The 57,671-nt window shown below is 43.6% G+C and carries 51 protein-coding genes and 1 pseudogene (1 of these 52 running past the window's edge); 29 read left to right on the top strand and 23 right to left on the bottom strand.

Annotated features, from left to right (window positions below; genetic code table 11):
• Window positions 1–387: 387 nt before the first annotated feature.
• From nspC to ACK5MF_RS02145, 4 genes are all read right to left on the bottom strand, one after another.
• A complete protein-coding gene (gene nspC, locus ACK5MF_RS02130) occupies window positions 388–1,521 on the bottom strand; it encodes a carboxynorspermidine decarboxylase (RefSeq protein ID WP_416918910.1) in 1,134 nt (377 codons plus the stop codon).
• Window positions 1,522–1,674: 153 nt separating this feature from the next.
• A complete protein-coding gene (locus tag ACK5MF_RS02135) occupies window positions 1,675–2,919 on the bottom strand; it encodes a carboxynorspermidine synthase (RefSeq protein ID WP_416918912.1) in 1,245 nt (414 codons plus the stop codon).
• 14 nt (window positions 2,920–2,933) lie between these two features.
• Entirely contained in the window at window positions 2,934–5,819 is a 2,886-nt protein-coding gene (locus tag ACK5MF_RS02140) for a pyridoxal phosphate-dependent class III aminotransferase (protein ID WP_416918914.1), read from the bottom strand.
• Between the two features lie 548 nt (window positions 5,820–6,367).
• A complete protein-coding gene (locus ACK5MF_RS02145) occupies window positions 6,368–8,560 on the bottom strand; it encodes a type I secretion C-terminal target domain-containing protein (RefSeq protein ID WP_416918916.1) in 2,193 nt (730 codons plus the stop codon).
• A gap of 379 nt (window positions 8,561–8,939) precedes the next feature.
• On the opposite strand from ACK5MF_RS02145, the gene ACK5MF_RS02150 reads away from it, so the two are divergent.
• Together ACK5MF_RS02150 and ACK5MF_RS02155 are read left to right on the top strand one after the other, a co-directional pair.
• The gene (locus ACK5MF_RS02150; RefSeq protein ID WP_416919045.1) at window positions 8,940–10,220 is read left to right on the top strand and encodes a TolC family outer membrane protein; all 1,281 of its coding nucleotides are present in this window, start codon (window positions 8,940–8,942) and stop codon (window positions 10,218–10,220) included.
• Window positions 10,220–10,840, top strand: coding sequence for an OmpA family protein (locus ACK5MF_RS02155; protein WP_416919047.1), 621 nt, complete (start codon window positions 10,220–10,222; stop codon window positions 10,838–10,840). Before ACK5MF_RS02150 ends, ACK5MF_RS02155 begins: the two co-directional genes overlap by 1 nt.
• Window positions 10,841–10,954: 114 nt before the next feature.
• Here the strand turns inward: ACK5MF_RS02155 and nhaA are convergent, their stop codons facing one another.
• The 5 genes from nhaA to ACK5MF_RS02180 form a co-directional block, all read right to left on the bottom strand.
• On the bottom strand, window positions 10,955–12,106 hold the full coding sequence (nhaA, locus tag ACK5MF_RS02160) for a Na+/H+ antiporter NhaA (RefSeq protein WP_416918918.1): 1,152 nt from the start codon (window positions 12,104–12,106) through the stop codon (window positions 10,955–10,957).
• 314 nt (window positions 12,107–12,420) lie between these two features.
• Window positions 12,421–13,545, bottom strand: a complete 1,125-nt coding sequence (locus tag ACK5MF_RS02165; RefSeq protein ID WP_416918920.1) for a lipocalin-like domain-containing protein — start codon at window positions 13,543–13,545, stop codon at window positions 12,421–12,423.
• On the bottom strand, window positions 13,545–15,998 hold the full coding sequence (locus ACK5MF_RS02170; RefSeq protein ID WP_416918922.1) for an ABC transporter permease: 2,454 nt from the start codon (window positions 15,996–15,998) through the stop codon (window positions 13,545–13,547). Before ACK5MF_RS02170 ends, ACK5MF_RS02165 begins: the two co-directional genes overlap by 1 nt.
• Window positions 15,979–16,650 carry an ABC transporter ATP-binding protein gene (locus ACK5MF_RS02175; protein WP_416918924.1) on the bottom strand — a complete coding sequence of 224 codons (672 nt, stop codon included), beginning with the start codon at window positions 16,648–16,650 and terminating at the stop codon, window positions 15,979–15,981. The genes ACK5MF_RS02170 and ACK5MF_RS02175 overlap by 20 nt, the downstream gene beginning before the upstream one ends.
• Window positions 16,651–16,771: 121 nt before the next feature.
• Window positions 16,772–18,148, bottom strand: a complete 1,377-nt coding sequence (locus ACK5MF_RS02180; protein WP_416918926.1) for an MATE family efflux transporter — start codon at window positions 18,146–18,148, stop codon at window positions 16,772–16,774.
• 100 nt (window positions 18,149–18,248) lie between these two features.
• Here ACK5MF_RS02180 and ACK5MF_RS02185 point away from each other — a divergent pair.
• Window positions 18,249–19,687 (top strand): annotated as a pseudogene (locus ACK5MF_RS02185) (DUF2867 domain-containing protein).
• 235 nt (window positions 19,688–19,922) lie between these two features.
• On the opposite strand, the gene ACK5MF_RS02190 reads toward ACK5MF_RS02185, so the two are convergent.
• From ACK5MF_RS02190 to rsuA, 3 genes are all read right to left on the bottom strand, one after another.
• Window positions 19,923–20,582 (bottom strand): DUF2913 family protein, encoded by a 660-nt coding sequence (locus ACK5MF_RS02190; protein ID WP_416918928.1) that lies wholly within the window; start codon window positions 20,580–20,582, stop codon window positions 19,923–19,925.
• The gene (locus tag ACK5MF_RS02195) at window positions 20,582–21,790 is read right to left on the bottom strand and encodes a Bcr/CflA family multidrug efflux MFS transporter (protein ID WP_416918930.1); all 1,209 of its coding nucleotides are present in this window, start codon (window positions 21,788–21,790) and stop codon (window positions 20,582–20,584) included. The genes ACK5MF_RS02190 and ACK5MF_RS02195 overlap by 1 nt, the downstream gene beginning before the upstream one ends.
• Before the next feature lie 167 nt (window positions 21,791–21,957).
• The gene (gene rsuA / locus ACK5MF_RS02200) at window positions 21,958–22,653 is read right to left on the bottom strand and encodes a 16S rRNA pseudouridine(516) synthase RsuA (protein WP_416918931.1); all 696 of its coding nucleotides are present in this window, start codon (window positions 22,651–22,653) and stop codon (window positions 21,958–21,960) included.
• A 103-nt stretch (window positions 22,654–22,756) separates the two neighbouring features.
• Between rsuA and ACK5MF_RS02205 the strand changes: the two genes are divergently transcribed.
• The 12 genes from ACK5MF_RS02205 (at window position 22,757) to ACK5MF_RS02260 (ending at window position 35,137) form a co-directional block, all read left to right on the top strand.
• Complete coding sequence (locus tag ACK5MF_RS02205) at window positions 22,757–24,523, top strand: DEAD/DEAH box helicase (RefSeq protein WP_416918933.1); 1,767 nt, start codon at window positions 22,757–22,759, stop codon at window positions 24,521–24,523.
• Between the two features lie 89 nt (window positions 24,524–24,612).
• A complete protein-coding gene (locus ACK5MF_RS02210; RefSeq protein ID WP_416918935.1) occupies window positions 24,613–25,029 on the top strand; it encodes a PepSY domain-containing protein in 417 nt (138 codons plus the stop codon).
• Window positions 25,026–25,685, top strand: coding sequence for a response regulator transcription factor (locus ACK5MF_RS02215; RefSeq protein WP_416918937.1), 660 nt, complete (start codon window positions 25,026–25,028; stop codon window positions 25,683–25,685). The genes ACK5MF_RS02210 and ACK5MF_RS02215 overlap by 4 nt, the downstream gene beginning before the upstream one ends.
• Window positions 25,675–27,051, top strand: a complete 1,377-nt coding sequence (locus ACK5MF_RS02220) for an ATP-binding protein (protein WP_416918939.1) — start codon at window positions 25,675–25,677, stop codon at window positions 27,049–27,051. Before ACK5MF_RS02215 ends, ACK5MF_RS02220 begins: the two co-directional genes overlap by 11 nt.
• 195 nt (window positions 27,052–27,246) lie before the next feature.
• On the top strand, window positions 27,247–27,525 hold the full coding sequence (gene rplY, locus ACK5MF_RS02225) for a 50S ribosomal protein L25 (protein ID WP_416918941.1): 279 nt from the start codon (window positions 27,247–27,249) through the stop codon (window positions 27,523–27,525).
• A gap of 421 nt (window positions 27,526–27,946) precedes the next feature.
• Window positions 27,947–29,575 carry a methyl-accepting chemotaxis protein gene (locus tag ACK5MF_RS02230; protein ID WP_416918943.1) on the top strand — a complete coding sequence of 543 codons (1,629 nt, stop codon included), beginning with the start codon at window positions 27,947–27,949 and terminating at the stop codon, window positions 29,573–29,575.
• Window positions 29,576–29,768: 193 nt separating this feature from the next.
• Window positions 29,769–30,479, top strand: coding sequence for a hypothetical protein (locus ACK5MF_RS02235; protein WP_416918945.1), 711 nt, complete (start codon window positions 29,769–29,771; stop codon window positions 30,477–30,479).
• Between the two features lie 166 nt (window positions 30,480–30,645).
• A complete protein-coding gene (locus tag ACK5MF_RS02240) occupies window positions 30,646–31,626 on the top strand; it encodes a DHH family phosphoesterase (RefSeq protein WP_416918947.1) in 981 nt (326 codons plus the stop codon).
• Between the two features lie 116 nt (window positions 31,627–31,742).
• Window positions 31,743–32,687 carry an HlyD family secretion protein gene (locus ACK5MF_RS02245; RefSeq protein WP_416918949.1) on the top strand — a complete coding sequence of 315 codons (945 nt, stop codon included), beginning with the start codon at window positions 31,743–31,745 and terminating at the stop codon, window positions 32,685–32,687.
• Window positions 32,688–32,713: 26 nt separating this feature from the next.
• Window positions 32,714–33,640, top strand: coding sequence for an ABC transporter ATP-binding protein (locus tag ACK5MF_RS02250; protein WP_416919049.1), 927 nt, complete (start codon window positions 32,714–32,716; stop codon window positions 33,638–33,640).
• The gene (locus tag ACK5MF_RS02255; RefSeq protein WP_416918951.1) at window positions 33,637–34,734 is read left to right on the top strand and encodes an ABC transporter permease; all 1,098 of its coding nucleotides are present in this window, start codon (window positions 33,637–33,639) and stop codon (window positions 34,732–34,734) included. The genes ACK5MF_RS02250 and ACK5MF_RS02255 overlap by 4 nt, the downstream gene beginning before the upstream one ends.
• A 175-nt stretch (window positions 34,735–34,909) precedes the next feature.
• On the top strand, window positions 34,910–35,137 hold the full coding sequence (locus ACK5MF_RS02260; protein ID WP_416918953.1) for a hypothetical protein: 228 nt from the start codon (window positions 34,910–34,912) through the stop codon (window positions 35,135–35,137).
• 58 nt (window positions 35,138–35,195) lie between these two features.
• Here ACK5MF_RS02260 and ACK5MF_RS02265 read toward each other — a convergent pair whose 3' ends face one another.
• Complete coding sequence (locus ACK5MF_RS02265; RefSeq protein WP_416918955.1) at window positions 35,196–35,444, bottom strand: DUF1289 domain-containing protein; 249 nt, start codon at window positions 35,442–35,444, stop codon at window positions 35,196–35,198.
• A 333-nt stretch (window positions 35,445–35,777) separates the two neighbouring features.
• On the opposite strand from ACK5MF_RS02265, the gene rbsD reads away from it, so the two are divergent.
• The 3 genes from rbsD (at window position 35,778) to ACK5MF_RS02280 (ending at window position 37,914) form a co-directional block, all read left to right on the top strand.
• Window positions 35,778–36,197, top strand: coding sequence for a D-ribose pyranase (gene rbsD, locus ACK5MF_RS02270; RefSeq protein WP_416918957.1), 420 nt, complete (start codon window positions 35,778–35,780; stop codon window positions 36,195–36,197).
• A 123-nt stretch (window positions 36,198–36,320) separates the two neighbouring features.
• Window positions 36,321–37,244: a ribokinase gene (rbsK, locus tag ACK5MF_RS02275; RefSeq protein ID WP_416918959.1), complete on the top strand. Its 924-nt coding sequence runs from the start codon at window positions 36,321–36,323 to the stop codon at window positions 37,242–37,244.
• A gap of 226 nt (window positions 37,245–37,470) precedes the next feature.
• The gene (locus ACK5MF_RS02280) at window positions 37,471–37,914 is read left to right on the top strand and encodes an META domain-containing protein (RefSeq protein ID WP_416918960.1); all 444 of its coding nucleotides are present in this window, start codon (window positions 37,471–37,473) and stop codon (window positions 37,912–37,914) included.
• A 66-nt stretch (window positions 37,915–37,980) separates the two neighbouring features.
• Here ACK5MF_RS02280 and ACK5MF_RS02285 read toward each other — a convergent pair whose 3' ends face one another.
• The 3 genes from ACK5MF_RS02285 to ACK5MF_RS02295 all read right to left on the bottom strand — a co-directional run bounded on the left by ACK5MF_RS02285 (window position 37,981) and on the right by ACK5MF_RS02295 (window position 41,097).
• Window positions 37,981–38,913, bottom strand: a complete 933-nt coding sequence (locus ACK5MF_RS02285) for a class I SAM-dependent methyltransferase (protein WP_416918962.1) — start codon at window positions 38,911–38,913, stop codon at window positions 37,981–37,983.
• Between the two features lie 4 nt (window positions 38,914–38,917).
• Window positions 38,918–39,613 (bottom strand): TIGR01621 family pseudouridine synthase, encoded by a 696-nt coding sequence (locus ACK5MF_RS02290; RefSeq protein WP_416918964.1) that lies wholly within the window; start codon window positions 39,611–39,613, stop codon window positions 38,918–38,920.
• 149 nt (window positions 39,614–39,762) lie between these two features.
• Window positions 39,763–41,097 (bottom strand): sodium-dependent transporter, encoded by a 1,335-nt coding sequence (locus tag ACK5MF_RS02295; RefSeq protein WP_416918966.1) that lies wholly within the window; start codon window positions 41,095–41,097, stop codon window positions 39,763–39,765.
• 365 nt (window positions 41,098–41,462) lie between these two features.
• On the opposite strand from ACK5MF_RS02295, the gene cls reads away from it, so the two are divergent.
• Together cls and ACK5MF_RS02305 are read left to right on the top strand one after the other, a co-directional pair.
• Entirely contained in the window at window positions 41,463–42,917 is a 1,455-nt protein-coding gene (gene cls, locus ACK5MF_RS02300; RefSeq protein ID WP_416918968.1) for a cardiolipin synthase, read from the top strand.
• A gap of 81 nt (window positions 42,918–42,998) precedes the next feature.
• Window positions 42,999–44,204, top strand: coding sequence for a cystathionine beta-lyase (locus ACK5MF_RS02305; RefSeq protein ID WP_416918970.1), 1,206 nt, complete (start codon window positions 42,999–43,001; stop codon window positions 44,202–44,204).
• 95 nt (window positions 44,205–44,299) lie between these two features.
• Here the strand turns inward: ACK5MF_RS02305 and ACK5MF_RS02310 are convergent, their stop codons facing one another.
• From ACK5MF_RS02310 to pspA, 4 genes are read right to left on the bottom strand one after another with little or no spacing between them, the layout of a single operon-like run.
• Window positions 44,300–44,863: a DNA-3-methyladenine glycosylase I gene (locus ACK5MF_RS02310; RefSeq protein ID WP_416918972.1), complete on the bottom strand. Its 564-nt coding sequence runs from the start codon at window positions 44,861–44,863 to the stop codon at window positions 44,300–44,302.
• Window positions 44,864–44,897: 34 nt separating this feature from the next.
• Window positions 44,898–45,287 carry an envelope stress response membrane protein PspC gene (gene pspC, locus ACK5MF_RS02315; RefSeq protein WP_416918974.1) on the bottom strand — a complete coding sequence of 130 codons (390 nt, stop codon included), beginning with the start codon at window positions 45,285–45,287 and terminating at the stop codon, window positions 44,898–44,900.
• A complete protein-coding gene (gene pspB, locus ACK5MF_RS02320; protein ID WP_416918976.1) occupies window positions 45,280–45,513 on the bottom strand; it encodes an envelope stress response membrane protein PspB in 234 nt (77 codons plus the stop codon). Before pspB ends, pspC begins: the two co-directional genes overlap by 8 nt.
• Before the next feature lie 30 nt (window positions 45,514–45,543).
• Window positions 45,544–46,215: a phage shock protein PspA gene (gene pspA, locus ACK5MF_RS02325; protein ID WP_416918978.1), complete on the bottom strand. Its 672-nt coding sequence runs from the start codon at window positions 46,213–46,215 to the stop codon at window positions 45,544–45,546.
• Window positions 46,216–46,461: 246 nt separating this feature from the next.
• Between pspA and pspF the strand changes: the two genes are divergently transcribed.
• The 6 genes from pspF to ACK5MF_RS02355 all read left to right on the top strand — a co-directional run bounded on the left by pspF (window position 46,462) and on the right by ACK5MF_RS02355 (window position 52,892).
• Window positions 46,462–47,463, top strand: a complete 1,002-nt coding sequence (gene pspF, locus ACK5MF_RS02330; RefSeq protein WP_416918980.1) for a phage shock protein operon transcriptional activator — start codon at window positions 46,462–46,464, stop codon at window positions 47,461–47,463.
• A 190-nt stretch (window positions 47,464–47,653) separates the two neighbouring features.
• Window positions 47,654–49,276 (top strand): ABC transporter substrate-binding protein SapA, encoded by a 1,623-nt coding sequence (gene sapA, locus ACK5MF_RS02335; RefSeq protein ID WP_416918982.1) that lies wholly within the window; start codon window positions 47,654–47,656, stop codon window positions 49,274–49,276.
• Window positions 49,276–50,238 (top strand): ABC transporter permease, encoded by a 963-nt coding sequence (locus tag ACK5MF_RS02340; protein WP_416918984.1) that lies wholly within the window; start codon window positions 49,276–49,278, stop codon window positions 50,236–50,238. Before sapA ends, ACK5MF_RS02340 begins: the two co-directional genes overlap by 1 nt.
• Entirely contained in the window at window positions 50,225–51,112 is an 888-nt protein-coding gene (locus ACK5MF_RS02345; RefSeq protein ID WP_416918986.1) for an ABC transporter permease subunit, read from the top strand. Before ACK5MF_RS02340 ends, ACK5MF_RS02345 begins: the two co-directional genes overlap by 14 nt.
• On the top strand, window positions 51,112–52,107 hold the full coding sequence (locus ACK5MF_RS02350) for an oligopeptide/dipeptide ABC transporter ATP-binding protein (RefSeq protein ID WP_416918988.1): 996 nt from the start codon (window positions 51,112–51,114) through the stop codon (window positions 52,105–52,107). The genes ACK5MF_RS02345 and ACK5MF_RS02350 overlap by 1 nt, the downstream gene beginning before the upstream one ends.
• Window positions 52,104–52,892 carry an ATP-binding cassette domain-containing protein gene (locus ACK5MF_RS02355; protein ID WP_416918989.1) on the top strand — a complete coding sequence of 263 codons (789 nt, stop codon included), beginning with the start codon at window positions 52,104–52,106 and terminating at the stop codon, window positions 52,890–52,892. The genes ACK5MF_RS02350 and ACK5MF_RS02355 overlap by 4 nt, the downstream gene beginning before the upstream one ends.
• A gap of 60 nt (window positions 52,893–52,952) precedes the next feature.
• Here ACK5MF_RS02355 and ACK5MF_RS02360 read toward each other — a convergent pair whose 3' ends face one another.
• The 3 genes from ACK5MF_RS02360 to focA form a co-directional block, all read right to left on the bottom strand.
• The gene (locus ACK5MF_RS02360; protein WP_416918991.1) at window positions 52,953–53,345 is read right to left on the bottom strand and encodes a DUF2750 domain-containing protein; all 393 of its coding nucleotides are present in this window, start codon (window positions 53,343–53,345) and stop codon (window positions 52,953–52,955) included.
• A gap of 89 nt (window positions 53,346–53,434) precedes the next feature.
• The gene (locus tag ACK5MF_RS02365; RefSeq protein ID WP_416918993.1) at window positions 53,435–54,340 is read right to left on the bottom strand and encodes a manganese-dependent inorganic pyrophosphatase; all 906 of its coding nucleotides are present in this window, start codon (window positions 54,338–54,340) and stop codon (window positions 53,435–53,437) included.
• A gap of 584 nt (window positions 54,341–54,924) precedes the next feature.
• Window positions 54,925–55,767, bottom strand: coding sequence for a formate transporter FocA (gene focA / locus ACK5MF_RS02370; RefSeq protein WP_416919051.1), 843 nt, complete (start codon window positions 55,765–55,767; stop codon window positions 54,925–54,927).
• A gap of 323 nt (window positions 55,768–56,090) precedes the next feature.
• Between focA and ACK5MF_RS02375 the strand changes: the two genes are divergently transcribed.
• The 3 genes from ACK5MF_RS02375 to ACK5MF_RS02385 form a co-directional block, all read left to right on the top strand.
• Complete coding sequence (locus ACK5MF_RS02375) at window positions 56,091–56,324, top strand: TIGR02647 family protein (RefSeq protein WP_416918995.1); 234 nt, start codon at window positions 56,091–56,093, stop codon at window positions 56,322–56,324.
• Window positions 56,325–56,439: 115 nt separating this feature from the next.
• Window positions 56,440–57,270 (top strand): NAD(P)H-binding protein, encoded by an 831-nt coding sequence (locus ACK5MF_RS02380; RefSeq protein WP_416918997.1) that lies wholly within the window; start codon window positions 56,440–56,442, stop codon window positions 57,268–57,270.
• Window positions 57,263–57,671: the 5' portion of a YdcF family protein gene (locus tag ACK5MF_RS02385; RefSeq protein ID WP_416918999.1), read on the top strand. 224 nt of this gene lie beyond the right edge of the window; the window shows 409 of its 633 coding nt (coding positions 1–409); its start codon is at window positions 57,263–57,265; its stop codon lies beyond the right edge, outside the window. The genes ACK5MF_RS02380 and ACK5MF_RS02385 overlap by 8 nt, the downstream gene beginning before the upstream one ends.

The raw sequence follows: 57,671 nt of genomic DNA on the forward strand, positions 1-57,671 counted from the left end.
GCTGTATCTAAACCGACTGTTACGCTTGTCATAGGATCCTCTCTTACTGTTATTGGTTGTCTTTTCATCAATCAATATGGCTCATTTGAAGCCGATTAGGTAGAGAGGGTCCATTCCATTATTCTAGATAAGAATGTGATCAGATAGAGTATCTGTGTAACAGTAAATGGGCATCGAACACAAACTCGCATAAACCCATCCATGGGGCTCCGCCGAGCCATCCATGGCTCGGAGGGTTTGCTTATCGATACCCATTCACTGATCATGAACTTTTCCAGAATGGTATTATTTGAATCATAAGATTAGCTGACTTATAAAACTAAGCTGCATAAAAAAAACACCCTTTCTCTTTTGAGAAATAGGTGGTTTTTTATTGCTCGATAAGTCTTATTTAACCGACCATTGCGAAAGAGAACGTTTGAAATCCTGGTAGCCAAACTCGTTCAGTTTTTGAATTTCACCATTGCTGCGTTCACAGTAAACAGCAGGCATCTTCAAGCCGTTGAACCAGTTGAGTTTCACCATGGTATAACCCGCACTGTCTAGAATGTGCAGCTTCTGACCGATCTTTAATGGTTGGTCAAATTTGGCGATACAGAACTGGTCGCCCGCTAAACATGAACATGATCCAATCACATACTCGTGTTCACCTGATTCACTGGCTTCCAGTACAGAAGCAGGTTCATTGTAAATCAGCGTATCTAAACGGTGTGCTTCGGTTGCTGAGTCAACAATCGCTGTCTTCATGCCGTTTTCAACGATATCAACAACGGTGACCACAAGATCGGTTGTCTTGGTAATCACCGCTTCACCCGGTTCAAGGTAAAGTTGTACGCCGTGTTTTTCAGAAAATGCTTTAAGCGCTAGACCCAGTTTTTCTACATCGTAACCCGGCCAGGTAAAGAAGACGCCACCGCCCATACTTACCCAATCCAGTTTGTCTAGGTACTCACCGAAACGTTGTGAAATTGAATCGAGCAGGCGAATAAACGCATCCACATCTTTGTTTTCACAGTTCATGTGGAACATAACGCCATTGATGGTATCGAAAACAGAGGTATCGATATGATCTGCCTGAACACCAAGACGTGAAAACTGACGTGCTGGGTTTGCTAGATCTTGCCCTGCGTAGCTTACGCCTGGGTTTAAGCGTAAACCTAGTGACGCTTTGCCTTCAACAAGGTGACGGTATGCGGAAAGTTGTGATTGCGAGTTGAAGATCATCTTGTCGCAGATATCCGCCACTTCTTTTACGTCATCTTCGCTGTAGCCAACGCTATATGCGTGAGTTTCACCGCCGAATGTCTCGTAGCCAAGCTTGACTTCAAAAGGACCAGAACTGGTTGTGCCATCTAAGTATGGCTTAATGATGTCAAATATGCCCCAGGTTGAAAAGCACTTCAGTGCTAGAACCAATTTAACGCCTGACAATTCTTTCAAGCGTTTAGCGATTTCCAGATTCGCAATCAACTTATCTTCATCGATCATGAAGTACGGCGTTTTCAATTCGCTTTTTTGCATTTCTACGTTCACTCTAAAATTGAACAAAGCCGACGCTATTGCATCGGCTTTAAATTTTACAAAATAAGTTCAACTAATCTTCACTCACCAGAGATTATTAACTCCTCGTTCCTATGCTCCTGCGTGGGAACGTATTAGGTTAGCTGTCTTTTCTTATTTCAGGATCTTAATGTCTGGCTGACCTAGTTCTAGTTCCAGGACATCCCAACCTAAACCAATTTCTGGCATAGTTTCCAGGAACGGATCCGGATTTAGCTGCTCCATGTTGAATACGCCTGAATCAGCCCATTCACCACGGAAAAATTGTAATGCAGCGGTAATCGCCGGAACACCGGTCGTGTATGCAATGGCTTGATGCTCTACATCGTTGTAAGCCACTTCGTGGTCTGCATTGTTGTAGATAAATACACTGCGTTGCTCGCCGTTCTTCTTACCTTGAACCCAAGTACCAATACAGGTTAAACCTGTGTAGCCCGGCGCCAGAGAAGTCGGATCTGGTAGCATGGCTTTTAGAACTTGTAAGGGTTGAACAACGGTACCGTCTTGCAAAGTTAACGATCGCGGACTTAACAGACCAATGTCACGCATGCAGTTGAAGTAATTCAGGTAGCGGTCACCGAAACCCATCCAGAATTCAATCCGTTTTGCTGGAATGAACTCTTTTAGGGAGCGAACTTCATCGTGTGCCATTGAGTACACTTTGAAAGGGCCACATTTTGGAAAATCAAATTCCAGCATACGAGTATGACAAGGAACAGTTTTCCACTCACCCTCTTCCCAGTAGAAAGAATCGCCTTGGATTTCAAGCATGTTTGTTTCTGGGTCGAAGTTAGTTGCGAACTTCTTACCATGATCACCTGCGTTAATATCCATCACATCGATAGTGTCGATTTCATCGAACAGGTGTTTTGCCGCATAGGCAGCAAAAACACTTACCACGCCGGGATCAAAACCAGCGCCTAGAATACCTGTGATACCGGCTTGTTTGAACTTATCACGGAAAGCCCATTGCGGATCATAAGCTTCTGGCACTTGTTGACCTTCAGAGCAAAGGTCAACCGCCACTGAGGTATCTAAGTAAGAGACTTCTGCCTGATAACACGCTTCCATAATTGGAACGTTGACCCATGGGGGCCCAGCATTAATCACGAGATCAGGCTTAACTTCTTTAATCAGCGCAACTAATGAATCCACATTACTTGCGTCAACTGCACGAGCTTCTAGCTTCTTAGTAGAATCTTTTAAGTTATTTTTACCCTTAATCGATTCAATGATCTTCTCACACTTCCCGGCAGAACGAGAAGCAATGGTAATATCACCCAGCACGTCGTTGTTTTGAGCTGCTTTATGCGCAACAACCCAACCAACACCGCCCGCACCAATCTGTAGAATTGACATTTTATCCGGTACCTTTATTTCGCTAGCTCTGACGCTAGAGTTTCAATTTTAGCCAGTAGAGATTCGAAGTCCGACATCTTCAAGCATGGGTTCAAGATTGTGAATTTCAAGGCAGTTTTGCCATCCACAATGGTCTCGCCTAGTACTGCGATACCACGTACCAACGCTTCCATTCGAACAGCTTTGTTAAGCTCATCGAAATCGGTCGCTTGGCTGTCTACCGCACGGAATAACACGGTAGACAAAGATGGTTCAGCCAAAAGCTCAAAGGCTTTATACTGACGAACCAGTTCCGCCACTTGCAGAGTCTGCTCTAACAAATGGTCGTACATTGCACCCAGTTGTTTAGGACCGACGTTTTGCATCGTCATAAACACTTTTAAGGCATCAAAGCGTTTTGTCGTAGAGATAGACTTATCAACCAAGTTTGGCAGAGTGTCATGCTCACGGTTCAGGTAGTCTGCATGGTGAAGCAGGTACTTGAAGTTGTTTTTATCGTTAAGTAGTAGCGCACCACAACTGATTGTTTGGAAGAACAATTTGTGGAAGTCTACGCTCACTGACTGTGCACGCTCTACGCCTTGCAAACGACCTTTATGACTGCTTAGAATCAACGCGCCGCCGTATGCACCGTCTACGTGCATCCATAGCTCGTGTTTCTGCGCAACATCAGCAATGGTCGCTAAATCATCGATAGCGCCGTGATCAGTCGTACCCGCTGTACCGACAACTGCAAATGGAATCAAACCTTCCGCTTTCGCTTGTTCAACTACAGCTTCTAGTTTTGTTACATCCATCGTGCCGTTTGGCAGCGCGTCTACAGCAAGAATCGCTTTCTCACCAAGCCCCATCCAAGATGCTGATTTTTGTACGGTGAAATGTGACTTCTTAGAACAAATGATACGTAGTTTGTCTGCGTAATCAGGCAGACCGAGCTTCTGGATCGAGTGACTGCTTAGTTTGTCCGCAATCCAGTCACGAGCTAACATGAGACCCATCTGGTTACTTTGCGTACCACCGCTCGTTACGATACCGTCTGCTTTAGCGCCTAGCTCGTATTTATCACACATCCAGTCAATCACTTTCTGCTCAACATAGGTTGCGGCTGAAGATTGATCCCATGAGTCCATTGATTGGTTTAGTGAACCAATAATGATTTCTGCCACAACAGATGGCATTAACGGTGGAGTATGCAGGTGAGCAATACAGTCTGGGTGTTGAACCATAATTGAGTTCTTAACCACTAGCTCTGCAGTGTCTGAAATCACTTCTTTTAGTGACGCGTTCTTGTTATCAAGATCTACCGCATAAATGGCTTCTTCCAACGCTTTGGGATTCATACCAGAATATGGCGCGTTCACTTGTTCAAATACCGCTTTCATTGCCGCAGTTGTGTGGTTCATCACTCGTGCAAATTCTGCGCTGCCCATTGAACCGGTGTGGATGAAGTGCTTCTTCCACTCTTGGTTACTTGGCTCTGGGTCTTTATGACCGCCACCAGCCGCAAGAATTGCTTCTTCTAATGTACGCAGTGCAAAGTCGATTTGTTCGAAAGAGATAATCAATGGTGGAAGGAAACGAATAACCGAACCTTCACGACCACCTTTTTCAACCATCAAACCACGCTCAAGCGCCGCACGTTGAATAGCCAGTGTTAGTTGTGGTGCAGCTTTTGGCTCACCGAACTTATTCAGCTCGCCGCTTGGGTCCTGAATTTCGAGACCTAGCATCAAACCTTTACCACGTACTTCTGCAACGCAGTTTACGCGGCTTTGAATTTTCTCTAACCCCATACGTAGATATTGACCAGCAATGTTTGCGTGCTCTACAAGGTTATCACGAGTGATGATTTCCAGTGCTTTAGCGCCTGAAACCATAGCTAACTGGTTACCACGGAAAGTACCGGTGTGCTCACCTGGTTTCCATGTATCAAACTTCTTGTTGATAACCAGAATTGCCATTGGCAGACCACCACCAATCGCTTTAGACAGACATAGTACGTCTGGAATAATTCCCGCTTCTTCAAACGCGAAGTTGTAGCCAGATTTACCTACACCACATTGGATCTCATCAAAGATCAACAGAATGCTATGCTCATCACAGATACGACGTAGTTCACGCAGGAAATGTGCCGGAGCAGGGATAACACCGCCTTCACCTTGAACTGGCTCTACGATAATCGCAGCAGGTTTCATGATACCTGCTTCGTCATCGTTAAGAAGACGTTCAATGTAACGAATGCTCGCTTTCGCACCTTCTTCGCCACCTAGACCAAACGGGCAACGTAGGCTGTATGGGAAAGGCATAAAGTGAACATCTGACATTAAACCAGTACGACGAGCTTTGGTGTTCAGGTTGCCCATCATGCCCATGGTACCGTTAGTCATACCATGGTAAGCACCACGGAAGGCAAACATGGTATTACGGCCAGTGGTTTGTTTAGCAAGCTTAATCGCCGCTTCAACCGCGTCAGCACCAGATGGGCCACAAAACTGAACAACACAGTTGTCACCAAGTTCAGATGGAAGGAAACCTTTTACTGCCTTAATAAAGTCAGCTTTAGATTTGGTTGGAATATCCAGTGTTTGATATGGCAAACCAGAATCAAGTTGCTGCTTAAGCGCTTGGTTAATTTCTGGATGGTTGTAACCTAACGCCAGAGTACCCGCACCCGCCAAGCAATCTAGGAAGATTTGGCCACGTGTATCTTCTACTAAACAGCCATAAGCCTGTTTAATAGCGATAGGTAGACGACGTGGGTAAGAACGAACTTCTGATTCATGCGCAGCTTGATCAAGCAACACTTCATCTGGAGTGAGATCATACAATCCGTCTAGTACTGGAATTTGGTTAGACATAATGGTTGCGATAGTGTTATCGACTTCAAAGGCTGTACTCATTTTCATCACCTTGAAAATTAAAAATTTCTGTTCATTTCTCACGCGTCAGTAATAGAGAAAAATGACAAATAGCAAAACGTTCCGAATGCATTAAGCAAATACGGAATACGGGTCATCAAACGGATGACGATTAACTAAATCAGAGGTTCAAGGTTCTGTAATGCTGCTGTCTTGATAAACAGGGCATTCTGGAAGTACAAAGCTGATTAGTGGTTGTAGTTTAAATGAAATCAATGTTGGGTATCCCATTCACATGCTGTTACCACAGCAAGAGTATCCCGTCTATCAGTAAAAGGACTTACTGATACCTACCTTACGTAATGTCACAATCAGCCTGAATGGTCATTACGCGTATCCCTCAGAAACTCTGTCTGAGATTGGGGCGGAAATTAACACAAAATAGGTGTATTTTGCAATATGAAATCAAGTTAAATTAACGATATAAACTGCAAATCAAACACATAATATTGATATAAAAGTTGGTACTTAACACTATATAAAGAAAAGCCCCTGCTTGGCAGAGGCTATGATATACAACTATCACGAAGCTAAACTGTTTCCGTATTTAACTTAACAAGGCTATCTAAAATGGCCGACGCATCCATAGCAGCTACATCAGAATAGATATCTTCTATTACTATTGTCTGTGAACCACTATCGCCATGTTCTACTGTTAACACAACATCTTCATTATTAACTGTGTTGATTGTTACTTTTCCAAGTAGATCACTTATATCCGTCGTTGAAGTGTCGTCATCCAATATTGAAGTCAGATCAATTTTGTCGACACCAAACTCGAAATTCTTAACGGTATCAGTACTGTTATCTAAAACGGAATCAAGCCATGTGAAGATATTGGCTTGGCTATCATCCCCAATCATCACATCTGTTCCCGTCTCAGCCATCACAATACCGTCTAGTGGGTTAGGTATCTGGGTATCGTACGTTTCTGTTGTATCTATTCCATCAAGGGTGACCGTTTTCTCATCACTGTACATCCCATCAGAATCTACCGCCCTATACGTAAAACTATCATCATCGATTGTACTGGTTGTAGTTCCTGTAAGATTCCCAACAACATAGTTAGCATCACTACCTAAAAATTGAATCTGAACAAGTGTGCTATTTGCTGGCGGTGTATATGATACATCTATAGTATTAGAACCAACTGAAGGCGCATATACACTGGTCAAGTTTACTAACTCACCATCAACTAAATAAGTGTATGTTACTTTTGTTTCATGCCCTGGATTTATACCTGATAGAGTGAAATTGACTGATGTAAGTTGGTTATCAGTTAGGTCAAGTATTAATATTTCTGGATTATTAATACCAGCCCCTGCTCCTATATCTATATCACCTTTACTGTTTGAGACCCCATATCCTGTACCACTATTAAGAGATGGATTACCTGGCAAGTACGTAACGTAAGCATCCTTGTAGGAATTACCAGTTACGTGAATGCCTGAAAGTAATTCAGTATGATCATCTAAAATAAATGTCTTGGGTGAGATTGAACCAGAAGAAGAATAGGTAATAAGATCGGGATCTAACCAAGTTTCTTCCTTATTAACATCACCAATTGACTCAATTTCAACACCGTCGTAGTAAAGCGTTCCATATGTAGGAAGTGACGAAATGACTACAGACAACTTTTGATCCCAATACAAATCTTGATATTCATCATATCCAGCACTTTGGGGGTTAATCGGATTTTGCGTAAAGTAATCAACATCCTCGTCAGAAATATGATCTGTTGTTAAACCAATATCGGTATTAAAAACAACGTTAACTTGCTCTGTTCCGGAGAATGTAACTGTAAAGTTTTCCGCTTCTGGCGCTTCATTTACATTGCGTTCAAATAACTTAACGTCAGCCAATACCGTATTAGTTCCATCGGACACTGACACCTGAATGACGTGATCGTTGATCCCACTTTCATAATTGTTCGCAAGCGACTCTAAACCGGTGGTAGTCAGTTTAATAAAGCCATCATCATCAATTTCAAAATATCCAGAATCGTTACCTCCGGTTATTTCATAGCTTAAAGTATCACCCTCAAGATCGTTTGCAGCGACTCGCCCTATGATAGGCGACTCCATGGTAGTATTCTCGCCGTAATAAAGTGAATACATAGCTTGCGATCCAGAATCAGGAATAAATTCATTACCATTTTCATATTCTTCATCGTCATCTGTAGTGTATTCCGTATCAACAAACACAGGTGGAGAGTTAACTGGATCGTCTTGCAGCGTAATATCTGGTGGATTGTCAGAAACTCCCACTAAGTTCTGAATAGGATCATCAGCAGCTGTAAAATCTACATTCAAGCTGTCTGTTTGACTTAAGAAATCACGAGCAAACCCGCTGGTACTAAAAGCCGTTGCAGCGATCAGAGTGGCTAATTGCATGACGACCGTACCACTGTTGCCTAAAGCAGAACCGTTATCTCTACCAGCGGCAGTGGCTTGATCAGCGTTCAACGTTGGGTCTATACCATCTTCTAATTGAGCAATGATGTTAGCAATCTCTGCATCGAAGTTAATATTGAGTGGCGTTTGTCCTTCGCCACCCAACACCTCTTGAGCCGTGACTTGAGGATTAGCACCATCCCCAACAGTGACGATAACTTCCCCAGGAGCAGGAGCGGCACCAGCGGCTAGTTCTCGGATTTGACCTTGTCTATCAATGACCAAAGTTACGTTAGCCAACATAAATTGGCTGAGTGTACGTGCGTTCATGAGCCTGTTCCCTATGAGCATAAATAACACGTATGAGCACCCCGTTTCAGTTTTGCTTGTTCTCAGGTGTTCACACGCCACTGCATGAGCAGTTTTCATGCATTAACATTAGTAACTGCTACATGGGTATTCAACTCATTTGCTAGGTCGAAAATTCAAAGTTCAACTAAGGTTTCAATAAATAAGGAAAATAATCATTGGTACTTTTTTGAACTAAGCTCTCAAAATCCTAATTTATAAACTAAGCTTGCATAAACTAAGGCATGACCTTTGATCGCTCACCCCCTACAAAATGAAATATCTCAATGACCTATAAAGAGATAATTCAACACTAAGGAGCTTCATAGTGAAACGGAACCTTTCATTATTAGCCGGATGTATGCTGCTGGCTTCCGCCTCTGCTTACGCTCAAACTTTAGAGCAGGCAGTGGCGATAGCATTGGCAAACAATCCTGACATCAAAGCTAGCTATAACCAATACGTCAGTACAGTGAATGACAGCAAAGCCTCTGGTGGTAAATATCTACCTACTATTGATTTGGATGCGGGTATTGGCTACGAAGGTATTCGTCCTGCATCCACAACCGGACGTGAGGATACTGATTTAACTCGTAAAGAGGCAAGCATCATTCTCAACCAACTATTGTGGGATGGTAACGGCACCCTGAATGATATGGACAGAACAGCAGCCGAAGCTGAATCGACAAGATTGCAGCTTTTGGATGATGCATCCAACCTGGCGCTTGAGGTAACCGATGTCTACCTTAACGCCGTTAAAGCGACAGAAATTCTTGCACTATCGGAAAGTAATCTCTCTGTTCATATTGATATTTATCGTGATATCAAAAAGAGAGTGGATTCCGGGGTCGGTTCTACTGCAGATTTAACCCAAGTTGAAGCCCGTATTGCAAAAGCGCAAGGCAACTTACTCGCGGCACAAAACAACCTTTTTGATACTCATACTCAGTTTCGCCGTTTGGTCGGTCAAGAACCACTTGGATTAATTTACCCACGCGCTGACGAATCGAAAATTCCGTTGTCACTGACGGATGCCTTGGTCGAAGCGTTTGATAAACACCCTGTCATCAAAATTGCCAAAACGGATGTTGATGCAACGCGTTTTCAATACAAGCAATCTAAAGCACCTTACTACCCTACCTTTTCAATTGAAGCTCGCCAAACTTGGCGGGATGACGCTGGTGGCTATGAAGGTAACGCAGATGAAACAGTGGCGATGCTACGCATGAAATACAACTTGTATAACGGTGGAAGTGATAGCGATAGAAGTGAAAGTTCGGCTTACCAACTCAACAAATCGAAAGATTTAAGAGACAGTGCTTATCGCCAAATAGAAGAGAGCTTACGCTTATCCTGGAGCGCTTTAGACTTAACGCTTCAACAGAAAAATTTCCTTGCTGATCATGTTGATTCTTCGGCACAAACGGTTATCGCGTACGAAAAACAATACGGTATCGGTCAACGAACCTTGCTTGACTTGCTCAACACAGAAAATGAGTTATTTGAAGCTCGTAAAGAGTACCTAGATGCTCACTATGCAGAGCAATACGCTAAGTACCGTGTAATGAATGCGACAGGGGTACTGATAGATGCGCTTTTGGTTGATGTCCCAGAAGAATGGACCAAGGAAGTGGAGTATTAATCATGAAGAACAACATTCTATCACTAGCAATACTCGCTGGATTGGCATTCTCTGCATCGGCATTCAGCGCTGAAGAGTACGAATATAAAGCAACGCCTACAGCCAGCCAAATTGCCGATTTGCAGGATGATGACCAAGATGGCGTGGTCAACGGCAGAGATATTTGTCCGGGAACACCTGTCGGTTCAGAAGTCGATAACGACGGATGCGGCGAAGTTAGACGCAATCAAGATGAGCGCCAATTACGGATTTTGTTTGCCAATGACTCATATGAGATCAACCCGGTATTTGCCAGTCAAATCCAAACCATGGCAGATTTCCTGAAGATCTATAAGTCGGCATCCATTGAGATCCAAGGCTACACCAGTAAAGTAGGCACCGATGAATATAACTTAGAGCTCTCTAAAAAACGGGCTGAAGCAGTTGAACAAAAACTACTCTCTTACGACATAGAACCTAAGCGTGTTCGCATCATAGGATATGGAGAGAGCCGACTTGAAAACCAAGGTGATGATCCTGCTGCTCACGCAATCAACCGCAAGGTTACCGCAACAGTCGTCGGTCTACGGGAAAAAGTGGTCGAAGAATGGACGATATTCTCCACGCTACATAAACGTTAATGTCAATTTGCTGAATTTGGCTCCTGACTTCTATTGATAATATATCCAAATAAGAAAAAGCCCCTCAGACTTAAGCGTCGAGGGGCTTTCTATATTCTTCACGAATAATGAATCTTATAGTGATTTTTTCTTAGGTAGCGACGCGCTTAGTAAGCAATAACCTGCTACTGCTGCCGTCGTGGAACCCATAAGAATACCAAGTCGAGCGTAAGTATCGAAGTCTACAAAATCAACACCAAATGCAAGTGATGAGATAAAGATCGACATAGTAAAACCGATACCACACAGCACAGATACCGCAAAAATATGCTTCATGCTGATACCATCAGGTAACTTTGCTATCCCCAGTTTTACCGCAATCCAGCTAAAGGTAAAGATACCGAGAGGCTTACCAATAAATAGACCTAGAGCAACACCCAGAGGCAGAGCTTGCGCCAAACCATTTAGCGAAACGCCTTCTAATGAAATACCCGCGTTGGCAAAAGCAAACAAAGGCAAAATACCAAAGGCTACATATGAGTGAAGGCCATGCTCTAAATGCTTAAGCGGTGAATGTTCTTTGTCTTTTCCTTTCAGTGGAATAGAGAAACCGATCACCACACCGGCTAATGTTGCGTGAACCCCAGATTTTAATACTGCTACCCAAAGGATAAAACCGACAATCAGGTAAGCACTTATCTTAGTGACATGCTTTGCATTCATAACAAACAGAATAGCTGTCATCAGGAAGCCAACTGCCAATGCCACGGTAGACAGATCACCACTGTAAAACAGCGCAATAATCACAACAACACCTAAGTCATCAATGATTGCCAGTGCAAGTAGGAACACTTTCAGGCTGATTGGCACACGGCTGCCCAGTAGTGCCATGATACCTAACGCAAAGGCGATATCGGTCGCGGCTGGAATCGCCCAACCTTGAATTGCAGTTTCGTTTGAAAAGTTAAACAGCACATAAATCAAAGCTGGTGCAAGCATACCGCCAACAGCAGCAATGGCTGGGAAAATCGCGGTTTCACGAGATTTCAGAGCACCTTCAAGTAACTCACGTTTTACTTCAAGACCGATCAACAGGAAGAAAATAGCCATCAAGCCATCGTTGATCCAGTGAGAAACAGACATACCCAAAATGTAAGTATGCAGACCCGCTTGGTAAAACTCGTTGAGGGGAGAGTTGGCAATTATCATAGCGACGGCCGCTGCAATTACCAAGATGATGCCACCAGCAGACTCCATTTTTAAGAAGTCGCGAATAATATCAGTCATTATATCGTCCTTATTATTTCGTTATATCGATACATGATTTCGAACAGATGCACAAAAGTTTAGTGCGTTAGAACATTATTGAATAATCGCTTGTAATGACTCGATACATCGGATTTTCCGAAACAAATGAACATTTAAGATACATATTCCGCATTAACTGCTATTTGGTAAGTATAGGAAAGAATTAATTGCGACAACAAGGTTAGAACTTGAAATATATAATCTTCAGAGATAACAAAAGGAGCATGAGCTCCTTTTTTACGTTTGATGGACTAGCAACAATCAGTTCCCAGTTAACTCAGTTCCCGATTAACTCAGTACCCGGTTAACTGCATATAGCCTTGTACAATATGAGAACCGGTTGTATTCACTGCGCTTTCCCAATAAGGCACTACGAAAGGCAACCAGGATTGTTTGTTGGCAGCAGAGACCTTGAGGTCGATGTTATATTTCGCTACGGTAATGCGCCATTCAAGAGGTACCACTCGTCCACCATCGAGTACGACTTTGTTCAGTGGCACCATAACGATATCTTCGCTGTTCAACACCACTGTACTGTCTTTTGAAGACAAAGTACCAAACATGTATGGTAACTCTCTCTCATGTCGATAGCGATTGACCGACAAAGTCGTAGATTCATCCAACTTCAATACAAACTTATCCCAACCCTGCTGCTTATCGCTCATTAAACCGCTGCCCCACTCTTTGGCCATGAAAGCGGTACCTTCGATCGCAATGGGGTCACTGTCTTTAGCGAATTTTAACTGCCCATATACGTCAAGGAATGGCACTTGTAGGTTATAGGTTGCAACTGGCTCTATCGCGTGTTTCTTTTGATAGCCTCCATCACCGGGCAATACAAAAGGTCCCGCTCTATCACTGTAGAGCGACACACTAAATGTATCTGTTTTGACATCAAGATGACCGGGAAACGGATCTCTGCCCAATGAGCGCCAAGTCCAGTCGTCTATCCACATACGTAGTGGCTGGGTATTCATACCGGCTTGTCCAATTCCACCGCGAGCGACACGCTGTTCTTTCCAAACCTTTTTATTGCTCGATACAACCGTATAGGAAAAATAGACCTGAGAGTTCAACCAACCGAGTTCTTCATTTCTTCCATCATGAGCGAGACGGAAATAACTCCATTGAATGGAATAGGTATGCCCTTGTTTATCATGTACATTGGCAAAGAAGTGCAACCACTCATGTTGATATTGAGGATGGAATGAAAAGTCTGCCGGTAACATAACTGGATGGTTGGGCAACACTGGTGTAAATGCATGCTTTGCATCCAGTGACAAAATAGAACTCACTTCGTTATTGGGCACTTCATCAGCGTCAAACTGATAAGTACGAGAAATAATACTTGCGATTGAAACCACAGCCGCAAGGATTAAAAAACCAATCAGGTATTTAAGACTCACTCTCACTTTCATTACAGAGCGTCCCTTAACGACTTCATCGGTGCTTTACGCACAAGGCGCATGATCGGTAACGCCCCAGCAACAATCAACGTTAACATTGAAAGCATAACCGTTTTCACATAAGCCAGTGGCATCAATTGAAGCTCCATTGTCCAGCCAAATGATTGTCGAATGACCACGTCAATCACCAGTTTTGCTAGCGCTAAACCTAAAGGCATAGCAATGAGCATTGAGATCAGACCAAATACAAATAGTTGTAGTGCACCAAGGATGACTAACTCTTTTCCTGATACACCTAAGCAACGTAGTAGCGCTGTATGTTTCTGACGAGAAAGCTCTCCCGCCAAAGTCGCGAAGAAAATCCCGCAAACAGCGATAAGTAAAGTTATGTTACCAAGCGTATCGGCAATGGCAAACGTGCGGTCAAACACTCGCATAGCTTGTCGGTGGATAGTACTGTTATCAATCACTCGTTCCGCATCAAGATGAAACACAGAATCAAGACGTTTAGTTAGCAACTCACCATCGGCATCTTTATTAAGTAACACCGCGAGTGCTACATCGCCTGTACCAGCAAATGCATTCAACCAGTTGCTATGAGACATTAAAATCTGATTGTAAGGATTGCCATAGTCGTAATACACCCCGACCACCTGCCAATCAAGACCAAGAGGCTCAGACAAGTCAACTTTATCACCTGGCTTCAAGTTCATTTTAATTGCCATTGATTCGCTGATCATAATGCCCTTTGAATGGTGCAAATAATGCCAATAATTAGGAATACCAAGTTTCACGGTCAGTGAATTAGATTCACTTTCTGAGTCGCCCGTGCTCACTACTTGTAACGTACCTTTATTGGACGGGAATTCACGTTCCCATCGCCACCATACTTCTTGCACATCAGCTTGATTGGTTAACCAACCACTGATCATCGAAGCTGAGTTATTAGTGGGGTACAAATACATGTCAGCGGCTAATCGTTGGTTGAGCCAGCTATCGGTTGTTTCGCGGAAACTACCCACCATAGTGACAACACCGACATTAGCCGCCATAGCAATCATAAAGGCCATGGTAGCAACGCCTCGATAACTCATACTAGCTGCCGCATCAGCAAAGAACCAACGCGCTTTCACCCAACGCAAACTGTATGAGAAGGTGTTAAACAGTTTCCAGATAACGAAAGGTGTAAATAGTGCGGTACTTACAAGCATTAAAGCAATAATCGTGTAACCCGAAGACTGAGTTTTCGGAGCTTGATAGATAGCGAGAGCGGCGATCGCCAAAGCTCCGCCAACGAATGCCTGAATGCTGAACTCCGAACCTGCAAATCGAGCCAGCGAAAGACGTGTACTCAAACGAATAGGCTGAGATTTCAGTAAACGAACCAATGGCCAGGCACAGGAAGCGAAAGCGCCGCACACAGCCATAAGCAGACTGTAGCTGCTCCACTGCCAATCCCACTCGATCGATAAACCTACGTTGGCATTATATAAATCAGCGAGGCTCACCGATACCGAAGGAATAAGTTTGTTTGCCAGTAATAGCCCTAAACCATTACCACAAATCCAACTGACAATAATTAAACTCATCAACTCGATCATCAATGCTTGGGCTAACTGCCAGCCATTGACGCCCGTTTGACGTAACATACCGACCAGACGTTGACGTTGGATCAGAGAAAGAGACATCGCTTGATAGAAAATAAATAACCCGACCAAGAATGACAGCATTCCCATCGCGGTGAGATTCATATGGAACGCTTTGGTTAACGATTCTAGCTCTGAGCGCGTGCTACGAACTAAAATCAAGCCATTTGGCAACGCATTTGCCAGTCTTTCAAGTTTCTCTTCCGGCATAGGACCACAAGCAATCACAGAAAAACCCGAACTTTTCTTTAACTGGCGAACCAGTGACATATCCGCAATTAAACGCGTACCGCTGATCATGCCATTACGGTCAATCACCAGAGGCCCAATCTGAGCACCATCATGCAACGGAATTATGTCGCCGTCTTCCCAACCTTGATGGGCCGCGAGCTCCTGTCCGACCATAACCGGATACGGTGGCTGCATCAATTTCAATGGCTTGATATCATTAAGTGTCTTCAGCCCCATAACAGGTACAAGAGCAACAGGATCGATGCCAAGCAAGGTCACATCTGTTCCAAGTTGTGTAGTAAAGCGGTAACTGTCGAAGGGGACACACTGATGGAAACCATCGCGGCGTAATTGAATATAAAAACCTTGGGGAATTTTATTGGCAACTTGCTTAGTACGAATACGATAAGGCAGTGGATTAGTGAAAAGCTTTTCACCACTCTCATAACTATGCCGAGCATGTTGGTTAATTGCCGTCACACCAACAAGAAGAGAAACACCAAGAGTAAGACCAAACCAGACAAGAATGATCTGTAAAGGGTAGCGACGATAGTGACCAAGTAGTGCTTTAACTACGGGCCATAACATGGAGGTGTCCTCCCTGAAGACGAATACATCCATCCATATGACGAGCTACCTTCTCACTGTGTGTCACAAGGAAAAGGGTGCATTTTAGCTGTCTTGCCAATGTGGTCAGTAACCGCATCACGGCTTCAGCATTACGCTCGTCTAAACTACCGGTCGGTTCATCAGCTAGCAGGATTTTAGGTTCCATGTATAACGCTCGCGCAATTGCGGCTCTTTGTTGCTGACCACCCGAAGCTTCTTCAGGATAGCGACCAAGCAAGGGCATTAAATCCAATGCTGAAATAATCTGACGCAATAAGCCAGTGTCTTCGGGCAAACCTTTTAACTGGCGGCAAAAGCGTATGTTATCGGCAATATTCAGAGTAGGAAGAAGGTTAAACTGCTGAAAAATATGACCAATATTATTGCGACGATAAGCCGTTCTTTGGAATTCCGAAGTATTGTGCATAGAAAAGTCAGGGAACCAGATTTCTCCTGAATCGACAATATCTAAACCGGCGATAAGGTTCAAAAGAGTACTCTTACCTGAGCCACTTTCCCCCATCAGCGCGAGTTGATCGCCTTGGTGGATCGTCAGTTCAGCGCCCTGCAACACAGGATGGAATTCACCACCATCGACATATCCTTTGCTCAGGTTTACCAGCTGTAACATCAATCATCACCGTCGACTAAAATTGGACTCAGAATCTACACTAATTCCCTTTCAGGAGGAAGTATTTTGCCGCGTACTTACACCGAGTTGTTACAAAATACAGCAACTCGGTAGACAAAATTCAACTTCCGATCAAATTCCGCATCCATTTCTTACTTCTCACTCGGAAATAACACCCGACCCATTTCACCACTTCTTCAGTTAAAAATAACAAATAGATCCATTCAGGGCTTGCATTTAAGTAAAGCGCCGCAAAAGCAGCAAGGGGGATACCAATTATCCACTGTGCAATGAGATCCTGACCTAGGCAGAATTTCACATCACCACCTGCTCGTAATACCCCAACAATGGCAACCATAGGAATTGAGCGTAAAACGATACCCAAGCTTAAAATCAGCATGAATTTTTCAACCAACACTCGCGTCTCTTCCGTTAGAGCACTAAACGAATTTAGAATGGGTATTTGCAGCAAATACAGTAGCCCGGACATAAAAATCGCGGTAATAAAGTTAGCAGCAATCACGCCAATCGCTTGATAATAAACCGCTTCATAATTGCGCGCGCCAAGCTGATTACCAATTAATACCGCGGCCGCATTCGACAAACCAATCAACAGACTAAGCGAAATAGATTCAACAGGCGTCATAACGGAAAGCGCAGCAAGGCCCTGTACACCTGATTGTCCCATAATTGCGTGGTAAGTGAATAAACCGCCAGACCAAGCAAGAAAGTTAAACGTCGTCGGCAGAGATAACTTTAAAAATCGAACGACATTGTTAAATTCCAATACTCGTACAATATCAGCAAAACGGAACGCCAAAAGATGATTTCGGCTATAGAGGTAACTATAAAGACAGACGACCTCAATCACGCCACTTAATAGCGTTGCGATTGCCGCCCCCTCAATACCAAGTGCTGGAAAACCTAACTTACCAAAAATCAAAATCCAGTTGAGTATCACATTAGAGGCAATACCTATGGCACTAAAGAAAGTGCTGATACCCGGTTTGTGCATAGCACGAAGACCAATCGCCATGCTGTTTGCACAAGCAATAGCAAACATGCTAAAGGATGTGATCACTAAGTATTGGCTGCCTAGATCATTGACGACTTCTGAATCGGTGGTCAGCGCCATAATGTCATGAGGATAAATAATAAACAGAACCACAGTGAACAAAGCAAATATCATCGACATTAACCAGGTTAACGCCGTGCTTCCTCTCACTCCATCTCTGTCTCCCGCGCCCCAAAACTGGGCCGATAATAACGCACCGCCAGCCGATATTCCGATCAGCATAATCGTTGACACAAAAGTCGCACGCGCGGCTACACCCACCGCAGCAATTTCAGCTTCACCTAACTGCCCAAGCATCAATACATCGACCAATCCTCGGCTAGAAAGTAGCAGAGTCTGCAAGCTGATAGGAAGCGCGATGGCAACCAAACGACGGAAGAAATCGCCTTTGGTATGGAGTAAAACTTGAGATAACAGAGACAAACAACACCCCTAGAGACAAAGGTTTGATAGAAAGAGAAAAGGTAAGCGACTATTATACTCACTCGCGCATAATCTAACCAACATAATGCAAGGATAAATAATGAAAAAAGTACTTGTGCTAGGCGCTTCCGGCTATGTTGGTTCACAGCTGTTACCACTATTGATAAGTGAAGGCTATGAAGTTACCGCCGCAGCTCGTCACATAGACTATTTACAAGCGCGAGTAACCGCTCACCCAAGATTAACCATCACCTATCTCGACCTTGCCGACAAACAAGCCACAATGAACTTGGTGCCTTATTTTGATTTAGTGTTTTTCTTGGTTCACGGTATGGCACAAGGTCATGATTTTGCTGAGTACGAACTCTCTCTGGCTAATAATTTCAAACAGGCATTGGATAATAGTCAGGTAAAACACGTTATTTAAGTGCGCTTCAACCGCAAACCGGTAATTCCAAGCATTTGGAAGCACGCCAGCAAACAGGACAAATCCTTAGAAAAAGCCAAATACCCATTACTGAGCTGCGAGCTGGCGTCATTATCGGCCCGGGGTCAGCGGCTTTTGAAATCATGCGTGATTTTGTCTATAACCTGCCAGTTCTTATCACACCGAAATGGGTCGATTCCAAAGCCAACCCGATTGCATTGGAAAACTTGAATCACTACTTGCTGCAACTTGCCAAAGAGCAACCGACTTCGCATCAGCTTTATCAGGCCGGAGGCCCAGATACTCTCTCCTATCGCGAGCAGTTTCAGGTCATTTGTGAACTCGCAAACAAACCGTTTCGGTTATGGTCAACATCACTGCTTACCCCGCAAATGGCCTCTTACTGGTTAGGGGTAGTGACATCCGTCCCGTCGAGCATTGGACGTGCTCTCCTTGCTGGCTTAGAGCACGACTATATTGCTGATTCCAACGCGCTGACAACTCGTTATCCTCAGGCTTTGATTTGCTACCGCGATGCGGTCAAAAGCACCATTGAACACGAGGGCACATTTGTTCGCAGCAAAGTTTGGGGGTTTGAACCTAACGCACTGAAAAGATGGCAACCGGGTTTTGGCTATTATCCAAAGCAAGCGAGCGCAAGTATTGAAACAGAATTAACCCACAACGAGCTGTGGCAAATAATAAAAACGATAGGCAGCAGAAAAGAAGGTTACTTTTTCGCCAATTCATTGTGGCGCACCCGTGAATGGTTAGATATCTTCTTCGGTGGCGGAAGGCCCATTCGCCGTCGTCCTGAGGGCCCGGAGCTTAAAGTCGGAGATTTTATTGATTCCTGGAAAGTGATTCGTTGCGAAGCCAATCAATTTTTATCGCTGTTCTTTGGTATGAAAGGACCGGGGTTAGGACGATTGGAGTTCACCATTAAAAACCATGGTGATAAGCGTGAGCTGAATGTCACCGCATGGTGGCATCCGCGAGGCTTTTACGGACTGATGTACTGGTTTGTCATGATGCCAGCACACCTGTTTATCTTCAAAGGCATGGTAAAAGCCATCATCAGAAAAGCAAAAGCGAACAGAACAAGTCTTTAGTTATATAAGTAGAAAGGATCTGTGATTTCTCGCAGAGTCCTTCCTGTATTCGAATTTTAAAAATTATTCCGCTTTAAATGATACCAATCTGGAAAATTAACTGATCAGTGAATGGGTTTCGATAAGCAAACCCTCCGAGCCATGGATGGCTCGGCGGAGCTTCAGGGACGAATTCATGCGTGTTTGTGTTCGATGCCCATTCGCTATTTCACCAATATTGAATTTGATCATATTTTTATTCAGGTTGGTATGACAACGGGATCTCAGCCAGTTGCTTACCCTGATTGGCAGGGAAAACCAGATATTCACCATGATATTTGACGTTCGATTTATAGTCCGTCTGCTTATGAACCATAAAGCCTGCCGCGCTTGCCATTTCGACGAATTGAGCATGGTTGCCGCGAACAAACCAGTTCATTGGCTTTACCATTAACTCGCCCTCAAAGCGTGAATCACACTGTTCTGAACAGAGCGCTAGCGAGTTCTGACCGTCAGTAAATATTTGCACTTTACCAGCGCCAACCAAAGGTTCCGAAGTGGAAACCTCCCAATCAGCCTGTTCCATCTGATCTAAAAATGCTTCGATTTTTTTATCGGTAATCACGTTATCAACATCACCTTCAAAGAAAGTTTTATAAAATGCTGAAATACGCTTAAAAGTAAACAGTAACTCAGACTGATTGCCTTTCGAACGACCTGCTTTTAGCCAACGGGTTAGATCAGGCACTACGCAGCGGTCAAAACGCTGCGCTTTGATGGCTTTAGATACCCAATGAACTAAGAAATGGTTGTTCGCCACCCGTGCGTTAACCAATTTTCCAGACTCATGCTCAGCGGTAAGTTCAGCCAGAGCTGAGTTCACTACATGTTGAATTTCTAAGTAATAATCTGACACTACGCTTTTCTTCCTAACGTCCAATAGAAGCATGCCGAAAGTAGCGAACAAGTCGACATCACTAAAATCATCGGCCATACAACGCCACTAGGCATTGCTGCGACAATCATACCGACCACTGAACCCGTACCAAATCTTAGCGTTCCAGCTAAAGAGGCTGCTGTTCCTGCCATTCTTGGATAGCGGCTCAACAATAGTGCCATCGAGTTACTGCCTATGGTTGAAATCGTACCAACGAACATCACTACAAATGGTACTGTTCCCCACAAACCCCAATCCAATAGCCAGCCCAAGAACAAACCAGAACCCGCCATCAGTTGAATAAATAGACCAAAGCGTAACATAGCATGAGAGCCGACTTTCTTAACAAATCGACCATTAATACTGGTCATGGCAATCATAGCGATAATGTTAAGCCCAAACAGATAACCGAACTCACTTGGGCTCACACCATAAAGATCGATATAAACGAATGAACCTGCGGTTAGAAACGCAAACATACCAGCGAAAGAGAAAGCGCCAGAGAAAATCAAACCCATAGCGAAACCGGAACGACACAACTGAATATAATTACCAATCGTGCTGCGAATATGTAACGGTTGGCGGTTTTCAGCAGAAAGGGTTTCTGGAATTTTCCACAATACCATTAAGATCACAATCACCGCGAAGATCGCCAGTACCCAGAAGATGGCACGCCAGCCAAACCACACAGCTAAGTGGCCACCAATCATAGGTGCTGCAAGCGGAGCAAGCGTAATAACTAAGGTAACAAACGACATTGCTCGAGCAAAATCTTCACGGTCAAACATGTCACGAACAACCGCCTGAATAACCACGGCAGCGGCTGCTCCCGCAAAACCTTGCGCAGTACGAACATAAGTTAATGCATCAATACCATTAGTGGTTGCACTGACGATTGAAGCAATGGCGAACAGAACGATACCCACCAGCATGACAGGTCGACGACCATAGCTATCAGCTAGCGGTCCATGCAGAAGCTGACCAATAGCAAAACCTGAGGTATACGCAGTCAGTGTGATTTGTACTGCACCGGCGCTGACACCTAAATCTTTGGCAATAGCAGGCATTGCAGGCAAATACATGTCGATAGCCAGCGGGGTCAGGGCACCTATCGCCCCCAGAACGATAAACATTACAAAGCTTATCTTAGCGGCGCCATTGGTCGACGTCGTAGTATTCGAAGTCATAAATCTCCAGTCGAGTTGAGAACAAGTACTTCACTGAGGTGACGCACTTAATAATAGCTTAAAAGAAGGACCATACGTCCAGGTAATGAGAACGGTATTAGAACGTTGCTTGTGGCGAAGACATGAAGTTTCCCCACAAGTTTATCCAACAAAACGAGTCAGAATGATTATTTCCAGATTGAAGCCACTTCTTGTTCTGTAAGATAACGATATTCACCCGGCTCTAAAGTCTCATCGAGCACGATATTGCCCACACGTTCACGATGAAGCCCCACAACTTTGTTGCCTAATGCGGCGAACATTCGTTTCACCTGATGATACTTTCCTTCATGAATAGTCAGAAGCACTTGCTGTTCATCGATCACTTCCATTTGTGCAGGAAGTGTTAGCTCTCGTTCGTTACGCAGTTCAATACCGGCTGCAAATTTTGCTTGGTAATCTGCTTCAATAGGATCTGCAAGCCAAACACGATAAATTTTGTCGCATTTATGCTTGGGAGACGTAATACGGTGAGACCATTGACCGTCATCGGTAATTAGTACTAAGCCTGTGGTATCAACATCGAGTCGGCCTGCAAAATGCAAATCGTGCATATTCACTTCATCAAGCAGTACAAATGCAGTTTGGTTAAAACCATCTTCGTGAGAACAAACAAAACCTTGAGGTTTGTTAAGCATGATATAGCGTGGGCCACTGATTCTAATTTCGCGCCCTTGCCACTCAACGCCCGATTGTTCAGTAACCTTAAATGAACCAACCTTCTGAACTTCGCCATCAACCGTAACTTCGCCACTTTTCAGGATTTGAGTCGACTCTTTACGCGTTGTACCTAGCGCATCACACAAAAATTTATCTAAACGCATGAATACCTCATCTGCTTGAAGTCAGGTATTATACGCATCTCACTTAAAATAGTTGAGCTATTTCACAAAATTTAACCTCATAAGGTCAATATTTTCTACTTACATGTACACACTACGCCCGTATCAAGCTGACTCAGTAAAAGCCGTTATTCACTACTTTCGCAAGCATTCGACGCCCGCTGTCATAGTGCTACCGACTGGTGCAGGGAAAAGCTTGGTAATTGCCGAATTGGCAAGGCTCGCAAAAGGTCGCGTGTTGGTACTTGCTCATGTGAAAGAACTGGTTGAGCAAAACCACGCAAAGTATGAAGGCTATGGGTTGACTGGCGCCATTTTCTCAGCCGGATTAGGACGTAAAGAGACCGACCAGCAAGTCGTCTTCGCGTCAGTACAATCGGTTGTGCGTAACTTAGATGCGTTTAAAAACCAGTATTCCTTATTGGTTATTGATGAGTGTCATCGTGTTCCCGATGATAAAAACAGCAGCTATCAAAAAGTGATTGCACATCTTCTCGAACTTAATCCGGGCATGAAAGTACTAGGCTTAACAGCTACCCCGTATCGTTTAGGAATGGGGTGGATTTATCAGTATCACACTCGAGGATTAGTACGCAGTGAAGAGCCTCGTTTCTTTCGCGACTGCATTTTCGAACTGCCTATTCAATATCTGCTGGATGAAGGCTTTCTAACTCACGCGCGCTTAATTGATGCACCTGTTCTCAGCTATGACTTTTCACAGCTCAAACCTGCAAATACAGGACGATACAAAGAATCTGAACTGGATTTAGTCATTGAGCAATCTAAACGAGCAACACCACAGATTGTCGCACAAATCATTGAGCTATCCAAAGATAAACAAGGTGTGATGGTTTTCGCTGCCACTGTGCGTCACGCTCAAGAAATTATGAGATTATTGCCCGAAGAACATTGCGCATTAGTGATAGGTGATACACCCTCTGCAGAGCGAGACCGAATCATTAATGCCTTCAAGCAGCGTGAAATTAAATATCTGGTCAATGTGTCTGTTCTGACAACAGGTTTTGATGCTCCCCATGTCGATTTAATAGCCATTCTAAGACCCACCGAATCAGTGAGCTTGTATCAGCAAATCGTTGGGCGTGGATTGCGTTTATCCCAAGGGAAAAATGAATGTCTGGTACTTGATTACGCTGGCAACAACTACGATTTATACCAGCCTGAAGTAGGCGACCCAAAACCCGATTCCAGCAGTGAAATTATCACTATTCCCTGCCCTGCCTGTGGTTTCAACAATAACTTCTGGGGAAAACTAGACGCTAACGGCTTTCTTATTGAACACTATGGTCGTCAATGCCAGGGCTATTTTACCGATGAAGAAACCAACCAACGCGAACCCAATCAACGGAAACCCAATCAACGGAAGCATTGTGGTTACCGTTTCAGAGCCAAGTACTGTAACGAATGTGGAGCAGACAATGATATTGCTGCTCGCATCTGCCACGAGTGCGACGCCACTTTGGTTGACCCCGATAAAAAGCTCAAAGAAGCGCTGAGTCTTAAAGATGCTCTTGTCTTTGAATGTCTCAATATGGATTTGAGTATCCATAAAGATGACAAAGGCAAATCGCAGCTAAAAGTGACTTATGTTGGTGATAATAACGCGCAAGTACACGAATTTTGGGCACTCACAACAGCAAAACAAAAAGCGGTGTTTAAACAGCGTTTTGTGCGACCACATTTGGCAGACAAACATCGACCGTTCGATGAAGCCTCACCGTCGAAAGTGGTCGACAATCAACATCGCTTCCGTCCGCCACAATTTGTCATTGCCAGAAAATCTGGCCGTTTTTGGAAAATGCGCGACAAAATCTTTGCTGATGAGCTAGTGTAAATTTTATCATTTTAAGGATGGCAAAATTCACATCCAATTCATATACCGGCATTTATACTGCACCCATCATGACGTAACGGACGCTTTACATGCTTAATTCAAAACGCAATAGCGCTACTTTGATTGCTCTTCTTACCAGTTCTTGTGCTGTAGTTACACTCTCTGCGGCTTTCGCTGCACAACCTTTGCTTAACGATCCTATCCAAGACACCTACAAAGAAGGCACTCAAGTCAAAATCGACGAGAACCAAGATGAAGTCTACGCTGCAGTGCAGAAAGGACTTATCAAACCGTTTTCTGAACTCTACGCCGCCATTGATGATGAGCTTAATGGTCGTCTGATCAAAGTGGAGTTGGAAGAAGAGGATGACGAATGGATATATGATTTAAAATTAGTTCATGAAGATAAAGTGATACGCGTGGAATACAACGCAACCACTCTTGAGCTAATGTCCATCAAAGGCAGAAACGTACTAAGCGTAATTAAAAATAGAGACGCGCAATGAAGATTCTTGTGGTTGAAGACGACCTAAAATTGAGTGAACAAATAACTAACGCTCTGGAAGATGCTGACTGGGTGCCAGAAGCTTCTTTTGATGGTGAAGATGCGCTCTATCGAGCAACCACCGAAGAGTGGGATTGCGTTGTTTTAGATATAGGCTTACCTAAGCTCGATGGTATCTCTGTTCTCAACAGCCTGCGAAACCAACAAATCAATACGCCAGTCATCATACTCAGTGCTCGCGACACGCTCACCCAGCGTGTCGAAGGCTTAAATGCTGGTGCCGACGACTATCTGACCAAACCATTTGAAATGGTCGAACTGATAGCGCGAATCCGTTCTCAATTACGCAGAGCCTCTGGTAATGCCGCCCCTATTTTGCAAGTGGGCAATTTAAGTTTGGATACGCGAAGTTCTGTGGTGATGTGGAAAGAGCAACCTCTGAACCTGACGGCACTGGAATATAAAGTTATTGCCTACTTCATGCATAATCCCGATAAAGTGATTTCTCGCACAGAGTTGGTTGAACACATCTACAAACAAGATTTCGACCGCGATTCGAACACCATAGAAGTGTTCATTGGACGTATCCGCAAAAAAGTAGCGCCTGATGTGATAAAAACCGTGAGAGGCTTGGGGTACCAACTACATGCCCAATAGACGAGAACCGTTAAAAAGAACTCGCTTTAAACGATCTTGGTTAAAGCACCTCAGCATCAAAAACCGTTTATTGTTGGCTGCCACGCTTTGGTTAAGCGCGATGATACTGGCTGCGGGTTATCTTATTCCTTCAATGGTAAAAGACTACCTCATCGAAGATGCACAAAGCCAACTTCGTCTTTCTATGGATGAAATCACCGCCAATTTGGAAGCCGATAAAACAGGCAGACTGAGTCTTTCTCGCCGCCTGTCCGATCCTCGTTTTAATCAGCCCTACAGCGGTGTTTATTGGTCGATGACGATTGGCGAACACTCTATTCGTTCTCGCTCGCTATGGGACAAAACGTTAGTCGTTGAACTGCGTAGCCACAAATCCGTCTACAAAGGTGCAAAAAACGAAAACTTAGTGGTGCTCACGCAAACCATATATTTGCCTGAATATTCCCGCCCTATTCAGATTATCGTTGGTATGGATGAATCATCTATTCAAACCACGCTCAAACAGGTGATTAGCCAGCTATGGATCATTCTCGCGCTATTGTTCTCTGGTGTATTAATTCTGATAAGCGCACAAGTTTCTTGGTCACTATGGCCTCTTGGAAAAATGCAAAAAGAGCTCGCTTTATTGCGCAAAGGAGAGCAATCAACACTTAGTGAAAACTATCCCAAAGAAGTCTATCCGCTAGTTAAAGACCTTAATGCGCTGCTGTTTCATTATCAGGAATTGCTGGAACGAGCACGCAACCACGCGGGCAACTTGTCTCACGCGTTAAAAACACCGCTCTCTGTGCTCAAAAACGAAGTGGCGACGCTCAATGAAGAGAATAAGCAAGCACTACAAGAGCCGATCGAACACATTCAACAACAGATTGACTATCATCTCGGACGTGCCCGTATGGCTGGCGCGGCAAATATACTCGCTGTTAAAACGCAACCTAGCGAGAGAGTGGATGCTATTTCTATTGCGTTTGACAAACTCTATGCTGAACGCGATATCACTTTAGTCAACGAACTTGACTCCAATCTTTCTGTCGCCGTTGAACCTACTGACTTTGACGAAATGATCGGTAACCTACTTGAAAATAGCTACAAATGGGCAGACTCCCTTATACGCGTGTACAGCGTGGAAGAAGACGCAGAACGCATCAGTATATGTGTAGAAGATGATGGAGCAGGTGTCAGTGAACAAGATATCGAACATGTCATAAAACGTGGAATTCGCCTGGATGAAACCGTTCCGGGCACAGGTTTAGGGCTTAATATCGTGAGCGAAATGACGCACAGCTATCGCGGTAAACTGTCCCTTACCAAAGGACAACTTGGCGGATTAAAAGCAACCTTAACTTTACCTATTGTCACAGCTTGATGAATGCTAACTTAATAAAGTCATAGATAGAGCAAAGATTCACCGCCAATACGACATTTTTATTGCTACATCCCTGATTGGATGATAGTATCCGCGCTCGTTTTGATGGACATACTGAGTTTATCAAACGTTAATACAACACAAGGTCGCATTGTGTTGTTCATTTATTTTTTACTAATTTTGAGAGTAAATACTATGAAATTTGAAGCAGTAGTACGTACTGAACTAGGTAAAGGTGCGAGCCGCCGCCTACGTCACGCTGGTCTATTCCCTGCTATCGTTTACGGTGGTGAGGCTGCGCCTGTATCAATCACTCTAAACCACGATGAAGTGATGAACCAAATGGACAAACCTGAGTTCTACGAAGGTATCGTTCTAGTGATTGATGGTGCTGAAGTTAAGGTTAAACCACAAGACGTACAACGTCACGTGTTTAAGCCAAAAGTTGAGCACATGGACTTCATCCGTATCTAATTCCCCACCAAGGAATTAGTTGGATAAATCCAACCTTTTGCATATATAAGATAAATCAGCCTTACCATCTGATAAGTCTAAAAATTCGAAAGCCCTGACGCTACCAACGTTAGGGCTTTCACCGTTTTAGGCGCTGCAATTTTATAGCCGATTGCTTTAATACCCATTGCAGGATTAATCTGTTCAATCTTAGACAATGCGCACCGAACGCAAACACCTAAAGAATAACCTTCTAATCACATAATCATTTCAAACGCAGCTGTTTCAATTTTCAGACAATTCACATTTTATCGACATGTGCTCAGGTATTGATACCTATAGACACATTCTTTACAGACATTTTATTTTTCAACTAAATTTAAACAAACAATAAAAATGATCGTCAGTGTTGTATTTTACTTTTTATCACATGAGGTGATTTATGTTCAGGATTGTAACTAGAAGCATTCGAGCCAAACTCTCAATCTCGATGGGAATTGCTGTTGTATCGCTCATCATTTTATTTGTTAGCTATGGAACTTTAACCAAAAAACTCAATAGCGGAGTAGACAGTTTTGGTCACCAGTTCATCCCTTCCGTTTCCTTCGTTTTAAACGCAGACAGAGACTTGTACCAAGCCTACGTAGCTCAACTGCACTATGTGCTCAGTCCCGGCAAAGAAGACTTACAAGATTTTAAAGACAATGCGCAGCAAGCCTATGACCGCATGATGAAGTTTAAAAACCTTATGAGTACTCACCCCACCATCATCGCCAAAGTAAACGATTTTGATAACCGCTTTAAAACGTGGCAACAATCATCAAATAAATTTTTCACTCTTGTGGACAGTGGCAAAACCAAAGAAGCAGAGACACTGCTTGGTTCAAAAGTTTCTCAGGATTTTGAAAATCTGCGCCAACTCTACGATGTTGCTAGCCAAGAACTCGATTCTCAAGCCAAAACTGAAGTTAATATATTCTCCGATGAAACCACGGCAATGCAATTTTACATGCTCGTGTTCGTTGCTCTTATCATCATTGTTACCGCAGCGCTGAGCTACATTGTGCCTAAGGTATTAGTAAGCAGCGTGAACGATCTTACCCGCCGCATCAAAGAAATTAGCGAAGGCGATGGTGATTTAACCCAACGAATTAACTCTCAACGTAGCGATGAATTGGGCAAATTGGCCTCTGCATTTGATGACTTTGTCGCCAAGCTTCAGACGCTAATTACTGAGATTTCATCAAGCAGTGCATCGTTAGATAACAATGCGCTGCAATTGGCAAATACGCACGAAAACGCTCAGCAGGTTAGCGGTGAACAGACAAAAAGTATCGAGCAAATTGCGGCAGCAGTGAATGAATTCAGTGTCTCTATTCGTGAAGTCGCTGAACGTACTTTAAGCACTGCCAGTGAAACAGACCATACCGCCGAACTAACATCACAAGGTATGAAGGTCGTCGAAAACTCCGTTAATGAAATTAACCAATTAGCCAACTCCATTAAAAAGGCAAATCAAGTTATTGAGCAACTTTCACACGAGTCAAAAAACATTGCGACAGTGCTTGAAGTGATTCGCAATATTGCAGAACAAACTAACTTACTCGCACTTAATGCTGCAATTGAAGCCGCTCGTGCAGGGGAACAGGGTCGAGGTTTCGCGGTTGTTGCGGATGAAGTTCGTTCACTCGCCAGTAAAACACAAAAATCGACAGAAGAAATTCAGTCCATGATCGACAAACTGCAAAATGGTGTGAAAGATGCGGTGAGTTCGATTTTGGATGGTTCAAATCGAGTTGAGAAAAACGTAGAACTCTCTTTGAATATTCAACAAATGTTTGAATCCATCCAGTCATCTGCAAACATAGTGAGTGATATGGCAACGCAAATAGCGACGGCAACCGATCAACAAAGCAGCGTATCAGAAGAGCTAAGCGCTAACCTAGAACACCTGAATGAGCAGAATCGTGTTAGCCAAGGCTTGTCTGATGAAATTAATGATGTCGCGAAACGGGTCGGTAAGTCTGTTGGCAAACTGTCTAAAGATGTAGGTCAGTTCAAAATCCGCTAACACGATTAACGAGACTGAACGAAAATCATCACACGCAACAGCAAAGGAGCGCCTTCTGGGGCTCCTTTTTGCTTTCTGTCGCAATTAAAGTACATGATAAACATACCAAAATAACGATATGTACTCAGTTTCATGTTTATAATGACGTTAGCGACTTTTCATCACTATTCTATTTCCCTTAGAGGCCAGACTTATGACAGTGAAAATCCCATCCCTTGCCCATTGCCGTTTTCAACATGTCCCTGAATTACTTACAAATGTGCTATCGCTGGCAATCCTTTCATTACTATTCAGTTCTTTTGTTCTGGCATCAGAAACGCCGCAAGCCGAGGCTGTAACCAGTAAGTCTCCGGTTCTCGATGTCAAAGTCAATTCAGTGAATGTTGAATTGACGACCGTTGGTGAGGCAACGAAACAGTTAGCCGATGCGATGCAAGCATTGTCTGGATCTCTGGATACATTGGCAAAAAGTGATGTCGAGCTGTCAGCAGAGAATCAGCAAAAGCTGTCAGATATGATCGGTAGTGCGACGCAATTAACCAACTCAGTAAACAGTATGTTACAGACCATTCCAACCACAGCTTCTGAACTGCCTCAGGTGAACGATTCTCTTGCCGGTATTGCGCTTAGCTTAGAATCGATTAACAACGACGTGCTAGAGATTCTTGCTCAGTATCCCGATTTCGTCAGTAACACAGAAAAACTATTTGCGGTGTCAAAAGACCACATTCCAAGCATTTCACTCAATGTATTAGATAACCTATTTTGGAAACTGATCATTACTCTGATTATTGTCGTCACTATTATTCTGCTGCTTGCTGTAGGGTTACCAGTCGCATTCATTTATGGCATCGTGGCAAAACCGAAAAAAGCCCTATTAGCAAAACTGGCAGCCAAAAACTAATACCTTCAAGTAAGGCACTTGCCTAGCCATAAACGATGATGATGAAAACAATATTGACTACAAATAACTCATTAGTACAACTAATGATTTGCACTGAGTACGATATATTGTAAATTTGCAAAAAAATATAAGTTGTCTTTATGTATTGCCAGGTAGGAAACATACGATGAATCTTTCATTGTTTGAAAAATTCTTAAATAAACTCAATCCTAATGAGCGATTGATTGTACAAGCCCATGATTTTCCGGATCATGATGCGATAGCGTCAGCATTTGCTATGGCCTATTTACTTCGTAAACAGGGATTCTCTCCGTTTATTACCTATAACGGATTTGTCGATAGAATATCACTACGCAACCTGATTGATTGGCTTGAAATACCACTTGTCGAACCAAGCAAATTAGCACTAACACCCAATGACAAAATTATTGTGGTTGATGGCTGTATTGGTGAAAAGAATGTTACCGACTTCCCTGGGTTGGAGGTCGCGGTGATAGACCATCATCAAGTGGTCGCTCCGGACTTCGTTTGGTATGCGGACATTCGCCCAGAATATGGCTCAACAGCGACCATCATGGTGGAATATTTCAATTATTTTCAACTTGATATACCACAGCGTATAGCAAGCGCTTTATTGGTTGGGCTCACCTTTGATACCGCAAACTTTACGCGAGCAGTAAGCCCTGCTGATATAGACGCTCTCATTCTCCTCCAATCCAGAGCAGATATGTCAGAGGTAAATAAAATATGTCGAAATCAACTCGAGTTAGGCGATCTGCCATTATTTGACTCGCTACTGGAATCGATGCATAGAGAGAACAATTGTGTTTTTGCAATGCTGCCAGAAGGTTGCCCAAAAAACATGCTTGGCGTATTAGGCGATTTTTTGCTCGGTGTCAATGAAGTGGATTTGGTTGTTCTTAGTACCAGAAACCACGAAAAGACCTTCATCTCTCTTCGTTCCGAATGTAAGCAAAATAATATGGCAAAAATCATCACCGAAGCTTTAAATCATACAGGCATAGGTTTCGGCGGAGGTCATCCACACATGGCCGCAGGAATCATCAACCATAGTTATCAACTTGATGATGAATTCCACTACATATACCAACTAATCAAACCAAAGCTCAAACTCGCTGCTGCGTAAACTCACAGCAATTTGTGGCAATAATGTGTCCTGAAAAGGCTTTTCTGAACATAAAGTTATTGGGACATTGACGTTAATCGGTTATTTTTAAACTCCGTCTGCTAACGGAGTTTATTATGAAACTATTCAGCGCTCTTCTGATCTTACTGCCCATGCTAATGGCTTGTTCGCCAGACAAAAGCGTACAAGCTCTTGGCACATTAGAAAGAGACAGAGTTACCTTTTCTGCCACCAGCAATGAAATCATCCGAGAACTACCCGTAAAAGAAGGCAGTCAAGTTAACATTGGCGACGTTTTGGTTAAGTTGGACACAACCCGCCAACAAGCCGTGCTTGCACAAGCGCTAGCGCAGCAAGCGAAAGCTAATGCTTACCTAACTAAGCTAACGAATGGTGAACGACCTGAGGATATTGCTGTTGCTCAAGCTAAAGTGACCTTAGCAACGGCAAAATTAACCGAAGCCAACAAAAACTATCGCCGCAAAGCGGAGTTAGTTTCGAAAAAACTGCTCAGTGAATCTGAAAAAGATACCGCTCTATCAGCCAGAGACTCAGCAAGAGCCGAGCTTGATTCTGCCCAAGAGGAATTCGCAAAACTCACCGCAGGTACTCGTGTTGAAGATATAGAGCAGGCAAAAGCTGAGCTGGCAGCCGCCATTGCTAATACCACAGTCCAACAGCAAAAACTCAATGAACTTACTATCGTCGCAACGCGTAACGGAGTATTAGATAACCTGCCCTACAATCTGGGTGAACGCGTTTCTATCGGTAGTATTGTTGCAGTAGTTCAAGCCAATAACGCGCCTTATGCTCGCGTATACGTGCCGGAACCTTACCGGGTCAAATTAACCCAAGGAACCACTCTGGTTGTACATATTGATGGACTAGAGCAAACCTACAAAGGAACGTTGCGTTGGATTGCCAATGACCCTTCATTTACGCCCTATTATGCACTGACAGAGAATGAACGAGCTCGATTAATGTATCTGGCAGAAATTGACTTAGCGGAAGATGCTCAAGATCTGCCGTCAGGAATTCCAGCTCAAGTCGATATCCCCTAAGTACAACGATGACTAAAGGTGCAGCGATGACAGAATACGCAATTCAGGCCAATGACGTCGTTAAGAAATTTGGCGATTTCACCGCCATAGAGGGTATTAATTTAAATGTTGCCAAAGGCAGTATTTATGGTTTTTTGGGACCTAACGGTTGCGGTAAATCCACCACCATCCGAGTGTTGACGGGTTTGCTAAGCCCTACTTCTGGTTCGGTAAAAGTTCTGGGGTTAGAGATCCCCAGACAATCGGAACTGCTGCGCCTAAAAATAGGTTACATGACCCAGAAGTTTTCCCTTTACGACGAACTCACCGTTGAAGAAAACTTGCAGTTCATGGGACAAATCTTTGGTATGGACCGCAAAGCACTCACTCTGCGTACCAATGAGCAATTGATTACTTACGGGCTGGATAAACGCAGAAAGCAACGTGTGTCGAGCATGAGTGGTGGTCAGAAGCAGCGCCTTGCACTCGCTGCTGCTACTATGCACAATCCCGAACTGCTGTTTCTCGATGAACCAACCTCAGCGGTTGACCCGGAAAACAGACGCGAATTTTGGGAACAGTTGTTTGACCTTTCTTCACAAGGTACAACCATTCTCGTCACCACTCATTATATGGACGAAGCGGAGCGTTGCCACAGACTCGCGATTATGGAAGCGGGTGAAATACGTGCTGACGACGAACCAGAAAAGCTCATGCAGCAGATGGGCGTCAATGTGGTAGAAGTAAAAGCCACGAATCTGCGCAAACTCAAAGAACAACTCATAATTCGGCCAGAAATTCGTTCTGCGGCACAGTTGGGTGTTCGCCTGCGTGTATTGATAAACAGAGAAATAGAAAATCCAATCGAATGGCTGAAAACGATTGAGCCCAGTTTACAAAACACCGAGTTAGTGATTGCACGCCCAAGTCTGGAAGATGTGTTTGTCACAGTAACAGGGAAAGGACGCCAATGAATAGCCTATTTCGGATGAAAGCGGTGATGATTAAAGAGCTGCGTCAACTGTCACGTGACCGTATCACTTTCGCTATGGTGGTTATGATACCGCTGATACAACTACTGCTGTTTGGCTATGCTATCAATACTGATGTGCGCAATATTCCTGTCGCGGTGGTCGATCAAAGCCAGAGCACATTTGGTCGCTTGCTCACAGAGTCGGTTAAGTTAACCCAGGTGGTTACGGTTACAGAAAAATACGCGACAGCGAAACAAGCCGAACAGGCTATACAGCAAGGGGATGTTCGCGCTGCGTTAATTTTGCCGAAAGATTTACTTCAGCGCTTACAAGAAGGCAGAGAGCTTGGGCAATGGCTCGTCGATGGTTCAGACACCATTATTGCTGGCTTCATCATGGGCTTAAAAGCCATGCCTCTAACTGACTTTGATTTCAACATAAAACCAGCAAGCACCGCTACGTTTGAGATCACTTTGCTTTATAACCCCAGTCGTCGCTCTGCGGTCAACATCGTTCCCGGTCTTTTGGGTGTCATACTGACGATGACGATGATTCTCTTCACCAGCGCCGCCATTGTACGCGAAAGAGAGCGCGGTAATCTTGAGCTACTGATTACAACGCCTGTACACCCTATTGAATTAATGGTCGCAAAAATCGTCCCCTACATCTTCGTTGGTTTGATTCAAGTATTTATCATATTAGGGCTAGGACATTTTATTTTTGACGTACCCATTAACGGTGATCTGAGTCAGATTCTATTTGGCACCCTGCTGTTCATTTCCGCCAGCTTAACGCTAGGGCTTATGATCTCAACCTTTGCCAATACACAATTACAAGCGATGCAGATGACGGTGTTTATCTTACTTCCTTCCATTCTACTTTCTGGATTTATCTTCCCTTATGAAGGTATGCCGGTTCTTGCGCAGTGGATAGCCGAAGTATTACCCGCGACGCACTTTATGAGATTAATACGGGGCATCGTACTTAGAGGGGCGGATTTAACAGATTTATGGAAAGACACCGCATGGTTGGCGGGTTTTACTCTTCTTGGCCTCATTGTCGCTTCACTAAGATTCAAAAAATCCTTGGATTAAGAAGACAAAACCAGTTTGAGAATTCGTCGCAACTCACTATTGAGCAACGCTTTCATGGTATCTCAAACAACTTTGTGAACAATTACGCATTAGAAAAAATATAGTTCGCTCTTCGTTGACTAAAAAATGAGCAGATCCTAACTTTTTAATGGTCACATCGTTTACGGAGGTCAAAATGAAACGCGCGAGTAATAGCTATCGTCTGCAACTGATCAAAGAAGTTGCTATCAGGACACAAGCATCTAACGCCGATCCTACCGACCCAATGGCTTGCCATATACGAGCGATCATTTCCGAACAACATAATGCTGAACCATTTAGAGAGATGAATAGCAAATTCAACGGATCACACTTCGATGCTCATGCAGGTGGCTGGGTAAGTGACCGTTGGACTTTAAAGTAAGCTCCACTTAAGAGCCCGCTGCTTGCAACAACTAATGGAGTAAAGGTTATTGATTGTTTCAAAACAATGATTGTTGTGGGCTTTCGGCTTCGGGAGCCCCTTCGTTGCTAGTCTTACCTTGAGCTAATTTTCTGCGATAGCGTTGTCGACATAGTTTAATAACATGGATTTTCTGTGCAGACGTCATCTCCAGCCAACCAAAACGCTCTTCCCGCCTACGCATACATCCACGGCAGTAGCCTTTATCGTCCATTGAACAAACACCAATGCAAGGACTGGGGACAGTAAAAAATTCAAGCTGTTCCATTACATTACCTTCTGTTTTGGTGACTGGGTGTTAAGTCAAATTTCAACGGCTTCTTCAGCGACTAAAAATGTTGCTCAATAGTTATAAGTATAGAAAAGAGAAGTTTCAATCAACAAATTCTAATCAATCTAAATACTTGTTCATCAGTTGGAAAACAAAGTGATGAATCTATTTCGTCGATCACTGTCACACAGGAAATCGCTCATCCTATCCAAGTTAAATCGAATGTCCTAGCATTCATCGAAACGTTTCGATGAACTGTTTTTTTACCGTTATTGCGATAAAAATACTTTGTTCCAGCGACTAAACATTTGCGAATACAAAGGTAAGACAATGAAAAAAAGCACCCTACTGAACTCAGAACTTTCATATTTGATTGCAACCCTTGGTCATACCGATGAGATCACCATTTGTGATGCTGGCTTACCTATTGCTGAAGAAACCCTGCGCATTGATTTAGCGTTAACTCATGGTATCCCAAGGTTTTTGGACACAGTGCGCGTGATTCTTTCTGAATCTCAAATTGAAGGAGTGGTGATGGCAAGCGAGTTTGCCCAAATAAGCCCTGAGCTGCATACCGCTTTGCTCCAAGAGCTTAAAGATGAAGAAGCTCGTTGTGGTAAGAGCATCGAAATTGCCTACGTGTCGCATGAAGAATTCAAAGTGCGCACACAAGATAGCCGCGCTGTTATCAGAACCGGCGAATGTACACCTTACGCAAACGTCATTTTCCAAGCAGGTGTGGTTTTTTAATTCCCTCCCCTCTCCTTGCAGGGAGAGGGAAAATAGACAGTTTTAAGGTTTTGCATCTCACACGCAAAATGAATAAAAATATAAAATCTTTCTATTTTTCCTAAAACACTGAGGACAACCTTTATGAATAAGTTGGTGGTATTCGGTAGCGTAAATGCTGACCATGTTCTTCAAGTACCGACTTTCCCTCGCCCGGGAGAAACGCTGCATGGTCGCAATTACCAAGTCATTCCAGGTGGCAAAGGAGCAAACCAAGCGGTCGCTGCCGCACGAATGAAAGCGGATGTCGGCTTCATAGCCTGTGTGGGCGATGACTCATTTGGTATCAATATTCGCGAAAGCTTCAAGATTGACGGTATCAATGTATCCGGTGTGAAGCTTCAACCTAACTGCCCTACTGGCATTGCAATGATTCAGGTTGCAGACAGCGGTGAAAACAGTATTTGTATTTCAGCCGAAGCCAATGCAAAACTGACAGCAAATGCGATTGAGGAAAACCTAGGTCAAATCAGCAACGCGCAATATCTGCTTGCTCAGCTTGAGACACCACTGGATGGCATTATCAAAGCGGTACAAGTAGCAAAAAGTGCACAAACTAAAGTCATCTTAAATCCAGCACCAGCTCGTGAGCTACCAGATGAGCTTTTGAGTTGTGTTGATATCATTACGCCCAATGAGACCGAAGCCGAAGTGCTAACGGGCATCGCTGTATCTGACGATCAGACAGCACAACAAGCGGCAGATGCACTTCACAGCAAAGGTATTGAAACCGTGATGATTACTTTAGGTGCAAAAGGTGTCTGGTTGAGCCAACAACAAGGCAAAGGCAGCATCATTCCCGGCTTTAGAGTGAAAGCGACAGATACAACCGCCGCCGGTGATACCTTTAACGGTGCTTTTGTCACTGGTTTGTTAGAAGAAATGCCTTTAGAATCAGCAATTAAATTTGCCCATGCAGCCGCGGCGATTTCGGTTACTCGCTTTGGTGCACAAACCTCAATTCCACAACGGGCAGAGGTTGATGCATTCCTAGCAGAACAGAGCTAAAGGGCACAGGTGTCACGGCAACAATGAAGGCTTTAAGCGTGCTCTGTGCGAAACAGGTTTAGCAAATGCCTTACATTTGGCAATTGACCATTCGTTAAAATTTATACATATCAATAAGTAACGAACAAGCTGATGTAGTACGAGGTTCAATCTATGACCTTCGGCTGACAAAAACAGTGTTTTATTGTCTATACTGAGCCCAATGTCCACATTCGGAGTGAAACATATGAAGCTGATTTTAAAATCGCTACTTGCAGCGGTTACGCTACCTGTAATGCTAACGGCTTGTCAAAGTACGGGGGATGACGTGCAAATTACGGCTCAAGATCTACAACATCACAATTGGCAGCTTATCCAAGTTGATGGTAAAGACGTAGTGAAGAATGAACGCTTAAAAACTCCTAGCTTAGAAATCAGTGAGAAAATGATCGCGAGTGGTAATGCTGGTTGTAACAACTTCTTTGGTCAAGCGGAACTGAAGGACAACAAGTTCCGTATTGAAAAAATGGGCAAAACCATGAAGATGTGTATTGGTGACATCATGGATACTGAACAAGCAGTTTCTCAAACGCTGCAAGGCTGGAGTGATATCACCTTGACGAAAGATTCCTTAGTGCTGAAAAACGATATACACACCCTGACATTCAAACTTGCTGACTATATGAACTGATCGTATGTCATCATAAAAAATAGCAGCCAGTGGCTGCTATTTTTGTATTCGATGAACAGAAACAACTCAGCTAAACACCAATGCCTTTAGTGCTGACTCCGAATTAATATCTGCAAATTCTGGCGGATTATCTAAGCGATATTGAAAGGTTAAACTCGGTGCTTCCACAGCCATCCCTTCAATCAGAAAATCACTGCTTACCATTGGCGAATTGACACAAGCCAGTACTTCACCATCTTCATTCAGCAACTCAGGTAAGCGACGAAGGATACGCTGATAGTCTTTAGTGAGTGCAAAGCTACCTTTCTGAAATGATGGCGGATCGATAATAATCAGGTCATACGGACCAGATTTTTTAATTTTGCCCCACGATTTAAAGATATCATGACCAAGAAAGCTCACCTTATTGAGGTTGTGCTGGTTCAGCAGATGATTTTCACGTCCTTTTGATAGAGACCCTTTCGCCATATCGACATTCACCACCTTGTCTGCACCACCAGCGATTGCCGCCACAGAAAAACCACAGGTGTAAGCAAACAAGTTAAGAACAGTTTTATGCTTCGCGTGCTCTCGTACCCAGTCGCGACCTAAACGCATATCAAGGAACAAACCAAAATTTTGGTTTCTGCCAATATCAAGCTGATATTTCAGACCGCTTTCAACCACAACCGACTTTGCATTCAGCACTCCCCACAATACTTGCGAAGGCGCTCCTTCGGCATAGCGGTGCTGCAGCAAGATGCAGTTGCCGTTTCGCTGCTGCCACAGGTTAGATTGAGATAACGTTTGTAAACCGAGCTCAAGAGCTTGTAGAAAGTCTTCTTCCACTTCTTTAAATAGATTGACCACCAGTTGCCCTTGCAACCAGTCACAAGTGATTTGTTCCAAACCGTCCCAACGTTGACCGCGACCATGAAACAGTCGACGAACTTCATCGGGAGCTTGTGCTAACTGAGCATTCAGCTCTTCAAAAAATATAGGTAAAGCAGAGAGTTGCATAATATTACTTTTTCACTGATGGCCAGTTTAATGACCAAGGTTGTAACCATAATTCGATGTTTTGCCTTACAACATCATCGTTCCATTTCTGACCGAGGTTTGGTTTATTTCTAGGGTCACAAACAAACTGAAAGACTTCACCTGAATATACAAACGTCAGAGCGAACGCATGTAAATAACCTCGGTCTGCTTGATTTGATGTATTGTAAATAGGATCACCTATGATGGAGGAACCTATCGACTTCAGTGCTACGCGAATCTGATGTGTTTTCCCGGTATGAGGTTTACAAAGAAACAACCGCTCTCCCGGTTGCGCAGATGCCGAGAAAAACTGAGTAATGGCAGGGTTCTGTTGACTAGCAATCAGCTTCCAGGAAGAACGTCGCGAACGCTCCATGTCGCCGCTGATTACTCCTTGTTTCTTTTTTGGTTTTTTGCTGCCAAGCGCCAAATAAAATTTCTCCACGTCTCGATGAGCAAACGCCTGAGATAACTCACTGGCAGCCGGAGCATTTCTCGCCAACAATAAAATGCCCGATGTCATCTTATCTAAACGGTGCACCAAATAGAGCTGAGAATCGCCACTGACCTTCCCCACTTCTTGCAGAAGCATAGTATCGCCATCATCTTTATGCACCGATACATTCGGGTGTTTGTTGATAACGAGAAAATCAGCATGAGTAAATAGAATATCGAACATTTTGCCCCTCAATAACGGACGGCCATTATACTCAACTGAGAATAAAGGTCAGTAAAACATTACATTTCAACCGTTCGATAGCGTAAAAATGCAAAAGGTCGCTAAAAGCGACCCTTCAAACTTAACTATCTGTCATACAAGCAGAACAGTTATGCGAAAAACACTAGCAGCATTAGCACCGGACAGACAAAACGCACATAGGTCGGCCAGATTTTCCAGAACCAACTACTTTCGATTTCTGAGTAGCCTTCTTTAAGCTCATTCAGCACATGGTTTCGGTTCCAAATCCAACCGGCTAGAAGCGTGATCAGCAGAGCAATGATTGGCTGAGAGTAAACCGTTGTGAATTGGATAACTAAACCAAATAAGCTTGAGAAATTCATAACGATCACACCTGACACGATAGTCACCAGACCACCAATCCAAAGAACAGCGGTGTTACGGTTCTGCTTTAACTCTTCCGTTGCACAAGATACTGGCACTTCTAACATTGAGATTGATGAAGTAAGAGCCGCGATAATCATTAGCAAGAAGAACACCACACCAATAATTGCGCCAACAGAGCCCATAGTATCAAACATTGCTGGCAGAACAGTGAACACCAGTGTATCTGAATTCAGAAGCTCGCCAGATTCAGAAAAAATTTCTACACCGTGATTTTTCGCGACAAACATGGCTGGCAGAATCACTAGACCAGCAATAAACGCAACACCTGTATCGATAAGCGCTACTTGAGCTGCAGTCTTTGGAATATTGGTGTCTTTCTTTAGGTATGAGCCGTATGTGGTCATCACACACACACCTAAAGATAGCGAGAAGAATGCTTGTCCCATCGCACCCACAATCAAAGATGGCGTAAAGTGAGAAAAATCAGGGATAAGGTACATCTTCAGGCCTTCCATTGAGCCTTCTTGGGTGAAGATGTAAACCGCCAGTAGAGCAAACAGTACAAATAGCAGCGGCATTAAACGAGTCGACCACTTTTCGATACCATCAGCAACACCACTACGAACAACATACATAGTGATAGCCATGAAAGAGACCATCAAGACTAAGTTACGCTCAGTACCAAAACTGGTTAACCAATGGCTCGCACTATCCATACCGAACAGTGTTAAACCACTGCCAAAGAAAGACCCGATCAGCCAACCTGCCACGATTGCGTAAAACGCCAGGATCAAAGACACAACAATTAGCCCCACAACACCAAGCAGAATTGCGCCGGTTTTGCCTTGTGGCCAAATAGATTTGAATGAGCTAATCGGGTTAGACTGGCCGTAACGACCGATGGTGAGTTCGGCTACCAACATCGGAAATGCAAGTAGGAAAACCATAGCCAGATAAACAAAAAGAAATACCGCACCGCCATTACTTGCAGCTTGAGTTGGGAATCCCCAGACGTTTCCTAAGCCTACAGCGGAACCCGCTGCTGCCATGATGAAGCCAAATCGAGAGGTGAACTGACCTCTAGAACTACTTGCCATAATTTTTATACCAATCTGTTTTTATATTAAAGTGTGTTTGCGTTATATGTATGTCGATATCCAATTGCCATGTGTACATTAATTTTTACACAAACAAAAATATCAATAGATATCGAAGTGGTGGCAAGTAAAACAGTTTGAGAATAAAATTGGAAGCCCGAACAGACTAATTTATGGCATTTAGATCTATTATATAGATTAAATGATGCTTTTTTATTCTATTTGTAAGAATTTATTCCTACAAATCACCAGCCATTCAAAAGCATCCCGCTGCACACTCTTTTACATTCATTGACGCTAATTTCTTTCTTCACTTATGCTTTAGATTTAATATCAACATTCAGTATTTCAGATATAAGTGACTCATGGATAAGGTTTATCATTTTCTAACGCTTGCAGGCATTGCCCTCTACTGGTTCCTTGTTGCCGGTGTTACGTTGCGTGTGGTACTCAAACGCAATGCTGTCAGCGTCTCTTTAGCCTGGCTTATGGTCATTTATATCCTGCCAATTCTTGGGGTGATTTGTTACTTTTTGTTTGGCGAGCTCAATTTGGGCCGCAAACGAGCAGACAGAGCCAAAGAAATGTTCGCACCATTTGGTGAGTGGTTTCAGTCTTTAAATGAGTGTCAGGCTCACATGCCAGAAACCATGGGCGCACACATCTATAAAATAGACGAACTGTGTAACTACCGCATGGGTATTCCTGCTCTTTCCGGAAACACCTTATCGTTGTTAAATTCACCAAATGAAATTCTCCACTCCATCATTGACGATATTGAACAAGCGCAGTCAACCATCCGCATTGTGTTCTACATTTGGCATCCAGGTGGATTGGCCGATTCTGTCGCCTCAGCTTTGATTCAAGCAGCAAAACGAGGTGTTGATGTCAAAGTACTGCTTGATTCAGCGGGAAGCCCCCGCTTTTTCCGCAGCCATTGGGAAAAAATGATGCGAGATGCCGGCATTGAACTGGTTCAAGCACTGGAAGTCAGTCCTTGGCGTATTTTCTTGCGTCGTCTAGACCTTCGCCAGCATCGTAAAATTATCGTTATCGACAACAAAGTCGCGTATACAGGATCAATGAACATGGTTGATCCGGCCTACTTCAAGCAAAACTCTGGCGTTGGGCAGTGGATTGATATCATGGTTCGCGTGACGGGTCCTACGGTCAACGTGCTTTCTGCCATTCATTGCTGGGACTGGGAAGTTGAGACCGGTAAACGCGAACTCCCTCCACAGCCAGAGTGCCAGTTGAACCCACATTTACCTCAACATCCTATTCAAGTGGTTCCGTCTGGCCCCGGTATGCCAGAAAACTTAATATCACAAGTACTAACCCTTGCGATTAATCAGGCGAACGAGTCAGTGTGTATTACTACACCCTATTTCGTACCCAGTGCTGATCTATTGGCAACGCTGAAAATGACAGCGCAACGCGGAATTAAAGTAGATTTAATCATTCCATTAAAAAATGACTCGCTGATGGTTCAATGGGCTTCTCGATCGTTTTATGGTGAATTACTCGAAGCTGGTGTCACGATCCATAAATTCTACGGCGGTTTACTGCACACCAAATCGGTAGTTATTGATAGAAAGTTCTGTTTGGTTGGAACAGTAAATCTCGATATGCGCAGTCTATGGCTAAACTTTGAAGTAACACTTGCGGTCGATGACCAAGAATTCACCGAAGAAATGCATTGGTTACAGCAAAGCTATATCGAACAATCAAAAGAAGTTGAGTACGAGCGTTGGGAGAAACGCCCACTTGGCTATCGATTCTTAGAACGTGTATTCTACCTGTTTAACCCACTTCTTTGATCTTTTTGTCTTTGCAGGGTTGCATTCAAACATGGCTCCATGGTTTAAATAGGCAAACGATGTATTTAACAAGGACAAACCATGGCAGAAGGAAAGAAAACTACGCTAGTCACCGCTGGTCGTAATAAAAAGTGGACCAACGGAGTAGTTAACCCGCCCGTTCAACGAGCTTCAACGATTGTGTTCGATAGCGTTGCGGAAAAAAATCACGCCGCTGCGAACCGCACCAATAAAACACTCTTCTATGGACGTCGTGGTACAACCACTCATTTTGCGTTTCAAGAGGCGATGAATGAAGTAGAAGGTGGCGCGGGCTGTGCACTCTATCCTTGTGGTACGGCTGCAATCAGCAACACCATTTTATCGTTCGTAGAAACGGGCGACCACATTTTGATGGTGGATACCTGTTACGAACCAACACGCGACTTTTGTGACAAAATCCTTGCGAAATTGGGTGTAGAAACCACTTACTTCGATCCAATGATTGGTGAAGACATTCGCGGGCTGATTAAAACGAACACCAAATTGCTATTCTTGGAATCTCCGGGTTCTATTACCATGGAAGTCCAAGATGTTCCTCTGTTATCAAGCATTGCTCATGAAACTGACATCATTGTGGTACTCGATAATACATGGGGGGTTGGCGTTAACTTTTCTCCATTCGCGCACGGTGTAGACATTTCTGTTCAAGCCGCAACGAAATACATCGTCGGTCACTCAGATGTGATGCTTGGTACCGCCGTTTCGGTGGAAAGATACTGGCCACAACTGCGTGAACAAAGCTATTTGATGGGGCAATGTGTATCACCGGACGATGCATATTTAGGATTACGCGGTTTGCGTACGCTTGATGTTCGTCTTCGTCAACATGCCGAAAACAGTATGAAAGTTGCCGAATGGTTGGCTGCACGCCCAGAAGTGGATCATGTTCGCCACCCGGGGTTGCCTTCTTGCCCGGGGCACGAATTTTTCAAACGCGATTTTACCGGTGGTAATGGTCTGTTTTCGTTTGTGCTTAAAACATCCAGCCCTAAAGCCACCACAGCCCTGCTAGATGGAATGAAGCATTTCAGCATGGGGTATTCATGGGGTGGCTTTGAAAGTCTTATTCTCGCTAATGAACCCAATAGCTTTAATAGCCTACGTACCGTGGCAAACCCACATTTCGAAGGTACGCTTATTCGCCTGCATATTGGCTTAGAAGATGTGAATGATTTAATCGCTGATCTAGAAGCCGGTTTAGCTCGCTACAATTCGATAATTTTGGAGCAAGCGGTGACTGCCTAATTTGTTCGGAATAGATGAGAAAAAATTCATCCTATTAAATCGGCTAGGCAAGCGAAAAGAGCACTCTTCAGTGCTCTTTTTTCATGAATATAGATTTATTTCTTAGGGCAATGTTCTAGGTGGTCGTTAACCATTCCAACAGCCTGCATCAACGAGTAGCAGATAGTCTCGCCAACAAATTTAAAGCCTCTTTTTTTAAGAAACTTGCTCATCGCTTTTGATTCCTCTGTCGATACTGGTATTTGGCTCATATCCTGCCAGTGGTTCACTTTCGGTTGACCACCAACAAACTGCCATAATGCTTTATCAATCGAGCCAAACTCATTTTTTAGTTCAATTGCCGCCCGGGCATTGGAGAACACAGAGGCGATTTTTCCTTTATGCTTTACCACATCAAAATTGTCGATGATCGCCTGAACACGTCCTTCATCGTATTGCGCTAACTTATTGATATCGTAATTCTCAAATGCCTGACGGTAAGCTTCGCGCTTCTTCAATATGGTTATCCAGCTTAATCCGGCCTGTGCACCTTCTAATGTAATAAACTCAAACAACTTAGTGTCATCATGCACAGCAATCCCCCATTCAGCATCATGATATTCTCGCTCTAAAGGATGTTTCATTGCCCATGCACAGGTGTTATCCGCGTTGTCAGCCATACTGTTCTTTTTCCTTCGTCATTGTGATCTGTTTTTATAATTTATTGAATTCTCGGTTCACTTTGAAAGCTTCAGAAGTGACATAAGCTTCCATATTCTGAACTCGCTTTTCAACCCTGTTTAGGTCTTCATTTAGGGTATTAAGCAGCGCATCTGCTGTTTGCCCCTGCTCCCAAGGTTTGCTTTTTAATGTGTGCTCACGTTGTGCTTTTACCGTTTGCTGATACTGATATGGCTGCTTTTCTAACATTAGCATCAAAGCAACATACACCAGCACGATTAGAAAACCACCACCCAACAAACCTGCCGAGATAACCAGTATACGAACAACCCACACTTCCAGACCAAAGTAATTTGCAAGGCCAGCACATACACCGCCTATCTTACCGTTGATAGGGTCTCTGTATAGTTCGCGGCTATTCATAGTTTCTTCTCCAGTTTGGCGATTCTGCATCAAGAATTCGTTCCAGATTTTCCACCCGAGCCTGTAAGCCACTCGCCTTATCGGAAATTTTTTGCAACATTTCATAGTCTTCTGACGAAAGACCGCTGCCGACTTTACGTTTGCTGCGGTAGTGCAGAAACAGCCACAGTGGCGCGACAAAAATCAGGAAGACGATAAGAGGTCCAGCGAAAAATACTGAAGCCATAGACTGCTCCTATTATTTATAGTTATTGGATTATTGCTGATGCTGTTGCATTTGTTGTTTTAACTTTGCCAGTTCTTGCTCAATTTCGTCTTGAGCCTGAAGTTCGGCAAACTCTTGGTCAAGTGATTTACCTTGTGCCGATTGAGCATAAAGATCCGCTTCAGCTTCCAGTTCATCCACTTTACGCGAATACTGCTCAAACTTCGCCATTGCTTCATCAGTGCGATTGGTATGCAGATGACGCTGCACATTACGACGATTTACCGCAGTTTGCGAACGAATAGCAAGTGCTTGTTGCTTGGCGCGAGTTTCTGTGATTTTGCTTTCCAATTTAGTAATTTCACCCGTAAGCTTATCAATGGTTTCCTCAACCAACGTCTGCTCAGTGTGCAAACTCTTCAGAACGGATTGAAGTTTTTGCTTTTCAATTAAAGCAGCACGCGCCAAATCTTCACGCTGTTTGTTTAATGCTAGCGTAGCCTTGCTTTGCCAATCTTCAATTTGTTCATCGATACTGGCAACTTTACGAGCCAGTTCTTTTTTGTCTGCGATAGCTTTAGCTGAGTTGGTACGAACTTCCACCAGCGTGTCTTCCATCTCTTGGATAATAAGACGAATCATTTTTTCAGGGTCTTCCGCCTTATCAAGCAATGCGCTGATATTGGAATTAACAATGTCTGCAAAACGAGAAAAAATACCCATATCTGACTCCCTATACTTAATCAAGCTGTACTGTTTAAATCGATTATCACTGACAATATTCCAAGTTCCATGCCAGCTTTTCAGGTCATATTTTTCAAATAGTTACATTGAAATATAAAATCACCAAGACTATGCTATAAACATTTTCACCAATAGTTGGTGAATTTCGCCAACCGATTTAGCTGATGTTTATCAGTACTAACTTCAGACCAATGAAAACTGAGTCATGAAAGGAGAAAAATAACGGTGCAACAGAATTTAATTGGGGAATCCCCTGCCTTTCACGCCGTACTGGATAAGGTCTCTCGCCTTGCTCCTATTGACCGCCCAGTACTGATCGTTGGTGAACGAGGTACAGGTAAAGAACTCATCGCTCAACGTCTTCACTATCTATCAAAACGGTGGGATCAGCCGTTGATCTCGCTAAACTGCTCAACACTGAATGAAGGATTGATCGATTCCGAACTGTTTGGTCACGAGTCTGGTTCTTTCACAGGTTCCAAGGGCAGACACCAGGGTCGCTTCGAACGAGCTGAAGGCGGCACTCTATTTTTGGATGAACTCGCCACGGCACCTTTAGCGGTACAAGAGAAACTGTTGCGAGTTATTGAATATGGACAATACGAACGTGTAGGCGGTAATCAAGCACTCAATGCCAATGTGCGCTTGGTGTGTGCAACCAACGCAAACCTGCCTGAACTCGCCCAACACGGCGGCTTTCGAGCCGACTTGCTAGACCGCCTGGCATTCGATGTCATTCATCTCCCACCACTTCGTGAACGTAAAGACGATATTGGTCTACTGGCAGAGTATTTTGCGATTCGAATGTGCCGAGAGCTTGAGCTGTCGTTTTTTGCCGGCTTTACATTACGAGTAATCAACGATCTCACTCAGTACTCTTGGCCGGGGAATATTCGGGAACTGAAGAATGTGGTTGAACGCGCCGTTTATCAGCACGGTACTGCGGATTTTCCCATCGATTCTCTGATCTTCAATCCATTCAAAGCAGAATGGAGAACTGATGAAAAATTACGCGAAGAAGCAGTAAAGACAGATAATTCAAAGCAAACTGAATTAGCATTTCCAATGGATTTTAAACAGTGGCAACAGCAGCAAGACAAATACGTGATTACTGAATCACTGAAATTCGCCAAGTTTAATCAACGACAAGCAGCTAAATCGCTCGGATTAAGCTATCATCAATTTCGAGGGCTAATGAGAAAATATCAACTCTCAAAAAATGAATAACCCTATCCTTTTTCTTGGTTTAACACGTTAAAGAATGGTAAATTAACAGGATTTTGAGGCAAACGTGATTATGACTAAACGTGGCTGTTACTTTTAGAACTACTGTTATTTTTAGAACTAATAGAAAAGTTATCGCTCATAACTACGGCGGAATAATTACCTTGCTTCGTTTCCCACACTGTTTTTCTATATGAACTCTTTATTACGAATCACGCTCGGATTATGCGGACTAAGCTTTCTTGCTGGCTGTGGAGAAGAGATCGACCATAGCCAAATCCGCCAAAACGGTTTTGTGTATTGTGGTCAAGGCAGCCCTAGTACCTTTAATCCTCAGCTCGTGGATAGTGGCATTACATCTGAAGCATTAAGCCCGCAGTTGTACGATACCCTTATGAAGCTTGATCCGGATACTCACACGCCAATTGCAAATATCGCAACTCAATGGCAAGTCAGTGATGACGGAACAGAATATACCTTTAACCTTCGCACTGGTGTGAATTTTCATACTACGACTTGGTTTACACCAACTCGCCCATTGAATGCTAAAGATGTCGTGTTCAGCTTTAAACGAATTATCGATCCAACGCACCCATTTCATTACGTCAGCAATGGTAACTATCCTTGGTTTGCCGGTATTAATTTCTCGAACCTTTTAAAAGACGTAACCGCCGTTGATGACCAAACAGTGAAGTTTACACTCAACCGCCCTGACAATAGCTTTTTATCAAATATTTCAACCACTCATGCGGTTATCTTGTCAGAAGAGTATGGTCAACAGCTTCAGATTAGGGACGAAAAACACAATATTGATGCACAGCCAGTCGGTACAGGTCCATTCTATCTGGAAGAATTCCAAGTTAACGATCTCGTTCGTCTACGCCGCCATAATGGTTACTGGAATAGCCCGGCAAAAATGAAACAGGTTGTATTCGATATTTCTCAACGGGGTACAGGGACACTAGCAAAGCTTCTCCGTAATGAGTGCGATGTGTTGAGCTTCCCAATTTCTAGTCAGATTCCTGTTATTCAAAAACAAGACAATATTGACCTATCGATTAAACCTGCAATGAACGTGGCTTTCATCGCCGTCAATACTTCACATCCTGCCTTGAATGACGTTCGAGTGCGTAAAGCACTGAACTTTGCCATCAACCGTCAAAACATACTTGATTCTGTTTACTACGGAACGGGAAGTATTGCTTACAATATTTTGCCGCCAAGCTCTTGGGCATATCAAAAAGATGACATTCAGATCCGCTACGACCGTAATTACGCGCTAGGCTTGTTGCGTGATGCTGGTTACGCGAATGGTTTGGAAATGACGATGTCAGTGCCTATTGAACCTCGTTCATACAACCCTAGCCCGCGAAAAATGGCAGAGATGATTCAGGCGAATCTAGCGAATATTGGCGTAACGTTGCAACTTATTCCTGAAAGCAATGCAAATCGCTCTCAGTTGGCGGAAATGAGTCATATCGACCTGTTTCTGAGAGGATGGACAGGTGATACGGGTGACCCAGATAACTTCTTGCGCCCTCTACTTTCTTGTGGATCGAACCTGGCAGGGCTTAATGCTTCCATGTGGTGTAATAGCGATTTCGATTTCTTACTTGATTTGGCATTAGAAGTCGATAAACCTCGTTATCGCCTCAATCTTTACAAACAAGCGCAAACCATTTTGAACCAAGAGTTTCCTGTTATTCCTATCGCACATGGAATGCAGTTTAAAGCATACAACAAATCTTTAACTGGCTTCCGCCTAAGTCCCTTTAGCGTGGAGCCATTCAATGAAGTGAAGAGGATTGCCGAATAATGTTTATCTATACGGTACGACGATTTAACCTCTTTATTATCACTCTCCTTATCCTAACTCTGGTTGGGTATAGCCTATTGCGTCTTGAGCCCCAGTCTCCATGGGCGGTTCAGGAGTTTTGGCATGGGTGGTGGATGTATCTTAACGAACTCTCTCAGTTCAATTTTGGCGTGAATAAAAACGGCGTTAAAATTGCGGATGAACTTGTCAAAGTGTTCCCTGCAACGCTGGAACTTTGCTTCATTGCATTTTTGCTGTCTCTGTTTGTTGGTCTTCCGATTGGTACTGTGGCTGGTATGAAACAAGGTAAATGGATTGATACCATTATCTCCTTTACCTCCATGTCAGGTTACTCTGCGCCGCTCTACTGGGTCGCGCTAATGATGGTTATGATCTTCTCACTACATTATGGCATTTTCCCCGTATCTGGGCGTTATGACCTGCTGTATGAAGTACAGCCAGTGACCGGTTTTATTCTTATCGACGCTTTCTTTGCACAAGGCATTAACAGCGCCAACATTCTGCACAGTGTGTTTGAACACATGATATTACCGTGCTTTGTATTAGCGTTGACTCCTACCACACAGGTCATCCGTTTAATGCGTTCATCGGTTGCGGATGTGATGTCACAGAATTATGTTCGAGCAGCAAGAATTAAAGGCCTATCCTACTATCGAATTATTACTCAGCACGTATTACGTAATGCCATTCCGCCTATCATTCCTAAATTTGGTGTTCAGTTATCCAGTATGTTGACTCTTGCTATTATTACTGAGTCAATTTTCAACTGGCCAGGTATTGGTCGTTGGTTGCTCGATGCACTATCGAATAAAGACTACGTGTCCATTCAGGCGGGTGTGATTGCTGTAGGTTCCTTGGTATTAACAGCAAATATTCTATCGGATTTGATCGGTGCGATGATCAACCCTCTGGTGAGAAAGGAATGGTATGCTAACAAATAATATTTATCAGGAAGAGCACATTCCAACCCAATTTGAACGTTTTTGGCGTAGTTACAGAGCCAACAGCTTAGCCATGTTTGGACTCTGGAGCTTAAGTTTAATCATAGTCATTACCTTGGCTTCGCCTTGGTTGATGCCTCATGAACCACATGCCCAAACGGGTCATCTTCTTATGCCACCATCTTGGGATCCATCAGGTTCAGTAGAGTATTTCCTCGGTACAGATGATTTAGGTCGCGATATTTTGTCTCGTCTTATCGATGGTTCACAACTCACTTTTGGTGCTTCTGTCGTTATCACGTTTATCGCAGCGTTCATCGGATGCTTAATCGGTATTTTTGCTGGGATGACGAAAGGCCTTCTATCAAGCACACTAAACCATCTATTAGACACAGTAATGTCTATTCCCTCACTGTTACTGGCGATTATTTTCGTCGCCTTTTTGGGATTTGGCGAATTTAACGTACTGTTGGCGATCTGCCTGGCTCTCATGCCGAGGTTTATTCGTTCGGTTTATATTGCTGTACACAATGAAGTCGAAAAAGACTACGTAATGGCGGCTCGTCTTGATGGTGCTACGGACTTTTATCTACTTTGGAACTCCATATTACCGAATACACTGCCAATGCTAGCACAAGAGCTTACAATGGCTCTGTCTATTGCAATACTTGATATCACAGCATTGGGTTTTTTAGGTCTTGGCGCACAAGCCCCAAGTACTGAGTGGGGCGCCATACTGGGTGATTCTGTCGAGCTGATCTATCTCGCCCCTTGGACTGTTACCCTTCCTGGTCTTGCGATTATGTACACCGTAGTCATGATAAACCTTGTTGGTGAAGGCGCTCGCCAAGCATTAAATGCAGGAGTCGAATAATGCCATTGTTAGATATTCGTCATCTGACTATCGAACTTGATACGCCTCAAGGACTGGTAAAGGCGGTTGATCGTATGAGTCTCACCCTAAACGAAGGCGAAATTCGAGGTCTTGTCGGTGAATCAGGTTCAGGTAAGAGCTTAGTTGCAAAAGCAATTGTAGGACTGACTAAAGAAAATTGGCGAATTACCGCTGACCGTATGCGACTCGGCAATATTGATTTACTTCAGCTTACGCCCAGAGAACGACGGCGTGTTATCGCGCGTGACATTGCGATGATTTTCCAGGAACCATCAACCTGTCTCGATCCATCAGAAGAAGTCGGTAGACAACTGATTGAATCTATTCCTATGCGAACATTTGACGGTAAATTGTGGCAACGCTTCACTTGGCGTCATAAACAAGCCGTTGCCCTGCTGCATAAAGTCGGCATCAAAGATCATAAACGCCTAATGCGAAGCTATCCTTACGAACTGACGGATGGTGAATGCCAGAAAGTGATGATCGCCATGGCGATTGCCGTGAAGCCAAGGCTACTGATCGCTGATGAACCAACCAATGATTTAGACCCAATCACACAATCTCAAATACTGCGTTTGTTGAGCCGTATGAATCAGGTTAACAACACCTCAATATTGCTTGTCGGCCATGACTTAACCACCATAACTCAATGGGCAAACCGCATTACCGTAATGTACTGTGGTCAGTCTGTTGAATCGGCAGATACCAATAAAATTCTCGAAGAACCTAAGCATCCATATACCGCGGCGTTGCTAAAAGCGATGCCAGATTTCAGTGATTGGATTCCACACAAACAGAAACTTCACTCTCTGCCGGGTTCAATACCGCCACTACAGCATTTGCCCATCGGCTGCCGCTTAGGACCACGTTGTCCATACGCTAAAAAGCAATGTGTTGAAGTTCCAAGAAGTCAAATTATTAAGAATCACAAATTCGCTTGCCACTTCCCTCTTAACGTAGAGCAAAAATCATGAGCGTTTCATTATTAGAAGTCAGTGAGTTAAAAAAGAACTTTGTAACGCGCTCTGGCTTGTTCCGTAAAAAAGTGCATGAAGCCGTTAAACCGGTGAGTTTCACTCTTGAAGCGGGTCAGACGATCGGCTTTATCGGACAAAACGGTTCGGGGAAATCCACGCTCGCACGAATGCTCGCCGGAATGATCGAGCCAACATCAGGACAGATTCGCGTTAACGGTGAATTACTTGAACATAAAGATTATTCAGCCCGCTGTAAGCTCATTCGAATGATCTTCCAAGACCCTAACACCTCATTGAATCCCCGAATTCAAATTGGTCGCATATTGGAGGGGCCGCTAAAACGGAACACTAGCATGCCTCCTGAAGCGCGTGAAAAGCGGGTCAAAGAGACATTACAGCGTGTTGGTCTGCTACCGGAACATGCCTATTTTTATCCACAGATGCTTGCTACAGGTCAGAAGCAACGTGTGTGTCTTGCGCGAGCACTTATTCTGCAACCATCGGTAATTATTGCTGATGAAGCACTCAATGGTTTAGATATGGCGATGCGCTCTCAAATCATTAACTTGTTTTTGGAGTTGCAAGAAGAAATGGGCGTCTCGTTTATCTATGTGTCCCAACATATCGGTGTTATTAAACACATTACGGACAAAATCATGGTGATGCACGAAGGTGAAGTGGTTGAATTTGGAGATACATTGGAGGTGTTAGCAGATCCACAACACCCGATAACGCAACGTATGATTGAGAGCCATTTCAACAAAGCGCCTAGCTTTAAGTAAAAAATAGGCTTCAAGTAAAAAAATAGAGCCAAACATTGGCTCTATTTTTTTACTTGAAGCCTATTGACGACGAGCGTTTTGCTTATCGAGTTCGGAATCAAACTCATCAGGAAATAGCACCACGCCTTCTTCATTATCATTTGGGAAAACGACGACAGAAAGGTCATCCTGCTCTAAACCACTTGTCCACCGACTACGCCATTTGTTGTACGAAATAGCTTCTGCTTCGCAAGAACTCCATTCACCGGTTGCCCAGGCTTCAGCAAACTCTCGATTCGGCCAAACTGGCACGCAATCGTCGTCTTCGGTATTCAACATTACGCAGCCATGTTCGTCTTTGAGAATCCACACTTGTTGATTCGCTACAATTTCTTTAATGCAGTATTTAAAACGCTGCTCTTGGTCGTACTGATTGATTGTCGCGATTTGTTCCGCGGTTAACGCATTGGACATATTAGCCTCCAAATAAAACGCCCACAGCAGTTTCTAAGCTATGGGCGTTAAAACCTTTATAGGTTGGGCATCATACCCGAAATCAGCGATTAAGCTAGCTCAGTCTGTAACCAAGGCCAACCTTGCTTCTTACGGCTAAGAGTATTCTCCATCATCAATACTCCATCGGTGAGATGCTTCGCCAGTTTATCTGACCACTCACCTTTAAACAGCAAACGAGTTTGTGCTGTAGTGATGTCAGTCAGCATTAAAGCTGCAAATGCGAGTTTATCTTCTTCGCAACGACGTGCCAAATCCGCTTCTAGCGCATCAATCATAGTTGCTACTTGGTCTAACGTCGCTAATTCAATTTGACCAACAACAACATCACGACCATTAAAAGGGTATGCTTTCAGATCTTTCTCTACCAATTGCGCAGCAGACAGACCTGCGATGTCTGTTTTCGCGATCAGAAGAGCTTGAATAAATGCATCCAAATCTGCGATTTCAGCCAAAACAGCTAATTCAGTAACCGCATCTTTATCTTTTTGCGTACAAGTTGGAGAAGCAAAGCCTACTGTATCGGAAAGAATCGCTGAAATCATTAGCGTTGCCGTTTGCTTAGTGATTACTGCATTTTCCATTTTGAACAGATTGAAAAGAATGGTGCTAGTACAACCCACAGGCCAAATCCAAGCTTCCAGCGGATTCACTGTCATCACATCACCTAAACGATGGTGGTCAACAATGCCGAGTATTTCTGCATCATTTAAATCGTCAGGTGCTTGTGCTAGATCTGTGTAATCAACTAACCATACTTTCTCACCGGCAACGCTTGTGCACAGTTCAGGTTGCTCTGCATCTGCGGTCGTCAAGATATGTTGCGTCTCACGGTTAATCTCTCCCTGACGCACAGCCTTCGCTTCTAAACCACGAGCTTTCAACAACTCTGCAGCAACCAGAGCGCTACAAATACTATCACTGTCTGGATTCTTATGACCGACTACTAAAATCATCACTGTTCCTATTATTCTGACCCTTGAGGGTAAACAACACATAAAGATGAGTACTGTACTTATTTTGCAAAACTCTTCATGGAGCTAAATCAATAAAGAGTGACTCACTGAACTATTTTTATTGGTTGGTTCTGCAACTTCAAGTAGGAAAAGTATACACATTTTGGGGAGATAATCGCCTCTAGTCGCCATCAAATACCAGTTGATGATTAAGATGACCACCTTTGCGATGATGACAATTTCGCTCACTTTATCTATTCATTTAACGTTAAAGGCTACTTTTACTAAAAAAAGTCAGATAAACGTGCAGTTTCGTGACTAAAACTTGTAACTTAGTACAAATTACCACCACTGTTTTACAACCTAAAACAGTGCAGCTGTCGCACGCAATTTGTGCACAATTGCCGCACAAATCATTCAGTTGTGTTTACTCACGGTATTTAAAACAGGTTATCCACAGAAATTGTGGATAAGGTGAATAAACGGTTTTGTTGTGCAACAATAGTTTAGAATGAATATCAATCAAAAAGCGGCATTTTAGCCGCTTTTCTTATGTAGATTACCAATAATATTAGCTTAGTAGCTTAATCTTTTAGATAGATCAACCAGTACCACATGCCGACAAACACGCCGCCACCAACAATGTTACCCAAAGTTACTGGAATCAAGTTATTCACGATGAATTCCATCATGTTTAAGTCCGCATAGTCAGCAATGTTTGCTCCCGTCATTTGCCAAAATGCTTCCGGTGCAAAAATTTTAATACCAATAGCCATAGGAACCTGAAACATATTTGCAATGCAGTGTTCAAAGCCAGAAGACACGAACATAGCCACAGGTAACACTAACACCATCACTTTATCCGTCAGTGAGCGCGCACTAAATGTCATCCACACAGCTAAACAGACCAGAATGTTACACATCAATCCCAGAGAAAATGCTTGAAGAAAAGTATGGTGGAGTTTGTGTTGTGAAATTGCCATCGCGTTAAGACCAAGCTGACCACTATCTTCCATATATTGGCGAGTAGCAAGCATAATTGCGACTAGAAGAAACGAACCGGCAAGATTCCCTAAATAGACAACCATCCAGTTTTTCATCAGTTGCTGCCATGAAATTTTTCCGCTCGCCTTAGCAACCAGAGTAAGCACTGTACTGGTAAATAATTCGCCTCCTGTAATGACGACAAGAATAAGACCTAAACTAAAAGCTATACCGCCTAAAAGTTTCGTTACGCCATAAGGTAAATCATGCGCCCCTGTTGTCACTACGGTATAAAACACAAATGCAATACCAATATGAATACCCGCAGAAATGGCTAGAAGGAAAGATTTATACGCGGCTTTGCTTGCCTTACCCACCCCAGTTTCAGCAGCACGTTCAGCCATTTGTGGAGGTAGCAACGAATCGAATTGACTATGTTCCAACATAATTAAAAGTTACATTTTGATACAAGAGTGCGCGATAATCGCTCCAAATCCGCGATTATTCAAGGGCTATTTTTATGTTCACTAAAAATGTTTATTCTGAGATTAATTCTGCATACTTGAGCAATAAATCCACTACCGATTAATAATAAAAAATAACATTTTAATAACTATAAGTAATTTTTCAGAGCCTTTGTACAGGTTTTGTCGTGGGCAAAAAACGCCCATACTGGTTCTAGATAACACTTCTGTTTTTCGATGATTGCGTCTTTGTAACGCTACGCCTATTGTGAAGTTAACTTAACGAGTAAAAAGGGTGTGTCATGAAATTTTCCCAACAACACTTAGATGAATTAAACCTTCTTGTTCAATTTGATATCAGCAGTTCTGCAACAGGTATTAAAGTACATAGTGAAGCGGGTGACGCGATGCAAGAAGCTGCAAAACGACTACATAGTAAAGGTCTATGCACATTGCCAGATGGTGGATACCTAACCGATGAGGGTATCGAGATGGCAGAGAAAGCCGACCGTATTCTGCGAGTGTTAACGGCTTAAAGCTTACACATCCTTGATTGAATATGAATGAGCGCCGATGGCGCTCTTTCTTTATTCGTATTTCATACCAAGAAACGAAAGTCTCATTTTAATCAAATAGATATGGAATAACGCAATGAATCGAATCGCTATTATCGGTGCTGGCTGGTTAGGCTTGTCGCTAGCTAAAAGGCTGAAAGAACTTGGACATATTGTCTGTGCTAGCAGAACCGCTGAATCTGGGTTATTAGAATTAGCCGAGAACGGCATATGCGGTTTCATCTGTGACCTCAATAACCCGCAGAACCTTGCTGACACACTTGCCGAATACAACATTGATACCGTTGTCGGTAGCTTTCCTCCGGGTTTTCGCCGTGGACAAGGGGATGAATACATAAGCCAATGGCAAGCGCTCTGTGGGCAAGCTAATGCAGCAGGGGTTCAAAAAATCATTATGATAAGTTCAACCACCGTCTACCCCGACCGCGCTCAAGATATGTATGAACGCGATGCTTCTCTTGAACTGGCGACAAATAACGATGAATTCTCAGCCAATGCGAAGAAGATGTTGCAGGCAGAACAAACTGTAATAGACTCGGGCTTGAACTACGTCATTGTTCGATGCAGTGGTTTGATTGGCCCCAATCGTCACCCTGCCCGCTTCGCTTCTAAGCTCAAGCAAGTGAGTCGATTAGCCCCTGCAAACATGCTGCATTTAGCTGACGCTATCGGAGTTACGGTCTTTGCTATTGAACATCTCAACCATACGATTGTAAATGCCACGACTCCAACGACGGTAAGTAAAGCTGAGTTCTACCAAGCCGCTCTTAACGCCGCAAATTTAGACGACGCTCTCCCTCCCATTGTTGATATCGCGGACAAACGAATCGTTAGCGACAAACTTATGAACACGGGATACACGTTTCACTATTCTCACACTCTGGAGGCCTTGAAAGGCGATGAGTAAACGAATTTATCAGCATTTAGAAACGCTTTGGCAATATATGCAGATGGGACACCAACTTGAAAAGGCGGACGTTATCATTGTGCTCGGCAGCAATGATACGCGCGTAGCTGAAGTTGCGACATCTCTTTACCATCAAGGTTTAGCACCTCTACTTGTTTTTTCCGGCGGTCATGGACGCTTTACTGAAGGACTCTTTGAACGCAGTGAAGCGGTAACTTTCGCCCAGGTTGCGAAAGATGGCGGCTTACCGAGTGAAGCTATTTTGCTAGAGCCTCGCTCAACGAACAGCGGCGAAAATGTCCATTTCACCTATGAACTACTCAAGAAAAAAGGCATCACTGCCAAACGAATTCTATTGGTGCAAAAACCTTATATGGAAAGAAGAGCCTACGCAACATTTA

Source organism: Vibrio sp., from assembly GCF_047973365.1.
Classification (GTDB): Bacteria; Pseudomonadota; Gammaproteobacteria; order Enterobacterales; family Vibrionaceae; genus Vibrio.

What these genes read in the sequence shown, in the direction of transcription:
- ACK5MF_RS02350 (WP_416918988.1), top strand. Translation starts at nt 51,112, where the DNA reads ATGCCATTGTTAGATATTCGTCATCTGACTATCGAACTTGATACGCCT.
- ACK5MF_RS02175 (WP_416918924.1), bottom strand. Translation starts at nt 16,650, where the DNA reads ATGTTACAGCTGGTAAACCTGAGCAAAGGATATGTCGATGGTGGTGAA.
- ACK5MF_RS02210 (WP_416918935.1), top strand. Translation starts at nt 24,613, where the DNA reads ATGCTTAATTCAAAACGCAATAGCGCTACTTTGATTGCTCTTCTTACC.
- ACK5MF_RS02240 (WP_416918947.1), top strand. Translation starts at nt 30,646, where the DNA reads ATGAATCTTTCATTGTTTGAAAAATTCTTAAATAAACTCAATCCTAAT.
- ACK5MF_RS02310 (WP_416918972.1), bottom strand. Translation starts at nt 44,863, where the DNA reads ATGGCTGACAACGCGGATAACACCTGTGCATGGGCAATGAAACATCCT.
- ACK5MF_RS02305 (WP_416918970.1), top strand. Translation starts at nt 42,999, where the DNA reads ATGGCAGAAGGAAAGAAAACTACGCTAGTCACCGCTGGTCGTAATAAA.
- ACK5MF_RS02360 (WP_416918991.1), bottom strand. Translation starts at nt 53,345, where the DNA reads ATGTCCAATGCGTTAACCGCGGAACAAATCGCGACAATCAATCAGTAC.
- ACK5MF_RS02290 (WP_416918964.1), bottom strand. Translation starts at nt 39,613, where the DNA reads ATGTTCGATATTCTATTTACTCATGCTGATTTTCTCGTTATCAACAAA.
- ACK5MF_RS02355 (WP_416918989.1), top strand. Translation starts at nt 52,104, where the DNA reads ATGAGCGTTTCATTATTAGAAGTCAGTGAGTTAAAAAAGAACTTTGTA.
- cls (WP_416918968.1), top strand. Translation starts at nt 41,463, where the DNA reads ATGGATAAGGTTTATCATTTTCTAACGCTTGCAGGCATTGCCCTCTAC.
- ACK5MF_RS02280 (WP_416918960.1), top strand. Translation starts at nt 37,471, where the DNA reads ATGAAGCTGATTTTAAAATCGCTACTTGCAGCGGTTACGCTACCTGTA.
- ACK5MF_RS02205 (WP_416918933.1), top strand. Translation starts at nt 22,757, where the DNA reads ATGTACACACTACGCCCGTATCAAGCTGACTCAGTAAAAGCCGTTATT.
- rsuA (WP_416918931.1), bottom strand. Translation starts at nt 22,653, where the DNA reads ATGCGTTTAGATAAATTTTTGTGTGATGCGCTAGGTACAACGCGTAAA.
- ACK5MF_RS02295 (WP_416918966.1), bottom strand. Translation starts at nt 41,097, where the DNA reads ATGGCAAGTAGTTCTAGAGGTCAGTTCACCTCTCGATTTGGCTTCATC.
- ACK5MF_RS02195 (WP_416918930.1), bottom strand. Translation starts at nt 21,790, where the DNA reads ATGACTTCGAATACTACGACGTCGACCAATGGCGCCGCTAAGATAAGC.
- ACK5MF_RS02245 (WP_416918949.1), top strand. Translation starts at nt 31,743, where the DNA reads ATGAAACTATTCAGCGCTCTTCTGATCTTACTGCCCATGCTAATGGCT.
- ACK5MF_RS02235 (WP_416918945.1), top strand. Translation starts at nt 29,769, where the DNA reads ATGACAGTGAAAATCCCATCCCTTGCCCATTGCCGTTTTCAACATGTC.
- sapA (WP_416918982.1), top strand. Translation starts at nt 47,654, where the DNA reads ATGAACTCTTTATTACGAATCACGCTCGGATTATGCGGACTAAGCTTT.
- rbsD (WP_416918957.1), top strand. Translation starts at nt 35,778, where the DNA reads ATGAAAAAAAGCACCCTACTGAACTCAGAACTTTCATATTTGATTGCA.
- ACK5MF_RS02380 (WP_416918997.1), top strand. Translation starts at nt 56,440, where the DNA reads ATGAATCGAATCGCTATTATCGGTGCTGGCTGGTTAGGCTTGTCGCTA.
- ACK5MF_RS02230 (WP_416918943.1), top strand. Translation starts at nt 27,947, where the DNA reads ATGTTCAGGATTGTAACTAGAAGCATTCGAGCCAAACTCTCAATCTCG.
- ACK5MF_RS02340 (WP_416918984.1), top strand. Translation starts at nt 49,276, where the DNA reads ATGTTTATCTATACGGTACGACGATTTAACCTCTTTATTATCACTCTC.
- ACK5MF_RS02170 (WP_416918922.1), bottom strand. Translation starts at nt 15,998, where the DNA reads ATGTTATGGCCCGTAGTTAAAGCACTACTTGGTCACTATCGTCGCTAC.
- ACK5MF_RS02220 (WP_416918939.1), top strand. Translation starts at nt 25,675, where the DNA reads ATGCCCAATAGACGAGAACCGTTAAAAAGAACTCGCTTTAAACGATCT.
- pspB (WP_416918976.1), bottom strand. Translation starts at nt 45,513, where the DNA reads ATGGCTTCAGTATTTTTCGCTGGACCTCTTATCGTCTTCCTGATTTTT.
- rbsK (WP_416918959.1), top strand. Translation starts at nt 36,321, where the DNA reads ATGAATAAGTTGGTGGTATTCGGTAGCGTAAATGCTGACCATGTTCTT.
- rplY (WP_416918941.1), top strand. Translation starts at nt 27,247, where the DNA reads ATGAAATTTGAAGCAGTAGTACGTACTGAACTAGGTAAAGGTGCGAGC.
- ACK5MF_RS02135 (WP_416918912.1), bottom strand. Translation starts at nt 2,919, where the DNA reads ATGTCAATTCTACAGATTGGTGCGGGCGGTGTTGGTTGGGTTGTTGCG.
- ACK5MF_RS02255 (WP_416918951.1), top strand. Translation starts at nt 33,637, where the DNA reads ATGAATAGCCTATTTCGGATGAAAGCGGTGATGATTAAAGAGCTGCGT.
- ACK5MF_RS02140 (WP_416918914.1), bottom strand. Translation starts at nt 5,819, where the DNA reads ATGAGTACAGCCTTTGAAGTCGATAACACTATCGCAACCATTATGTCT.
- pspC (WP_416918974.1), bottom strand. Translation starts at nt 45,287, where the DNA reads ATGAATAGCCGCGAACTATACAGAGACCCTATCAACGGTAAGATAGGC.
- ACK5MF_RS02285 (WP_416918962.1), bottom strand. Translation starts at nt 38,913, where the DNA reads ATGCAACTCTCTGCTTTACCTATATTTTTTGAAGAGCTGAATGCTCAG.
- ACK5MF_RS02260 (WP_416918953.1), top strand. Translation starts at nt 34,910, where the DNA reads ATGAAACGCGCGAGTAATAGCTATCGTCTGCAACTGATCAAAGAAGTT.
- ACK5MF_RS02165 (WP_416918920.1), bottom strand. Translation starts at nt 13,545, where the DNA reads ATGAAAGTGAGAGTGAGTCTTAAATACCTGATTGGTTTTTTAATCCTT.
- ACK5MF_RS02215 (WP_416918937.1), top strand. Translation starts at nt 25,026, where the DNA reads ATGAAGATTCTTGTGGTTGAAGACGACCTAAAATTGAGTGAACAAATA.
- ACK5MF_RS02250 (WP_416919049.1), top strand. Translation starts at nt 32,714, where the DNA reads ATGACAGAATACGCAATTCAGGCCAATGACGTCGTTAAGAAATTTGGC.
- ACK5MF_RS02265 (WP_416918955.1), bottom strand. Translation starts at nt 35,444, where the DNA reads ATGGAACAGCTTGAATTTTTTACTGTCCCCAGTCCTTGCATTGGTGTT.
- ACK5MF_RS02145 (WP_416918916.1), bottom strand. Translation starts at nt 8,560, where the DNA reads ATGAACGCACGTACACTCAGCCAATTTATGTTGGCTAACGTAACTTTG.
- nspC (WP_416918910.1), bottom strand. Translation starts at nt 1,521, where the DNA reads ATGCAAAAAAGCGAATTGAAAACGCCGTACTTCATGATCGATGAAGAT.
- ACK5MF_RS02365 (WP_416918993.1), bottom strand. Translation starts at nt 54,340, where the DNA reads ATGATTTTAGTAGTCGGTCATAAGAATCCAGACAGTGATAGTATTTGT.
- ACK5MF_RS02375 (WP_416918995.1), top strand. Translation starts at nt 56,091, where the DNA reads ATGAAATTTTCCCAACAACACTTAGATGAATTAAACCTTCTTGTTCAA.
- nhaA (WP_416918918.1), bottom strand. Translation starts at nt 12,106, where the DNA reads ATGACTGATATTATTCGCGACTTCTTAAAAATGGAGTCTGCTGGTGGC.
- pspA (WP_416918978.1), bottom strand. Translation starts at nt 46,215, where the DNA reads ATGGGTATTTTTTCTCGTTTTGCAGACATTGTTAATTCCAATATCAGC.
- ACK5MF_RS02345 (WP_416918986.1), top strand. Translation starts at nt 50,225, where the DNA reads ATGCTAACAAATAATATTTATCAGGAAGAGCACATTCCAACCCAATTT.
- ACK5MF_RS02150 (WP_416919045.1), top strand. Translation starts at nt 8,940, where the DNA reads ATGCTGCTGGCTTCCGCCTCTGCTTACGCTCAAACTTTAGAGCAGGCA.